At 51.5% G+C, this 57,671-nt stretch carries 50 protein-coding genes and 1 riboswitch (2 of these 51 only partly in view); of the genes, 31 read left to right on the top strand and 19 right to left on the bottom strand.

Annotated features, from left to right (window positions below):
- The 6 genes from cysW to GW591_RS01085 all read right to left on the bottom strand — a co-directional run.
- On the bottom strand, positions 1 to 756 hold the 5' portion of the coding sequence (gene cysW, locus GW591_RS01110) for a sulfate/thiosulfate ABC transporter permease CysW (protein ID WP_013574426.1). The gene continues 120 nt to the left of window position 1, outside the view; only the first 756 of its 876 coding nucleotides appear in the window; the start codon lies at positions 754 to 756; its stop codon lies beyond the left edge, outside the window.
- Entirely contained in the window at positions 756 to 1,586 is an 831-nt protein-coding gene (gene cysT, locus GW591_RS01105) for a sulfate/thiosulfate ABC transporter permease CysT (RefSeq protein WP_013574425.1), read from the bottom strand. Before cysT ends, cysW begins: the two co-directional genes overlap by 1 nt.
- Positions 1,586 to 2,608, bottom strand: coding sequence for a thiosulfate ABC transporter substrate-binding protein CysP (cysP, locus tag GW591_RS01100; protein ID WP_112151264.1), 1,023 nt, complete (start codon positions 2,606 to 2,608; stop codon positions 1,586 to 1,588). The genes cysT and cysP overlap by 1 nt, the downstream gene beginning before the upstream one ends.
- A gap of 212 nt (positions 2,609 to 2,820) precedes the next feature.
- The gene (locus tag GW591_RS01095) at positions 2,821 to 3,720 is read right to left on the bottom strand and encodes a Dyp-type peroxidase (protein ID WP_037036357.1); all 900 of its coding nucleotides are present in this window, start codon (positions 3,718 to 3,720) and stop codon (positions 2,821 to 2,823) included.
- 104 nt (positions 3,721 to 3,824) lie between these two features.
- On the bottom strand, positions 3,825 to 4,454 hold the full coding sequence (locus tag GW591_RS01090) for an RpoE-regulated lipoprotein (protein WP_183065307.1): 630 nt from the start codon (positions 4,452 to 4,454) through the stop codon (positions 3,825 to 3,827).
- A gap of 150 nt (positions 4,455 to 4,604) precedes the next feature.
- The gene (locus GW591_RS01085) at positions 4,605 to 5,048 is read right to left on the bottom strand and encodes a DUF2919 domain-containing protein (RefSeq protein ID WP_013574421.1); all 444 of its coding nucleotides are present in this window, start codon (positions 5,046 to 5,048) and stop codon (positions 4,605 to 4,607) included.
- A 217-nt stretch (positions 5,049 to 5,265) separates the two neighbouring features.
- Here GW591_RS01085 and GW591_RS01080 point away from each other — a divergent pair, with 217 nt between their 5' ends.
- Positions 5,266 to 5,664 carry a YgiW/YdeI family stress tolerance OB fold protein gene (locus GW591_RS01080; RefSeq protein WP_041673194.1) on the top strand — a complete coding sequence of 133 codons (399 nt, stop codon included), beginning with the start codon at positions 5,266 to 5,268 and terminating at the stop codon, positions 5,662 to 5,664.
- Between the two features lie 63 nt (positions 5,665 to 5,727).
- On the opposite strand, the gene GW591_RS01075 is transcribed toward GW591_RS01080, so the two are convergent.
- The gene (locus GW591_RS01075; RefSeq protein ID WP_013574419.1) at positions 5,728 to 6,153 is read right to left on the bottom strand and encodes a GNAT family acetyltransferase; all 426 of its coding nucleotides are present in this window, start codon (positions 6,151 to 6,153) and stop codon (positions 5,728 to 5,730) included.
- 276 nt (positions 6,154 to 6,429) lie between these two features.
- Here GW591_RS01075 and amiA point away from each other — a divergent pair, with 276 nt between their 5' ends.
- From amiA to uriH, 4 genes are all read left to right on the top strand, one after another.
- On the top strand, positions 6,430 to 7,314 hold the full coding sequence (gene amiA, locus GW591_RS01070; protein WP_037036359.1) for an N-acetylmuramoyl-L-alanine amidase AmiA: 885 nt from the start codon (positions 6,430 to 6,432) through the stop codon (positions 7,312 to 7,314).
- A 99-nt stretch (positions 7,315 to 7,413) separates the two neighbouring features.
- Complete coding sequence (gene hemF, locus GW591_RS01065) at positions 7,414 to 8,397, top strand: oxygen-dependent coproporphyrinogen oxidase (RefSeq protein WP_015689490.1); 984 nt, start codon at positions 7,414 to 7,416, stop codon at positions 8,395 to 8,397.
- Entirely contained in the window at positions 8,397 to 8,846 is a 450-nt protein-coding gene (locus tag GW591_RS01060; protein ID WP_013574416.1) for a YaiI/YqxD family protein, read from the top strand. The genes hemF and GW591_RS01060 overlap by 1 nt, the downstream gene beginning before the upstream one ends.
- 54 nt (positions 8,847 to 8,900) lie before the next feature.
- The gene (gene uriH / locus GW591_RS01055; protein ID WP_013574415.1) at positions 8,901 to 9,848 is read left to right on the top strand and encodes a uridine-preferring nucleoside hydrolase UriH; all 948 of its coding nucleotides are present in this window, start codon (positions 8,901 to 8,903) and stop codon (positions 9,846 to 9,848) included.
- Positions 9,849 to 9,907: 59 nt separating this feature from the next.
- Here uriH and maeB read toward each other — a convergent pair whose 3' ends face one another.
- On the bottom strand, positions 9,908 to 12,187 hold the full coding sequence (gene maeB, locus GW591_RS01050) for an NADP-dependent oxaloacetate-decarboxylating malate dehydrogenase (RefSeq protein WP_013574414.1): 2,280 nt from the start codon (positions 12,185 to 12,187) through the stop codon (positions 9,908 to 9,910).
- 369 nt (positions 12,188 to 12,556) lie between these two features.
- On the opposite strand from maeB, the gene tal reads away from it, so the two are divergent.
- The 3 genes from tal (at position 12,557) to yegD (ending at position 17,052) form a co-directional block, all read left to right on the top strand.
- Positions 12,557 to 13,507, top strand: a complete 951-nt coding sequence (gene tal / locus GW591_RS01045; protein WP_112198398.1) for a transaldolase — start codon at positions 12,557 to 12,559, stop codon at positions 13,505 to 13,507.
- 56 nt (positions 13,508 to 13,563) lie between these two features.
- Complete coding sequence (gene tkt, locus GW591_RS01040; protein WP_112198397.1) at positions 13,564 to 15,558, top strand: transketolase; 1,995 nt, start codon at positions 13,564 to 13,566, stop codon at positions 15,556 to 15,558.
- A gap of 141 nt (positions 15,559 to 15,699) precedes the next feature.
- On the top strand, positions 15,700 to 17,052 hold the full coding sequence (gene yegD / locus GW591_RS01035) for a molecular chaperone (protein WP_013574411.1): 1,353 nt from the start codon (positions 15,700 to 15,702) through the stop codon (positions 17,050 to 17,052).
- 68 nt (positions 17,053 to 17,120) lie between these two features.
- On the opposite strand, the gene GW591_RS01030 is transcribed toward yegD, so the two are convergent.
- Positions 17,121 to 18,074 carry an aldo/keto reductase gene (locus GW591_RS01030; protein ID WP_112198396.1) on the bottom strand — a complete coding sequence of 318 codons (954 nt, stop codon included), beginning with the start codon at positions 18,072 to 18,074 and terminating at the stop codon, positions 17,121 to 17,123.
- A 259-nt stretch (positions 18,075 to 18,333) separates the two neighbouring features.
- Between GW591_RS01030 and mdtD the strand changes: the two genes are divergently transcribed.
- From mdtD to GW591_RS00970, 12 genes are all read left to right on the top strand, one after another.
- Positions 18,334 to 19,809 carry a multidrug transporter subunit MdtD gene (gene mdtD, locus GW591_RS01025; protein WP_013574409.1) on the top strand — a complete coding sequence of 492 codons (1,476 nt, stop codon included), beginning with the start codon at positions 18,334 to 18,336 and terminating at the stop codon, positions 19,807 to 19,809.
- Positions 19,806 to 21,191, top strand: coding sequence for an envelope stress sensor histidine kinase BaeS (gene baeS, locus GW591_RS01020; protein ID WP_112151270.1), 1,386 nt, complete (start codon positions 19,806 to 19,808; stop codon positions 21,189 to 21,191). Before mdtD ends, baeS begins: the two co-directional genes overlap by 4 nt.
- A complete protein-coding gene (gene baeR / locus GW591_RS01015) occupies positions 21,192 to 21,911 on the top strand; it encodes an envelope stress response regulator BaeR (RefSeq protein ID WP_037036367.1) in 720 nt (239 codons plus the stop codon). It begins immediately after the preceding gene.
- 154 nt (positions 21,912 to 22,065) lie between these two features.
- Positions 22,066 to 22,413 carry a YegP family protein gene (locus GW591_RS01010; protein ID WP_013574406.1) on the top strand — a complete coding sequence of 116 codons (348 nt, stop codon included), beginning with the start codon at positions 22,066 to 22,068 and terminating at the stop codon, positions 22,411 to 22,413.
- A 186-nt stretch (positions 22,414 to 22,599) separates the two neighbouring features.
- Positions 22,600 to 23,985 (top strand): prephenate-dependent tRNA uridine(34) hydroxylase TrhP, encoded by a 1,386-nt coding sequence (gene trhP, locus GW591_RS01005; RefSeq protein ID WP_013574405.1) that lies wholly within the window; start codon positions 22,600 to 22,602, stop codon positions 23,983 to 23,985.
- Between the two features lie 369 nt (positions 23,986 to 24,354).
- Positions 24,355 to 25,242, top strand: a complete 888-nt coding sequence (yegS, locus tag GW591_RS01000; RefSeq protein ID WP_013574404.1) for a lipid kinase YegS — start codon at positions 24,355 to 24,357, stop codon at positions 25,240 to 25,242.
- Positions 25,243 to 25,487: 245 nt separating this feature from the next.
- Positions 25,488 to 27,050 (top strand): MFS transporter, encoded by a 1,563-nt coding sequence (locus GW591_RS00995; protein WP_112151273.1) that lies wholly within the window; start codon positions 25,488 to 25,490, stop codon positions 27,048 to 27,050.
- Positions 27,037 to 28,050 carry a 3-dehydro-L-gulonate 2-dehydrogenase gene (gene yiaK / locus GW591_RS00990; RefSeq protein WP_166859958.1) on the top strand — a complete coding sequence of 338 codons (1,014 nt, stop codon included), beginning with the start codon at positions 27,037 to 27,039 and terminating at the stop codon, positions 28,048 to 28,050. The genes GW591_RS00995 and yiaK overlap by 14 nt, the downstream gene beginning before the upstream one ends.
- A gap of 191 nt (positions 28,051 to 28,241) precedes the next feature.
- Positions 28,242 to 29,456 (top strand): D-mannonate dehydratase ManD, encoded by a 1,215-nt coding sequence (manD, locus tag GW591_RS00985; RefSeq protein ID WP_013574401.1) that lies wholly within the window; start codon positions 28,242 to 28,244, stop codon positions 29,454 to 29,456.
- 11 nt (positions 29,457 to 29,467) lie between these two features.
- Positions 29,468 to 30,481 (top strand): Zn-dependent oxidoreductase, encoded by a 1,014-nt coding sequence (locus tag GW591_RS00980; protein WP_013574400.1) that lies wholly within the window; start codon positions 29,468 to 29,470, stop codon positions 30,479 to 30,481.
- Positions 30,482 to 30,604: 123 nt separating this feature from the next.
- Positions 30,605 to 31,894: an MFS transporter gene (locus GW591_RS00975; RefSeq protein ID WP_015689485.1), complete on the top strand. Its 1,290-nt coding sequence runs from the start codon at positions 30,605 to 30,607 to the stop codon at positions 31,892 to 31,894.
- Positions 31,895 to 32,171: 277 nt separating this feature from the next.
- Positions 32,172 to 32,726, top strand: a complete 555-nt coding sequence (locus tag GW591_RS00970; protein WP_112151278.1) for a chorismate mutase — start codon at positions 32,172 to 32,174, stop codon at positions 32,724 to 32,726.
- Positions 32,727 to 32,731: 5 nt separating this feature from the next.
- On the opposite strand, the gene GW591_RS00965 is transcribed toward GW591_RS00970, so the two are convergent.
- Both GW591_RS00965 and GW591_RS00960 read right to left on the bottom strand, forming a co-directional pair.
- Complete coding sequence (locus GW591_RS00965; RefSeq protein ID WP_166859956.1) at positions 32,732 to 34,705, bottom strand: glycoside hydrolase family 127 protein; 1,974 nt, start codon at positions 34,703 to 34,705, stop codon at positions 32,732 to 32,734.
- A gap of 23 nt (positions 34,706 to 34,728) precedes the next feature.
- Positions 34,729 to 36,138: an MFS transporter gene (locus GW591_RS00960; protein WP_013574396.1), complete on the bottom strand. Its 1,410-nt coding sequence runs from the start codon at positions 36,136 to 36,138 to the stop codon at positions 34,729 to 34,731.
- 272 nt (positions 36,139 to 36,410) lie between these two features.
- Between GW591_RS00960 and GW591_RS00955 the strand changes: the two genes are divergently transcribed.
- The 3 genes from GW591_RS00955 to GW591_RS00945 all read left to right on the top strand — a co-directional run bounded on the left by GW591_RS00955 (position 36,411) and on the right by GW591_RS00945 (position 38,995).
- Positions 36,411 to 37,247, top strand: a complete 837-nt coding sequence (locus tag GW591_RS00955; RefSeq protein WP_166859954.1) for an AraC family transcriptional regulator — start codon at positions 36,411 to 36,413, stop codon at positions 37,245 to 37,247.
- A 90-nt stretch (positions 37,248 to 37,337) separates the two neighbouring features.
- Positions 37,338 to 38,024 carry a GntR family transcriptional regulator gene (locus GW591_RS00950; protein WP_013574394.1) on the top strand — a complete coding sequence of 229 codons (687 nt, stop codon included), beginning with the start codon at positions 37,338 to 37,340 and terminating at the stop codon, positions 38,022 to 38,024.
- Positions 38,025 to 38,146: 122 nt separating this feature from the next.
- Positions 38,147 to 38,995 carry a hypothetical protein gene (locus tag GW591_RS00945; RefSeq protein ID WP_166859952.1) on the top strand — a complete coding sequence of 283 codons (849 nt, stop codon included), beginning with the start codon at positions 38,147 to 38,149 and terminating at the stop codon, positions 38,993 to 38,995.
- Between the two features lie 7 nt (positions 38,996 to 39,002).
- Here the strand turns inward: GW591_RS00945 and thiD are convergent, their stop codons facing one another.
- Together thiD and thiM are read right to left on the bottom strand one after the other, a co-directional pair.
- On the bottom strand, positions 39,003 to 39,803 hold the full coding sequence (gene thiD, locus GW591_RS00940) for a bifunctional hydroxymethylpyrimidine kinase/phosphomethylpyrimidine kinase (protein WP_015689480.1): 801 nt from the start codon (positions 39,801 to 39,803) through the stop codon (positions 39,003 to 39,005).
- Positions 39,800 to 40,609, bottom strand: a complete 810-nt coding sequence (gene thiM / locus GW591_RS00935; RefSeq protein ID WP_119261350.1) for a hydroxyethylthiazole kinase — start codon at positions 40,607 to 40,609, stop codon at positions 39,800 to 39,802. The genes thiD and thiM overlap by 4 nt, the downstream gene beginning before the upstream one ends.
- A gap of 34 nt (positions 40,610 to 40,643) precedes the next feature.
- Positions 40,644 to 40,742: riboswitch (TPP riboswitch) on the bottom strand.
- Between the two features lie 290 nt (positions 40,743 to 41,032).
- Here thiM and GW591_RS00930 point away from each other — a divergent pair.
- The 6 genes from GW591_RS00930 (at position 41,033) to GW591_RS00905 (ending at position 46,671) form a co-directional block, all read left to right on the top strand.
- The gene (locus tag GW591_RS00930; protein WP_051931106.1) at positions 41,033 to 42,022 is read left to right on the top strand and encodes a glycosyltransferase family 2 protein; all 990 of its coding nucleotides are present in this window, start codon (positions 41,033 to 41,035) and stop codon (positions 42,020 to 42,022) included.
- Positions 42,023 to 42,052: 30 nt separating this feature from the next.
- A complete protein-coding gene (locus GW591_RS00925; protein ID WP_191996165.1) occupies positions 42,053 to 42,691 on the top strand; it encodes a class I SAM-dependent methyltransferase in 639 nt (212 codons plus the stop codon).
- Entirely contained in the window at positions 42,676 to 43,584 is a 909-nt protein-coding gene (locus tag GW591_RS00920) for a hypothetical protein (RefSeq protein WP_126124674.1), read from the top strand. Before GW591_RS00925 ends, GW591_RS00920 begins: the two co-directional genes overlap by 16 nt.
- On the top strand, positions 43,568 to 45,340 hold the full coding sequence (locus GW591_RS00915) for an ArnT family glycosyltransferase (RefSeq protein WP_119261348.1): 1,773 nt from the start codon (positions 43,568 to 43,570) through the stop codon (positions 45,338 to 45,340). Before GW591_RS00920 ends, GW591_RS00915 begins: the two co-directional genes overlap by 17 nt.
- 97 nt (positions 45,341 to 45,437) lie before the next feature.
- Positions 45,438 to 45,872, top strand: coding sequence for a GNAT family N-acetyltransferase (locus GW591_RS00910; protein ID WP_037036391.1), 435 nt, complete (start codon positions 45,438 to 45,440; stop codon positions 45,870 to 45,872).
- 139 nt (positions 45,873 to 46,011) lie between these two features.
- On the top strand, positions 46,012 to 46,671 hold the full coding sequence (locus tag GW591_RS00905) for a DUF3313 domain-containing protein (RefSeq protein WP_013574389.1): 660 nt from the start codon (positions 46,012 to 46,014) through the stop codon (positions 46,669 to 46,671).
- A 51-nt stretch (positions 46,672 to 46,722) separates the two neighbouring features.
- On the opposite strand, the gene GW591_RS00900 is transcribed toward GW591_RS00905, so the two are convergent.
- Positions 46,723 to 47,616 carry a LysR family transcriptional regulator gene (locus tag GW591_RS00900; RefSeq protein WP_121019580.1) on the bottom strand — a complete coding sequence of 298 codons (894 nt, stop codon included), beginning with the start codon at positions 47,614 to 47,616 and terminating at the stop codon, positions 46,723 to 46,725.
- 85 nt (positions 47,617 to 47,701) lie between these two features.
- Between GW591_RS00900 and GW591_RS00895 the strand changes: the two genes are divergently transcribed.
- Complete coding sequence (locus GW591_RS00895; protein WP_121019581.1) at positions 47,702 to 48,475, top strand: NAD(P)H-dependent oxidoreductase; 774 nt, start codon at positions 47,702 to 47,704, stop codon at positions 48,473 to 48,475.
- A gap of 118 nt (positions 48,476 to 48,593) precedes the next feature.
- Here the strand turns inward: GW591_RS00895 and GW591_RS00890 are convergent, their stop codons facing one another.
- The 3 genes from GW591_RS00890 to guaB form a co-directional block, all read right to left on the bottom strand.
- Positions 48,594 to 49,928, bottom strand: coding sequence for a sensor domain-containing protein (locus tag GW591_RS00890; RefSeq protein WP_121019582.1), 1,335 nt, complete (start codon positions 49,926 to 49,928; stop codon positions 48,594 to 48,596).
- Between the two features lie 253 nt (positions 49,929 to 50,181).
- Positions 50,182 to 51,759, bottom strand: a complete 1,578-nt coding sequence (gene guaA, locus GW591_RS00885; RefSeq protein WP_013574385.1) for a glutamine-hydrolyzing GMP synthase — start codon at positions 51,757 to 51,759, stop codon at positions 50,182 to 50,184.
- Between the two features lie 104 nt (positions 51,760 to 51,863).
- Positions 51,864 to 53,330, bottom strand: coding sequence for an IMP dehydrogenase (gene guaB, locus GW591_RS00880; protein WP_015689478.1), 1,467 nt, complete (start codon positions 53,328 to 53,330; stop codon positions 51,864 to 51,866).
- Between the two features lie 168 nt (positions 53,331 to 53,498).
- Here guaB and xseA point away from each other — a divergent pair, with 168 nt between their 5' ends.
- Positions 53,499 to 54,872: an exodeoxyribonuclease VII large subunit gene (gene xseA, locus GW591_RS00875; RefSeq protein ID WP_013574383.1), complete on the top strand. Its 1,374-nt coding sequence runs from the start codon at positions 53,499 to 53,501 to the stop codon at positions 54,870 to 54,872.
- Positions 54,873 to 54,924: 52 nt separating this feature from the next.
- On the opposite strand, the gene GW591_RS00870 is transcribed toward xseA, so the two are convergent.
- Positions 54,925 to 57,288: a glycoside hydrolase family 31 protein gene (locus GW591_RS00870; RefSeq protein ID WP_166859950.1), complete on the bottom strand. Its 2,364-nt coding sequence runs from the start codon at positions 57,286 to 57,288 to the stop codon at positions 54,925 to 54,927.
- On the bottom strand, positions 57,285 to 57,671 hold the final stretch of the coding sequence (locus GW591_RS00865; protein WP_013574381.1) for an MFS transporter. Its footprint extends 927 nt past the window's final position; only the last 387 of its 1,314 coding nucleotides appear in the window; the start codon falls outside the window, past its right edge — the gene reads right to left on this strand; its stop codon occupies positions 57,285 to 57,287. The genes GW591_RS00870 and GW591_RS00865 overlap by 4 nt, the downstream gene beginning before the upstream one ends.

Here is a 57,671-nt window from a genome sequence, read left to right as displayed (position 1 = left end):
AAACGCGCCTGCGGTGTTGTAGTCCTGATGCAGTAATTCGACTTGTAATGGCAGCGTGTAGGTTTCTCCGCGGATAGAACCGGACACCACCGATACCGCCCCGAATTCCCCAATCGCGCGGGCGTTGGTCAGCACCACGCCATACAGTAATGCCCAGCGGATATTCGGCAGGGTCACGCGGCGGAACATCTGCCAGCCGGACGCACCCAGTAACACCGCGGCTTCATCTTCATGACTGCCCTGACTCAACATCACCGGCACCAGCTCACGGATGACAAACGGACAGGTGACGAATACTGTCACCATCACCATGCCCGGCCAGGCGAACATAAACTGAATATTGTGCGCATCCAGCCAGCCGCCAATCGGGCCGTTGGTGCCGTAAAACAGCAAATACAGTAAACCGGCAACCACTGGTGAAACCGCAAACGGGATGTCGATCAGCGTCAGTAATAACTGACGTCCCGGGAAATTAAAGCGCGCGACCAGCCAGGCCAGCAACGTGCCGAAAATCAGGTTCACCGGCACGGTGATCAGCGCCATCAGGACGGTCAGCCAGATAGAATGCAACATGTCGGAGTCCGACAGGTTCTTCCACACCGCTGCAATGCCGTCGGAAAACGCCAGCACAAAAATGCTGATCATCGGGATCACCAGCAGCAGAATACAAATCAGCACCCCCGTGCCGATCAACGACCATTTCACCCAGTCAATACGCTGACGTCTTTCGCCCGCAAAAGCCGGAATATCAGACATTACTGGCCTCCCAGACGACGGCCATAACGGCTCTGTAAGGTGTTAATCGCAAACAGCAACAGCAGCGATGCGGCGAGGATCACCGAAGCAATAGCGCTGGCTGCCGGGTAATCAAACTCCTGTAAGCGGATAAAAATCATCAGCGAGGTCACTTCGGTTTTCCAGGCAATGTTACCGGCGATGAAAATCACTGCGCCGAATTCGCCCAGGCTGCGGGTGAAGGACAACGCCGTACCCGCCAGCAAGGAAGGCATCACTTCCGGCAACACCACGCGACGAAAACTCTGCCAGCGCGAAGCGCCCAGCGTTTCAGCCGCTTCTTCATATTCCGGGCCTAATTCTTCCAGCACCGGCTGCACGGTACGCACCACAAACGGGATGCTGGTAAATGCCATCGCCACCGCAATACCAAGCCAGGTGTACGCCACTTTGATATCAAAATGCGCCAGCCACTGACCGTAAAAACCGGTGGTAGAAAACAATCCTGCCAGCGTTAAACCGGCGACTGCCGTCGGCAGGGCAAACGGCAAATCCATCAGACCATCGATCAGACTTTTACCCGGGAATTCATAACGGGTCAGGATCCACGCCATCAGCATGCCGAAGAAACAGTTAAAAATACTCGCCACGCCCGCCGCCAGCAGCGTTACTTTATAGGCCGCCACCACCTGACCGTTGGTGATCACATCCCAATATTGCGCCAGTGTCATTTGTGACAACTGCATCACCAGTGCACTCAGCGGCAGCAACAGCACCAGGCACACGAACAACAAACTGCTGCCGAGGCTCAGGGTGAATCCGGGTAATACGCGTTTGCTCGACAACAACATTACTTGTGACCTTGCTCTAACAGTTTATCCAGCTCACCGCCGGTACTGAAATGGGTTTCCATCACTTGTGGCCAGCCACCGAACTGCTCTTCAACTTTGAACAGTTGGGTCTCCGGGAACTGCTCTTTCGCCGCCGCCATCGCCGTTTTGTCATACACGCGGTAGTTAAAACTGGTGATGATTTTCTGCGCCTGCGGGCTCCACAAATAATTCAGATAATCTTTTGCGGCTTTCTCTGTGCCATTTTTCTCAACGTTTTTGTCCACCCAGGCGACCGGGAACTCCGCCAGAATATCCACCTTCGGAACAATCACTTCATATTTATCATCACCGTACTGCTTACGGATGTTGTTCACTTCCGATTCAAAGCTGATCAACACATCGCCCAGTCCACGTTCGACAAATGTGGTGGTTGCGCCACGACCGCCGGTATCAAATACCTGCACGTTTTTCAGGAAACTCGCCATCTTTTCGCGGGTCTGCGTCTGGTTTTTATTGTCTTCCAGATTGAATGCGCCCCAGGCACCGAGATAGGTATAACGACCATTACCGGAGGTTTTTGGATTCGGGAACACCAGACTCACGCCCGGACGTGCTAAATCGTCCCAGCTGTGAATGTTTTTTGGATTGCCCTTACGTACCAGGAAGGCCATGGTGGAATAGAATGGCGAACTGTTATTAGGCAGACGGCTTTGCCAGTTGGCCGGGATCAGGTTGCCGCGGTCATGCAAAATCTGCACATCGGTCACCTGATTATACGTCACCACATCTGCTTTCAGGCCCTGCAAAATCGCCAGCGCTTGCTTGGAGGAACCGGCATGCGACTGTTTAATATCGAGTTTATCGCCATTATTTTGATCAGCCCACTGTTTCTGGAATGGCGGATTCAGCGCGGCAAAAAGTTCACGGGACACATCATAAGAGCTGTTGAGCAATTCGGTTGCCGAAGCCGCCCCGCTGGCCAGCAACAATGCCGCCACAGAACTTTTCAGCACATTGCCGGTAAATCCGAGTGTTTTCATGCTTAGCCTTAGGTGAGTGAACCGATATGCGACGCTGATATATGTCGCTCAATATCACACAGTGTATTTATAACTGAGGGTCAGGCTGTAACGGTTTTATATACCATTTGGTGATTTTCAAGCATGAAAAGCTATAAGGCATTAACAAGCGATGGGGGAATAACAAAAAGGGAAGAAGCAGGCGCGTCCGCGACGGAACGCGCCGGAAGAACTTAAAGCGCTAACAGTCGGGTCAGTGAAGGGGCGAAATAATAACTGCCGGTCACCGGACGGGTGAAGCGCAGCATGGCATCGCGTTTGCCATCAAGATCGCCAAACATGCTCAGCAGCTGTTTCTCAATGTTCCACAAACGGGCGCAATAGCTAATGAAATACAAACCGTGCTCACCGCTGGCCGTACCGTAAGGCAGGCTCTGGCGCAGAATTTTCAGGCCTTTGCCGTCTTCTTTCAGGTCAACACGACTGACGTGGGAAGTGTCCGGGCGAGTTTCTGAATCCAGCTCTTCGTCGGTTTCTTTTGTACGCCCGATAACATCTTCCTGCTGCTGCACGGAGAAGCGTTCCCATTGCACCAGATTATGTTTCCAGCGCTGAACCATCACGTAACTGCCGCCTGCATCAACACTGCCTTCAGGAATAATCGCCACCTGAGCGCGGGCTTCTGCTTTCGGGTTTTCAGTTCCGTCGATAAAACCGCTGAGGTCACGTTCTTCCAGCGCACGGAACCCGTGGGTTTCTTCTTCGACAGTGATTGAACTGCCGAAGGCTTTCAATGCCGCCTGTGCCAGCGCGAAGTTCACGTCATGACGCAGGGACTGAATGTGCAACAACATATCGCGCTGCGTCGCCGGTGCCAGACCTTTACCCAGCGGCTCGAAAGACTTCAGCTCAGCGGCACCCTGATTTCCGGATAAATCACGCCATACATCGTTGCCAAAGGCCACGACCGCACCAAGATGTTCAGTGGGAAATTTTTTCTGCATGTCTTCCAGTACGGCCAAAAATGCACGGCAGCCGTGCCGGAGCGCATCCAGGTCACCCTGAGCTTTCGCTTCAATGTAAATCGCGAAACGGCAATGTTCGGGTAAAATGCCGCTCTGAACCTGAGTCATTTTCTCATCCTCGTTAATTTGACCGGCGATATCATACCGGATGTCAATAAAAATGCCTTGCGCGAAGGCAAGGCATTGAGGGCTTTTTAAGCGGAGAAACCCGTTTATTGCGCGGCAGCGGCCTGCGCAGGATTAGCACGCCAGATAATTTTGCTGACCTTCCAGTCTTTCAGGGCATCATCCGAAGGCATCAGCGAATCCGGGCCATGCCAGATACCGCTGAACACATACGTCACGTGAGCACTTTGCGGCGCTTTACACTCGACGTTTTCAGCATCGTCCCCTTCGCCCTTCACGCACACATCGAAAGCCTTGCTGTAGAGATCGCTGAAGGGCGTACCGATTTTAACGCCCCATTCACTTTCAACTTTCGTATCAACAACATCGACGCGCTGGACGTTACCTTTCGGCTCACCGCTGATCGACATCTTCACGTCTTTACCGTCCATCGCCTGGAAGAAGCTCAGCATTTTGCCGTTGCTCATCGACATACCGCTGCGCAGGGTATAGTCGCCGTCCAGCGCATCTTTAATGGCCGTTTCTGTCAGCGGGGTGCTGGCCGTAATATCACCCACCCCTTTGTCGCTGACCGTCAGGCTGCTGCCAAACCAGTTAAGCGGATTCATGGCCGACCAGGACACGCCCGGCCATGACATAGATGACATCGACGAACAGCCGGTCAGGATCAGCGGCAGCACCAGTAACATCGGGCGAACCCGCAGGCGAACAGTCATTCGGTACACTCCTATACTCCCCGTTCCCGTTGGCCGGTGCGGCCTGACGGATAAACCGGCAGTGAAATTATTATTTATTTACGCATTATTGTTCAGCGCCAGTTCGAGTACTTTTCTGGTAAAAAAGTTCAGCCTCGAATGGAATATGCATCAGGCCAGACGCCGCGCGGCATCAAAACAAGCGCGCAGACGGCGGCTCAGTAACCAGTAAGCCAGCGCGGCGGCATCCAGCAAGGCCAGCACGATATCCACGCCGGAAATCGTATCTGTGCTTTGCCACAGCCCCAGCCCCTGCAATGCGAAAGTGATAAACATCCCTGCCAGGAGTAACCAGTAACCGGCCTGCCAGATACGCGGCCACAGATGGCGACGGCCGCTAAGCAGAAAAACCAGCGCGGGCGGCAACCCGAGCAGCATGCCAGACCAGAAACTTTGCTGATCAGGATAAAACAACGCCAGCAGATCACTCCCCTGCTGGCGCGATGCGCCGGCCATCACAAACAATAACCAGGTCCTCGCCTGCAAAATCAAAATAGTCCAGAACCACAGCGGCAATCGCAACATACCGTGGTCGTTATAATCATCCGGGTTCATAAAAAGGACAACATTCCTGCAAATAAGGTGAAAGTTAACCATCACTCAAGGACATACCCAAAATAATTCATAATCTGCAATGTAAAGTATGCCGGGTATGCGCTTAAGAAACTGTTAAGAACTGTCTGTTTTAATGGTCTCCAGCACGGCAAGACATGCGAAACGATGTCATAGTTGCCGGTACCCGGAAACGTTAAATTAAGGACGACCTATTATGATGAAGAAGATCACTCTGGCAACCCTGATTGCACTTTGTTCAGCGACTGCATTTGCCCAACAGACCGGTGGCTTTAACGGCCCGTCAGCGCAGGAGTCGCAGACCCAGCCAGCAGCACAGGGCGGTTTCACTGGCACCACGGCGCTGAGTACAGTAAAAGATGCGCAAACCATGAAAGATGATCAGTGGGTTATGCTGGAAGGGTTTATCGATCAGCGTATCGACCACGATAAATACATTTTCCGCGACAATACCGGCACACTCAATGTCGAAATTGACGGCAAACGCTGGCAGGGACAGAACGTGTCGCCGAAGGACAAAATCCGCATTGAAGGTAAAGTCGATAAAGACTGGAACTCTGTGGAAGTGGATGTCAAAAGCGTAAAATTGATTAAGTAAATCAGAAAACTAAAAGCCCCGGCAAAGTCATACTTGCCGGGGCTTTTTATTGAGGAAACAGCTTCAGTACTCTTGATCTTCGATCAAACGTTTGCCAAGCAAAAGAGTATCCGAAATTTCATAACCCAGTTTTTCATACATACTGACCACTGCATCGTTTTCAGCACGCACCATTAAATTCATCTTCGGGCAGCCGCGGGCGATTAACTTCTTCTCCAGACGGTTAACCAGCGCATTGGCAATGCCACGCCCGCGATAATCCGGATGCACACCCAGATAATTCGCCGAACCACGATGACCGTCATACCCCCCCATCAGCGTGCCTACCACTTCACCACCGACTTCCGCCACCAGGAAAAACTCCGGGCTGTGGTTAATTTTACGTTCAATATCCAGCTCAGGATCATTCCACGGGCGCAATAAATCGCAGCGCTCCCATAAGGTCAGTACTTCTTCAAAATCTTCTTGACGGTATACGCGAATTTCCATCACTGTTCGCCGCTGTTGATAGGGGTTTATATGATTATCGCGTGATCTGTTTGATACGCAACATCAAAATCACAAATTGAGGACTTTACAAACCATTTTGAACGATAAAATCTTCACATAAAACAACGTGACACCTTTCCTGCAACGGATATTTATTCGGTCATGACATCATTCACGACACAATATTCATAAAAAGTAATAGTTCTCAGATCGAAACTATAAAAAAGATACTCTATAACATAGAGCATTCTGCACTTTTCTGACGGTAACGGACTGATGTTAAACCCTCTGAACAAATTTCTGCATTTCCAGCCTTTGCCTGCCACCGCCACACGTCGCCAGCTATTGTTGTCCGGGCTGGGATTAGCGATTGCCGCATTCGGTTCGCGCTCTGCCAGCGCTGCGCAGCAGGAACACATCACCAAATCAGCCCCGGCCCCTAAACCGCCAGGCGCAAAAAAACTGGTGATGATTGACCCCGGCCATGGCGGCATCGATTCCGGTGCGGTCGGTCATGAAGGCTCGGAAGAAAAACACGTCGTGCTGGAAATCGCCAACTATGTGCGGGAATTCCTCGGCGAACAAAGTCATATTGAAGTTAAACTGACCCGTGACTCTGATCACTTTATTCCGCTTTATCAGCGCGTTGAACTGGCGCATCAGCATCAGGCCGATTTGTTTGTCTCGATTCATGCCGATGGTTACACCAGCCCCACCGCTTCCGGCGCGTCTGTTTTCGCCCTCTCTAATCGCGGTGCCAGCAGCACAATGGCGCGGTATATGTCAAAAAAAGAAAACGATGCCGATCTGGTCGCGGGCGCGAAATATGCCAAAGAAGACAACAATTATCTGCAACAGGTTTTGTTCGATCTGGTGCAAACCGACACCATCAAAAACAGTCTGACATTAGGGCATCACGTGCTCGACAGGATCCGCCCGATCCACCATCTGCACAGCCAGCAGACCGAACAGGCGGCGTTTGCTGTTCTGAAATCTCCGTCGATCCCGTCGATTCTGGTGGAAACTTCGTTTATCACCAATCACCAGGAAGAACAGTTGCTCAGCACCACAGCGTTCCGTCGCGAGATCGCACAGGCGATTTCTCAGGGTATTGTGAATTTCTTCAGTTACTTCGATGCCAATGAACGCAAGCCACGGTAAAGTTCTTCCGCCACCAAAAGCAGACGCATCTGGGCGACCCGGATGATTTTGGGTATATAATCACTTCCTCTTTCTGATTCAGCGCCTGCAAAGCGCTGAATGTCTTTTCAGTCAACGTCTGCGAGTTTGCCCGTGAGCCAATCCATTCCCGACATCCAGCAAGTTAAAACTTTCCTGCTTAAGCTCCAGGATCATATTTGCCAGCAACTGGCCGCCGCTGATGGCAACGGCCAGTTCTCTGAAGATCAATGGGTACGGGAAGAAGGTGGCGGCGGCCAGAGCCGGGTGCTGACCCATGGCGCAGTGTTTGAACAGGCGGGGGTAAACTTCTCGCATGTTGCCGGTGCCACCCTGCCTGCCTCAGCAACCGCGCATCGCCCCGAACTGGCTGGTCGCAGTTTTCAGGCGATGGGCGTTTCACTGGTTATTCATCCGCTGAATCCTTATGTGCCAACCAGCCACGCCAACGTACGCTTTTTCATTGCGGAAAAGCCCGGCGAAGCACCGGTCTGGTGGTTTGGCGGTGGCTTTGACCTCACGCCTTATTACGGTTTTGAAGAAGATGCCCGCCACTGGCACCTGACAGCACAACAACTTTGCCAGCCGTTTGGCGATGATGTGTACCCGAAATACAAAAAGTGGTGCGACGATTACTTCTTTATCAAACACCGCAACGAAGCACGCGGTATCGGCGGCTTATTCTTTGATGACCTGAATTCGCCGGATTTCGACACCAGCTTCAGCTTTATGCAGGCCGTGGGCAACGGCTTTACCGACGCTTATCTGCCCATAGTGGAAAAACGTAAAGCCCTGCCGTGGGGCGAACGCGAGCGCCAGTTCCAGCTTTACCGCCGTGGCCGCTACGTCGAATTCAATCTGGTGTGGGATCGCGGAACACTGTTTGGTCTGCAAACCGGTGGCCGTACAGAATCCATTTTAATGTCGATGCCGCCGCTGGTGCGCTGGGAATACGGCTATCAACCTGAAGAAGGCAGCCCGGAGGCCGCGCTTTACAGCGATTTCCTGCCAGTTCGCGACTGGCTGGCTGAAAAGGGCTTATCTGAAAACGGAGCGCCAAACTGATGCAAATCTGGGTTGATGCAGACGCCTGTCCGAACGTCATTAAAGAAGTGCTGTTCCGCGCCGCGGAACGCACCGGCATGATGGTGACACTGGTTGCCAACCAGATCATCCGCACACCGCCGTCAAAATTCCTGCGCACCTTACGCGTAGAAGCGGGTTTCGACGTTGCGGATAACGAAATTGTGAAACGCACCGAACCCGGCGATCTGGTGATCACCGCCGATATTCCGCTGGCAGCGGAAGTGATTGAAAAAGGTGGTGTTGCGCTCAACCCACGCGGCGAGCGTTACACGACTGAAACCATTAAAGAACGTCTGAATATGCGTGATTTCATGGACACCATGCGCGCCAGCGGCGTACAGACCGGCGGACCACCCGCGCTTAATCAGCGCGACCGCCAGCAATTTGCCAATGAACTGGATAAGTGGCTGCAACACGCTAAAAAATAATCCGATCTGGCTGACGAAACCGACGTACCACTACATTAATTAAAGGAATAAAAAATGGTCAAAAAGATCATCCTTGATTGCGATCCGGGGCACGACGACGCTATCGCGATGTTACTGGCTCACGGTAACCCGGAAATTGAGTTGCTGGCCGTTACTACGGTCGTCGGCAATCAAACGCTGGAGAAAGTCACCCGCAATGCCCTTGCCGTGGCGCGTGTTATTAATCTGACCGGCGTGCCGTTTGCGGCGGGCGCAACCCGTCCGCTGGTGCGTCAGATTGAAGTGGCTGACGAAATCCACGGCGAATCAGGTCTTGACGGGCCGGTGCTGCCGGAAGCCGTCATTACGCTGGAGCCGGTTCACGCTATCGATTTGATCATTGATTTGATCATGTCTCATCCACCGAAAACTATCACGCTGGTACCCACTGGCGGGCTGACCAACATAGCCATGGCGGTGCGCAAAGAACCGCGCATTGCTGAACGCGTGAAGGAAGTCGTGCTGATGGGCGGCGGTTATCACGTGGGTAACTGGAGTGCGGTCGCAGAATTCAATATCAAGATTGACCCTGAAGCCGCGCATATCGTGTTCAACGAAAAATGGCCGCTGACCATGGTCGGACTGGATTTAACCCATCAGGCGCTGGCGACACCAGAAGTCGCCGCGCGCATTGCCGCTGTGGGTACTCAGCCCGCTAAATTTGTCGGTGAGTTGCTGGAGTTCTTTGGTCTGAGCTACAAAGACCGTCAGGGCTTTGATTCTCCACCGGTTCATGATCCTTGTGCTGTGGCTTACGTGATTGATCCGAACGTAATGACCGTGCAAAAAGTGCCGGTGGATATCGAACTGACCGGCACTTTAACGCTGGGCATGACAGTAGCCGATTTCCGCGTCCCAGCTCCGCCGGATTGCCATACACAAGTGGCAGTTAAACTTGATCATCAGCGTTTCTGGGATCTGATCGTCGATGCGCTGGAGCGTATCGGCGAAGTAAAATACTGAGCCAGCGATTGAGAAAAACGGGCCTCGCTATGAGGCCCGTTTTCTTCACTATAAGGTGTTTATAAAGGCTCGGTTTGTGCTTCAACGACAGCCAGCGCCACCATATTGACTATTCGCCTGACCGATGCAATTGGCGTCAGGATATGTACCGGTTTCGACACCCCCATCAGCACCGGTCCGACGGTCACTCCTTCCGAACACGACACCCGCAGCAGGTTGTAACTGATACGCGCTGATTCCATGTTCGGCATGATCAGGATATTTGCTGAACCTTTCAGCGGGCTGTCCGGCATGATGTCCTGGCGGATGCTTTCGACCAGCGCCGCGTCGCCGTGCATCTCACCGTCAATTTCCAGATCAGGAGCACGCTCATTAATCAGCTCCAGCGTACGCCGCATTTTCAGCGCAGCCGGGCTGTCTGATGTACCAAAACTGGAATGCGACAACAGCGCAACTTTCGGCTCAATGCCAAACCGCCTCACCGTTTCTGCCGCCATCAGCGTGATTTCCGTCAGTTGTTCCGGCGTCGGGTCATCATTGACGTAGGTATCCGCAATAAAAGTGTTGCCGCTCGGCAGCAACAGCGCATTCATCGCCCCGGCAACATGTGTACCTTTGCGAAACCCGAATACATTCTCCACGATATCGTAATGCTCATGATAGGTGCCAACCGTGCCGCAAATCATCGCATCGGCTTCTCCGCGCAGCAGCATGATGGCAGAAATCAGTGTCGGATTGCCGATCACTGCCCGACGCGCCTGCTCCTGCGATACACCGCGCCGTTTCATCAGCTCATAATATTCACGCCAGTATTCATTAAAACGCGGATCAGATTCGTTGTTCACCACTTCAAAGTCCCGTCCCGCTTCCAGTTGCAGGCCGAGCTTTTTGATGCGCATAGCGATGACACTGGGACGCCCGACCAGAATTGGCTTCGCCAGCCCGAGGGAAATCAGCTCCTGCGTGGCATGCAGTACGCGCTCCTCTTCTCCTTCTGCCATCACCACCCGTTTAGCGTCTTTCTTCGCCTGCGAGAAAATGGGTTTCATGAACAGATTGGTTTTGTAGACGAACTCGGCGAGTTTTTCGGTATACGCTTCCAGATCCTCAATCGGGCGCATGGCCACACCGGAATCCATTGCAGCTTTCGCCACCGCAGGCGCAATTTTCACGATCAAACGCGGGTCAAAAGGCTTAGGAATAATATATTCGGGGCCGAAAGACAGCTCTTCTTCACCGTAAGCGGAAGCCACCACATCACTTTGTTCGGCCATCGCCAGATCCGCGATAGCATGAACGCAGGCCAGTTTCATTTCTTCATTAATGGTGGTCGCCCCGACATCCAGCGCGCCGCGGAAAATGAACGGGAAACACAGCACATTGTTCACCTGATTCGGGTAATCCGAGCGTCCGGTGCAGATAATGGCATCCGGCCGGACGGCTTTTGCCAGCGGCGGTAAAATCTCCGGCTCCGGATTGGCCAGCGCCAGAATCAGCGGATCTTTGGCCATGGTTTTCACCATCTCCTGCGTCAGCACGCCGGGGCCGGAACAGCCCAGGAAAATGTCCGCATCCGGGATTGCATCGGCCAGCGTACGCTGGCCGTTATCTGCAATGGCATACGCCGCTTTGGTTTCGGCCATATTTTCTTCACGCCCCTGATAAATCACACCACGGGAATCGCAGGCCGTGATGTTGTGGCGTTTCAGCCCCAGCGCCACCAGCAAATTCAGGCAGGCGATAGCGGAAGCCCCTGCGCCGGAAACGACCAGCCGCACATCGGAAATGCTTTTCCCAACCACGCGCAGACCATTTAATACTGCGGCAGTACAGATAATGGCGGTGCCGTGCTGATCGTCATGAAACACCGGGATTTTCATGCGTTCCCGAAGCTTTTTTTCAATGTAGAAACATTCCGGCGCTTTGATATCTTCAAGATTGATGCCACCGAATGTCGGCTCTAGTGCGGCAATCACATCGATCAGTTTATCGGGATCGTTCTCATCCACTTCGATATCAAAAACATCGATACCGGCGAATTTTTTGAACAATACGCCCTTGCCTTCCATCACCGGTTTCCCTGCCAGTGCACCGATATTCCCCAGTCCGAGAACGGCAGTACCATTGGAAATCACCGCCACCAGATTGCCGCGTGCGGTGTATTTGTATGCCGCCAGTGGATCTTTAGCGATCTCCAGACACGGGGCAGCAACACCCGGAGAATAGGCCAGCGCCAGATCACGTTGTGTCGCAAGAGGCTTGGTGGGCGAAACCTGAATTTTTCCGGGCACCGGAAACTCATGGAAATCGAGCGCACTTTGCTTGAGTTGTTCGTCCATTGCAGGATCCTTTTCTTGTTTTTGTAGGGTACGGGGAAATATCAGCATCTGGTTTTCCCGCTGACCAGTATAGATAACCCTGCCACGACTAAACGCGGATCACGACCAAAAATTAGCGGTTACATTGATTACTTTTCATTCATGGAAGACGTCTCGTAAAAATGCACTAAGCTTAAAGTTTGTCCTTGCGCTTTTCTCGCCAGACGCTCAGTTTGACGGGCAACAGGGGCCGCCATTGTTGAGACCCATTGCAGTAATCAGAAAAAGCGCATTCAGTTTGTTAACCGGATGATGCAGGGTAGGAGCCCTACGAAAGAGAGTCGTTCGACCTTATTGCTGTATCGTTTTTTCTCGCCAAGGAGCTAAGAGATGAACCAGTTAGACGCACTAAAAAAAATCACCACCGTCGTTGCCGACAGCGGTGACATTGAATCTATCCGTCATTTCGAGCCTCAGGATGCGACGACCAATCCTTCGCTGATCCTCAAAGCAGCCGACCTGCCACAATACCAAAACCTGGTTAAAGACGCGCTGGACTATGCCCGCAAGCAAGGCGGCAGCAAAGAAGCTCAGGTGATCAATGCCACAGATAAACTGGCCGTCAATATCGGGGCCGAAATTCTGAAAAGTGTACCGGGGCGCGTCTCGACAGAAGTGGATGCCCGCCTGTCATTTAACCGGGATTTGTGTATCGAAAAAGCCCGCAAACTGATTGGTTTATATCAGGATCATGGCATTGATAAATCGCGCATTCTGATCAAACTGGCGTCTACGTGGGAAGGCATTCAGGCCGCCAAAGAACTGGAAAAAGAAGGCATCAACTGTAACCTGACCCTGCTGTTCTCCTTTGCTCAGGCACGCGCCTGCGCCGAAGCCGGTGTCTACCTGATTTCTCCCTTCGTTGGCCGTATCTACGACTGGTACAAAGCCAAAGAGCCCAATGCCACTTACGACGTTGAAAAAGATCCGGGCGTGAAATCTGTCCGGGATATCTACGAATACTACAAATCCCACGGTTACGAGACCGTCATCATGGGTGCCAGTTTCCGCAAAGTGGAACAAATTCTGGCACTGGCAGGCTGTGACCGCCTGACCCTTTCTCCCAACCTGCTGGAAGAGCTAAAAGCCAGTGACGCGCCGGTTGAACGCAAACTGCAGCCGTCCTCTCAGGCGGGTAAAAAGCCTGCACCGCTGACTCAGGCTGAATTCCTCTGGGAACATCATCAGGATGCGATGGCGGTAGATAAACTGGCCGAAGGTATCCGCCAGTTCGCCGTCGATCAGAAAAAACTCGAAGATATGCTGTCAGCACAACTTTAGTTTTAACTCAATTTAAGCGCTGAACTTTAGCTTTGAAAAAAACAGATGGAGTGAATATGCCCTCTCGTAAAGAACTTGCGAATGCGATCCGTGCCCTGAGCATGGATGCCGTTCAAAAAGCGAACTCAGGCCATCCCGGCGCACCAATGGGAATGGCGGATATCGCTGAAGTGCTGTGGCGTGATTACATGAATCACAACCCGACCAACCCGAAATGGGCCGATCGCGACCGCTTCCTGATGTCTAACGGACACGGATCAATGCTGCAATACAGCCTGCTGCACCTGACGGGTTACGATCTGCCAATGAAAGAGCTGGAAAACTTCCGCCAGTTGCATTCGAAAACGCCTGGGCACCCGGAATTCGGCTATACACCGGGCGTCGAAACCACCACCGGCCCGCTGGGTCAGGGTATCGCTAACGCCGTAGGTTTCGCGATTGCCGAGCGCACGCTTGCAGCTCAGTTTAACCGTGAAAATCACGACATCGTGAACCACTACACCTACGCCTTTTTAGGCGACGGCTGCATGATGGAAGGCATCTCACACGAAGCCTGTTCACTCGCCGGCACCATGAAGCTCGGCAAGCTGATTGCGTTTTATGATGACAACGGTATCTCCATCGACGGCCATGTTGAAGGCTGGTTCACCGATGACACCGCCAAACGCTTTGAAGCCTATCACTGGCATGTGATCCGCGGTATTGACGGGCATGATCCTGACGCCGTAAAAGCCGCCATCGAAGAAGCCCGCAAGGTGACCGACAAACCGTCGCTGTTGCTATGCAAAACCGTGATTGCATTCGGCTCACCGAACAAAGCCGGCACCCACGGCGCGCATGGCGCTGCGCTGGGCGATGATGAAGTTGCAGCCACCCGTAAACATATCGGCTGGAACTCCCCGCCTTTCGAAATCCCGCAGGATATCTACGCCCAGTGGGATGCCAAAGAAGCCGGTAAAGCGAAAGAGAAAGCCTGGAACGAGAAATTTGCGGCTTACGCAAAAGCCTATCCGCAACTGGCCGCAGAATTTGAGCGCCGTGTGAGCGGCAAACTGCCTGCTAACTGGCAAAGCGAAACGCAGAAATACATCGAAGAATTGCAGGCGAAACCGGCCAATATTGCCAGCCGTAAAGCCTCGCAAAACGCCCTGGAATCCTTCGGTAAAATCCTGCCTGAATTCCTCGGCGGTTCTGCGGACCTTGCGCCAAGTAACCTGACGATGTGGTCTGGTTCAAAATCTATCGGTGACGATAAAGCGGGTAACTACATTCACTACGGTGTCCGTGAATTTGGCATGACCGCCATCACTAACGGTATCGCCCTGCACGGCGGTTTCCTGCCGTATTCGGCGACATTCCTGATGTTCGTGGAATATGCCCGTAACGCCGTTCGTCTGGCGGCACTGATGAAAATCCGCAACGTGTTCGTGTATACCCATGACTCTATCGGTCTGGGTGAAGACGGCCCGACGCACCAGCCGGTAGAACAAATGGCCAGCCTGCGTGTGACGCCAAACATGAACACATGGCGTCCGGGCGATCAGGTAGAATCAGCTATCGCCTGGAAATACGCCATCGAACGTACTGACGGTCCTTCTGCACTTATCTTCTCGCGCCAGAACCTGACTCAGCAGCCCCGTACGGCTGAGCAACTGGCTAACGTAGCTCGCGGCGGTTATGTACTGAAAGATTCTGACGGCACACCGGACGTTATCCTGATTGCCACCGGCTCTGAAGTCGGCATCACGGTGGAAGCCGCAGAGAAACTGACCGCGTTGGGTACCAGGGTTCGCGTGGTTTCCATGCCGTCCACCGATGTTTTCGATCAGCAGGACGCAGCGTACCGTGAGTCTGTTCTGCCGAAAACGGTGACCGCACGCGTCGCTGTTGAAGCCGGTATCGCCGATTACTGGTACAAGTATGTAGGCCTTAACGGTGCCATTGTCGGCATGACAACCTTCGGGGAATCCGCACCCGCAGAGCAACTGTTTAAAGAGTTCGGCTTTACCGCTGATAATGTCGTCGCGAAAGCACAGGGGCTATTGAAGTGATAGAAATGAAGTAATTCTCCGCCCTTTGTTCCCTCTCCGTCCCAGGAGAGGGACTTCCTCAGAATTGTACCGCCCATCTGACTTGATGAATCTCGCTCTCTCCGGTAAAGTCCCGTCCCTTCTTTGGCATGGGGAACAATGATGTTTATTGGATTTGACTACGGTACAGCGAATTGCTCCGTTGCGGTGATGCGTGACAATAACGCTCACCTTCTGGCGCTCGAAAATAACGATCCTTACTTACCCTCCATGCTTTGTGCGCCGACACGTGAAGCGGTCAGCGAATGGCTGAACCGTCACGGACAGGTTCCGGCAGGCAGTGATGAAAATCTGGCGCTGCTGCGTCGCAGTATCAGCTTTAACCGCGAGGAAGATATTCCGGTCAATGCCAACAGCGTAAACTTCGGTTTGCAGGCGCTTTCGACCTATATGGAAGATCCGGAAGAAGTGTACTTTGTGCGTTCGCCAAAATCGTTCCTTGGCGCAAATGGCCTGAAACCTCAACAGATCGCTCTGTTCGAAGATCTGGTTTGCGCGATGATGTTCCACATCAAACGCCAGGCTGAATCCGTCTTGCAGGAAAGTATTGAACAGACCGTTATCGGCCGCCCGATTAACTTTCAGGGTATGGGGGGTGAAGAGGCCAATGCCCAGGCGCAGGGGATTTTGCAGCGTGCGGCTGAACGCGCAGGTTTCCGCGATATCGCTTTCCAGTTTGAACCGGTGGCGGCAGGTCTGGATTTCGAAGCCACACTGACCGAAGAGAAAACGGTTTTGGTTGTCGATATCGGCGGCGGTACCACCGACTGCTCGGTGCTGCTGATGGGGCCACAATGGCGTGATAAAGCAGAGCGTCAGAACAGCCTGCTCGGCCATAGTGGTTGCCGCGTCGGCGGTAATGATCTGGATATCATGACCGCATTCAAGCAACTGACACCACAATTTGGTATGGGCAGTGAAACCCAGAAAGGTATCGCTATTCCGGCCCTGCCTTACTGGAATGCCGTCGCGACCAACGACGTTCCGGCGCAACTGGATTTCTATAGTGTGGCGAATGGCCGCATGTTGCGTGATCTGATCCGCGATGCAGCACAGCCTGATTTGATCAAACGCCTGCTGAAAATTCAGCAACAACGTCTGAGCTACCGTCTGGTTCGTGCAGCGGAAGAAAGTAAGATTGCACTGTCTGAACATGAAAGCGTAACGGCGGCAATGGACTTCATTGAATCGGGTCTGGCAGAAACGATCAGCCAGCAACAACTGAGCGAAGCGATTTCTCAGCCACTGGAACGTATTCAGGAGCAGGTCAGTCTGGCACTTGCCAGCAGCGAAATTAAACCGGATGTAATTTACCTGACCGGTGGCAGTGCGCGTTCACCGTTATTACGTGCTGCGTTGCAGGCTCAGTTACCGGGTATCCCGCTGGTCGGAGGGAATGATTTTGGCTCGGTCACCGCCGGTCTGGCGCGCTGGGCACAAACGTTGTTCCGTTAAGATTTAAAGATGCAGATAAACGCAAACCGCCTGAATCAGGCGGTTTTTTTATATCTCAGATCCCGGATTTACCAGGCACTGGCGTCATTTAAGGTCCTGGTATCGGTATCATCGAGTTTCAGGGTTGCGGCCTGCGCCAGTTCATTGAGCTGTTGCAGGGAGGTCGCACTGACGATCGGTGAGGTAATGCCCGGGCGGGCAATCTGCCAGGCCAGTGCAACCTGTCCCGGTTGTGCGCCATGCTTCTCAGCCACCTGATCCAGTCCGGCCAATACTTTCAGGCCGCGCTCATTCAGGCAACGCGCAATCACGTTTTCGCCGCGTTTACTCTTACCGGCATCGGCTTTGGTTCGATATTTCCCGGTCAGAAAGCCGGCGGCCAGGCCATAGAAGTTGATGACGCCCAGACCATTATCTGTCACGACTTTTTCCAGCGCTTCCTCATACACTTTGCGGTCATACAAATTGTATTGTGGTTGCAGCGTTTCATAACGTGCCAGCCCGTTTTCCTGGCTGACTTTCAGCGCTTCGGCCAGACGCGGCGCACTGTAGTTAGATGCCCCGACGGCGCGCACTTTCCCTTCTTTGATTAACGCGTCAAATGCCGCCATAGTTTCGGCCAGCGGTGTATCCGCATCGTCATCATGTGACTGATACAAATCGATATAATCTGTTTGCAGACGTTTCAGAGAGGCTTCTACCGCTTCTTTAATATAGCGCGGCGACAAACCGACTTTACCTTCGCCCATCGGCTTACCGACTTTGGTGGCGAGAATGATCTGGTCACGCTTACCGGATTTTTTCAGCCAGTTGCCGATGATGGTTTCGGATTCTCCCCCTTTGTTGCCTTCAACCCAGCTCGAGTACACATCTGCCGTATCGATGAAATTCAGTTTATGATCCAGCAAGGCATCCAGCAGGTTAAACGAGGCAGCCTGATCGACGGTCCAGCCAAATACATTGCCACCAAAGGTTAACAGCGGCACCTGAATACCTGAACGACCCAGTTCTCTTTTGCTCATCATTCTCTCCCTTTATAAGTTCAGATTAGACTTACTTTGCGTGCGAACGGTTCATGGTCAAAGGTCAACCTTAGCATTTTGATATAAAATGTCAGGCTGAAAGCTATTCTTTATTGTCAGAGGAATTGTCAAAAAATGGGAAAGACTCTCCTTATTTCCTCCATTTTCTGCTGAAACATTCTGGCTACACTGTGAGCCGGTCTGCAGGTGAATTCCCTCCTGAAATGCCACAAAAATGATTGTGCTGATGCGATGACTCATGAAATCTGAAAATACTGACACCTTATCGCCTTCCACGCCGCTGCCACCTTCGGTTCGCTGGCAATTGTGGATCGTCGCCTTTGGCTTCTTTATGCAGGCCCTCGACACCACGATCGTCAATACTGCCCTGCCGTCCATGGCCCGCAGTCTGGGCGAAAACCCGCTGCACATGCATTCGGTTATTGTCGCTTATGTGCTGACGGTTGCGGTGATGTTACCGGCGAGCGGCTGGCTGGCGGATAAAGTCGGTGTGAAGTGGGTATTCTTTTCAGCCATTGTGCTGTTCACGCTCGGCTCGCTACTGTGCGCGCAATCGGAAAGCCTGCGTGAACTGGTGATGTCGCGCATAGTTCAGGGGATCGGCGGCGCGATGATGGTGCCGGTCGGACGGCTGACGGTGCTGAAAATTGTCCCGCGCAGCGAATACATGGCAGCGATGACGATGGTGACACTGCCCGGTCAGGTCGGTCCGTTACTGGGTCCGGCGCTGGGTGGTTTTCTGGTGCAATATGCCAGCTGGCACTGGATTTTTCTGATCAATCTGCCGGTCGGTCTGGCCGGTTGCATCGCCACATTAATGATCATGCCAAATTATAAAATGCAGACCCGGCGCTTTGATATCAGCGGGTTTGTCATGCTGGCCGTGTGTATGGCGACGCTGACGCTGGCACTGGAAGGCAGCCGCAGCATGGGGCTGACGGCGCTGGAAATCGTATTGCTGGTGGTGGCCGGTGGCGGCGCGCTGGGCATTTACTGGATGCATGCGCGCGGCAATCTCTCGGCACTGTTTTCCCTGCGCCTGTTCCATACACCGACCTTTAAGATCGGTCTGATCGGCAGCCTGCTGGGACGTATCGGCAGCGGTATGTTGCCATTTATGACGCCGGTCTTTCTGCAACTCGGGATGGGCTTTACGCCCTTCCACGCCGGGCTGATGATGATCCCGATGGTGCTGGGCAGCATGGGGATGAAACGCGTGGTGGTCCGGCTGGTAAATCAGCTGGGTTACCGTTCTGCACTGGTCAGCGCCACCTTGCTGCTGGCACTGATTACGCTTATCTTCCCGCTGGTGGCGATTTATGGCGCCATGTGGATGATCCCGATTGTGCTTTTCTTCCAGGGAATGGTGAACTCCCTGCGCTTCTCGTCGATGAATACCCTTACGCTCAAAGATTTGCCGCCGCGCCTTGCCAGCAGCGGCAACAGCTTACTGTCGATGATCATGCAATTGTCGATGAGCCTCGGTGTCAGCGTCGCCGGGTTGCTGATTGGCCTGTTTGCACATCAGCAAGCGATTACGCCTGACAGCAGCACCCTGCACACCGCTTTCCTGTATTGCTACATGTCAATGGCACTGGTGATTGCCCTGCCCGCCTGGGTATTTTCCAAAGTGCCGCCTGACACGCAGAAAAATGCCATCATTAGCCGTCGTCGTGCTGAGGCCGGCTCCCCCGATCCGATGAGAAAATCATGAAACCTGGTATCACTGCCAAGCTGTTTATGGCCATCTTTTGTACCTGCGCGCTGGTGTTGATCACCATGAACTGGGGCGTACGGATGAGCTTCGAACGGGGCTTTATTGACTACATCCGCCAAAGCAATGAACAGCGTGTCGAGCTGCTGGCGGACACATTGCAGGAGCAGTACAAGCAGCATGGTAACTGGGAATTTTTGGAAACAAATGACCGGTTAATCTATCAGCTGATGCGCTCATTTGAACAAAACAGCAGCCCGAGAATGCCACCGCAGGGCTGGCGGACAAAATTCTGGATCCTCGACAGTCACGACCGCCGGATCGGTGGTTACGATCAGCCTGTTCCCCCCGATCTCCAGGGACCGCGCCGCGTGATGACCGTTGATGGCGTCGTCATCGGTTCGGTAATTTCCACACCCGCTGAGCGCCTGACCCGCGATGCCGATATCAACTTTGAGCGCCAGCAAAGCCGGACCAGTTGGATGATTGTCGCCTTTACTGCACTGCTGGCCGCCGCCGTAACCTGGGTTTTATCCCGCGGAATGCTCGCGCCGGTAAAACGGCTGGTGAATGGCACCCACCAGCTTGCCGCAGGAAATTTCAGCACCCGCGTGGAGGTCGACAGTGAAGACGAACTGGGGAAACTGGCGCAGGACTTTAACCAGCTGGCAATGACGCTGGAGAAAAACGAGCAAATGCGCCGGGCATTCATGGCGGATATTTCTCACGAATTACGCACTCCGCTGGCGGTATTGCGCGGTGAGCTGGAGGCCATGCAGGACGGTGTGCGAAAAATGACAGTCGGTTCACTGGAATCACTGCAATCTGAAGTATCGATTCTGACCAAACTGGTCGATGACCTGCACCAGCTTTCGCTGTCTGATGCCGGTGCGCTGGCGTACCGTAAAGTCGACACTGATGTGGTACATCTGGTGCAACTGGCAGAGGCCGGTTCGCGCGATCGTTTCCACAACAAACACTTAACGCTCACCAGCCATCTGCCGGAAAGCGCCGAAGTATTTGGTGACCCGCAGCGGTTGTCGCAACTTATCAACAATCTGCTGGAAAACAGCCTGCGCTATACTGACCCAAATGGCGGCCTGGAAATTCTGGGAGAAATTCGCGAAAAAACGCTGCATCTGATGTTCCAGGACAGCGCGCCGGGCATCAGTGATGAACAACTGATCCGTATTTTTGAACGATTTTACCGTACCGAAGGCTCGCGTAACCGCGCCAGCGGCGGCTCGGGGTTAGGTCTGGCGATTTGCCAGAATATCGTCGAAGCCCACGGCGGGCAAATCAGCGCCAGCCACTCTCCGGCAGGTGGCGTGCGCATTACCATCGTCCTGCCCCTTTCTGTTCCACATGGCCTGAGAAACTGAATGAACGACTCTGTACTGTCCGGCCCTGCGCCGTTGAAAATTCTGATCGTGGAAGATGAACCTAAACTCGCCCAGTTGCTGATCGACTACCTGGAAGCCGCCGGCTATGCCACCCAATGGTTACCGGACGGGCACGACGTGATTACGCTGGTTAAAAATCAGCCACCGGCGCTGATCCTTCTGGATCTGATGCTGCCGGGCAGCAGTGGCCTGTCGATTTGCCGCGATATCCGCCAGTTCTCTGATGTCCCGATCATGATGGTGACCGCCAAAACCGAAGAGATCGACCGCCTGCTTGGCCTGGAAATCGGTGCCGATGATTACATTTGCAAGCCGTACAGCCCGCGGGAAGTGGTCGCGCGCGTGAAAGTGATCCTGCGCCGTTGTGTACGTCCGGATGAGCACGTGGCAAAAGAAACCGGTCTGCATATTGATGAAGCCCGCTTTCAGGCGACATTCCAGGGGCACGAACTGGAGCTGACGCCAGCGGAATTCCGCCTGCTGAAAACCCTGTCCGTCAAACCGGGTTACGTTTTTACCCGCGAAGTGCTGCTCAATAATCTCTACGACGATTACCGCGTTGTGACCGATCGCACCATCGACAGCCACATCAAAAATCTGCGTCGCAAACTCGAATCACTGGACGGCGAAAAGGCGTTTATCCGGGCGGTATACGGCGTCGGTTACCGCTGGGAAGCGGAGCCCTGCCATTTGGTTTAACGCGCTTCTGGCCGGCAATTGAGTTTTGTAAAGTTGCTGAAAGTCTGTCGGCCAGTTCACATTTCATGCCTTAAATTTCTCCTGTCTCCGCGAAAAAGTTTCCTTTAACTACACTTATCTCTGGAAAATAACCCCTCTGATGGAGATTACCTTTATGGCTAATGGTCACTATGATCTGAAAAAAGCGAAGAATGGACAGTTTCACTTTAACCTGAAGGCCGGGAACGGAGAGATTATCCTCACCAGTGAAATGTATGCCAGCAAAGCCTCGGCCGAAAACGGCATTTCATCGGTTCAAACCAACGCACCTGACGAAGCGCAGTACGAAGTCAAACCCTCGAAAGACGGCCAGTTCTACTTTGTGCTGAAAGCAAAAAATCATCAGGTGATCGGCGTGAGCGAAATGTACTCCACGGAAAGTGCATCGAAGAAAGGCGTTCAGTCGGTCGTGAAAAACGGTACCAGTACCGATATCCGTGATCTTACCCAGCAAACCGCCTGACCTGATTGTCCTGAGGCTGCCACATTCCCTGTTGTAGCCTCAGGATGCAAAAATTGATCTGCCCCCGTAAAACCTCAAATACCCACACGAACTGGCTGCTTTTGATCAACTCAGACGTTACAATTCCGACCTTTCGTCGCCCCGCATCCGGGACGGCCCTGACTTGTGATCAGACTGAGATTGACTATGTTTACCCGCGATTCTTTTGTTCCGGAACTGCTGTCCCCTGCCGGCTCCCTGAAAAACATGCGTTACGCTTTTGCTTACGGTGCCGATGCAGTTTATGCCGGTCAGCCGCGCTACAGCCTGCGCGTACGTAATAACGAATTTAACCACCAGAATCTGGAGACCGGCATCAACGAAGCCCATGCTCTGGGTAAAAAATTCTATGTGGTAGTGAATATCGCCCCCCATAACGCCAAGCTGAAAACCTTTATCCGTGATTTACAGCCGGTCATCGATATGGGGCCGGATGCCCTGATTATGTCCGATCCTGGCCTTATCATGATGGTGCGGGAAGCGTTTCCGCAGATGGATATTCACCTGTCGGTGCAGGCCAACGCCGTTAACTGGGCGACAGTAAAATTCTGGAAACAAATGGGGCTGACGCGGGTGATTTTATCCCGCGAATTGTCGCTGGAAGAGATCGCTGAAATCCGCGCTCAGGTGCCGGACATGGAAATCGAAATCTTCGTGCACGGCGCACTGTGCATGGCGTATTCAGGCCGCTGCCTGCTTTCCGGTTACATCAATAAACGCGATCCCAATCAGGGAACCTGCACCAACGCCTGTCGTTGGGAATATAAGGTTCAGGAAGGCAAAGAAGACGCCATCGGCAATATCGTGCATCAGTACGAGCCAATCCCCGTTCAACAGGTTGAAGCCGCCGAACCGACATTAGGCATCGGCCAGCCGACGGATAGAGTCTTTATGCTGGAAGAAGCGATGCGTCCGGGCGAATATATGAGTGCGTTTGAAGACGAACACGGCACTTATATTATGAATTCCAAGGATCTGCGGGCGATACAGCACGTGGAAACCCTGACCAAAATGGGTGTGCACTCGCTTAAAATCGAAGGCCGTACCAAATCCTTCTACTATTGCGCCCGCACCGCACAGGTTTATCGCCGCGCCATTGACGATGCAGTCGCCGGAAAACCTTTTGACCCGACTCTGCTTTCAACGCTGGAAGGCCTGGCGCATCGCGGTTACACCGAAGGTTTCCTGCGCCGTCATACGCATGACGCACAACAGAACTACGAATACGGTTTCTCCGTCAGCGACCGCCAGCAGTTTGTCGGTGAATTCACCGGTAACCGTAAGGATGGTTGGGCAGAAATCGACGTGAAAAATAAGTTCAGCGTCGGCGACAGTGTGGAAATGATGACGCCGCAGGGTAACGTTCAGTTCACACTGGAAGCGCTGCGCAACAAAAAAGGTCAGCCGACCGACGTGGCGCCGGGTAATGGCCACTTCGTATATGTCGCGTTGCCGGAAGATGTCAGCCTGGAATTCGCTATTTTGTTGCGTAATCTGGAAGAAACCGACACCCGGAATCCGCATTCAAAATAAGGAATTCTTCGAAAACAAGAATTCGATCACATCTATTTTTAGGGTGGCTGGTTAATATGCATTCGCAATTTACTTCGAATGCAAAATAAAGCACCGGACTATACCAGGAACCACCTCCTTGGCCAGCTCAATCTCCCTTGAGCTGGCTTTTCTTTTGGTATTCGGGCAATTCTCTGTTCTCCCATTCAGTGAACAAATAACCTCTTTCCGCCCTCAAAATAAAAAATCATTTGCAGATAAATAAGTTTTTTATTGAATGACTTTAACTGCAATTATTTAATACCAGAAAGAATGCTTCACTGATTTATCCGATAGCCAAATACGGTCATAATCATCTATTGTTGTTATGTATAGATAAAAGGAGCGTACATGACCACAGCACTGCTGATTTTAAATGGAAAAGGTGCAGCCATCGAAGAACTGCGCGAAGCGGTGAACGCGCTGCGTGCCGAAGGCGTGAAGCTGGAAGTACGGGTCACCTGGGAACACGGTGATGCGGCGCGTTATGTCGCTGAAGCCATAGAACTGGGCTGTGAAACCGTGATCGCCGGTGGAGGTGATGGCACCATTAACGAAGTGGCAGGTGCGCTGGCGCAAATCGACGGTGTCAGACCGGTACTGGGGATTGTGCCACTGGGGACGGCGAACGATTTCGCCACCGCCTGCGGTATTCCCCCGACGCCGGAACAGGCGTTACAACTGGCGGTAAAAGGCCGGGCCGTCGATATTGATCTGGCATGCGTCAACAGCCAGCATTTCTTCATCAACATGGCGACCGGCGGCTTTGGGACGCGTATCACTACGGAAACACCGGAAAAACTGAAAGCAGCTCTGGGTGGTGTTTCCTATTTCATCCACGGACTTTTACGTCTGGATACGCTCAAAGCTGACCGCTGCGAAATTAAAGGCCCTGATTTTCAGTGGGAAGGCGATGCGCTGGTTATCGGCATCGGTAACGGCCGACAGGCCGGTGGCGGGCAACAAATTTGCCCGGACGCGTTGATCAACGACGGCCTGTTGCAGCTACGCCTTCTGACATCAGAAGAGCTGCTGCCTTCATTCCTGCGCAGTCTGCTCAGCAATGAAGAAAATAAAAACATCCTTTCTGCCAGTCTGCCGTGGCTCGAAATCACCGCGCCGCACGACATGACCTTCAACCTCGACGGCGAACCGCTGACCGGCAAACAGTTCCGTATCGAAGTGTTGCCTGATGCCATCCAGTGCCGCTTACCCCCTCAGTGCGAACTGCTCGGCTGATATTATCCCTTCTCATTGTTCATTCTCTGTACTGTGATCCATCTTGCAGTACAGAGGAATTCTGCCCTTATTTTTGTGATCCCATCCGATAAAACCCACTTCACATACTTGTATGGTAGAGGTGCATTACCTAATTTTAATCTGCCGATGTCGCTGAATAATTCATTCATGAATTTTTTGCGGGCAAAAACGACGTATTTCTTTTTACGACTCTTATTTATCCGGTGACGGAATGCAGGGGTAGTATGATTAATCACGATAAAGAAAGACCGATATCGGTAAAAAATATGCTGGCTTACGGCGGAGGAGATTTCTTCGGCGGCGGTTGTTTTGCGGTTTTGGGTCTGTGGATAATGTTTTTCTATACTACCTATGCAGGATTAAGCCCCGCAGAGGCCGGTGCCGTTATTGCGACAGCACGTCTGCTGGATGCTTTTTTCGATCCGCTTATGGGGTATGTCACGGATAATTTCTATCGTAATCCGCTGGGTAAAAAATACGGCCGCCGCGGTTTCTTCTTCTTATTTGGTGCTCCGCTGATTATGGTGACCTACATTATTATGTGGGTCAGCGGCATGGGATTCTGGTACTACCTTTTCACTTATATTCTATTCTATGCTGCTTATACGCTGGCAATTGTGCCTTATGAAACACTGGCAGCGGAAATGACATCCAGTTTTAAAATGCGCACCAAACTGACCGGCGTCAGAATGTTCTTCTCTACCGGTGCCGCGATATTAGCGGCCTGGTTACCCGGCCGGATCATTGCCTATCTCGGTGAAGATTCATCGTCATCATTTCTGATTATGGGGGTGATTTTTGGCGTGCTGTTTGCCGTGGTGATCCTGATGCTTTACTTCTACACTTGGGAGCGTCCGATCCTGGTTGACGTCGCTGCGCCGAAACTTTCTTTCCGCCGTGACATGAAACATCTGTTTAAATCCCTGATTTCGACGATGAAAGTCCGCACCTTCCGTCAGCATGTCGGGATGTATCTTGGCGGTTATGTCGCCCTCGACGTGCTCGGTGCGGTGCTGGCCTACTACATTATTTTTGTCCTCGGGCAAAACGCCGTGACCGCGTCGAATGCCATGACGTTAATGACTCTGGTGCAGTTTGTCTGCGTCGCCTTGTTTATTTTCCTGTGTATGAAATTAGGCAACGGGGCTTCTTACCGCATCGCACAGCTATTTATGCTGGGCAGTGTCGGGTTATTTTTAGCCATTCATTTATTACAATTGCCTTTTAATATGGCGCTGCTTTATCTCTCCGTCATTTTAATGGGCGTTGGCCGTTCGGGTACCAGTTATGTTTGCTGGAATATCTACAGCTTTATTCCCGATGTGGATGAAATGCTGACCGGAAAACGGCGCGAAGGGATATTCGCCGGGGTAATGACATTTGTACGCAAAGCCGTTCAGGCGGTGGCGTTATTTGGAGTTGGCCTGTTATTACAGCATTACGGATTTACACCGAAAAGCGCAACGCAACCGGTCGAAGCTGTTTACGGCATCACGCTGGTATTTGGCGCAGGTTCCGTCATTTTCCTGCTGGTAGGGTTATACAGCTCAATGAAATTCCGTCTCACCCGACATAACCATGCGTTGCTGGTCAGTGAAATTGAGCGTCTGAAAGCCGGCGGCAGTAAATACGATGTTACACCAGAAGCCCGTTTAGTTGCCGAGCAACTTACCGGCTGGCCATACGAAAAATGTTGGGGTGATAATAATATTCTTATCCAGACAGAAGAATTATCCCCTCTGACGCCTGATGATCTCTCAACCGGAGCCAACCATGCCAAGAATTGAATTCAGCATGATGCAACAGACCATCTTCCGCGCCCTGCAAAAAGCCGGTCTGGATGAAGAAAGCGCACGTACCTGTGCACGAATCCACACAGAGTCCAGTTGCGACGGCATTTCATCCCATGGGCTGAACCGTGTGGCGCGCTTTGTCGATTACGTTAAAAAAGGCTGGATTGATATTCATGCCCAACCAGCGCTGGAAAAATCTCTTGGCGCCATCGCCATCTACAACGGTAACCGCGGGATCGGCATTACCAACGCCCTGTTTGCCGTCGAAAAAGCGGCAGAGATGGCAAAAGAATACGGCGTCGGCATTGTCGCACTGAAAAACAGCAGCCACTGGATGCGTGGCGGAAGTTATGGCTGGCATGCGGCAAAACAAGGCACGGCCGCGATTTGCTGGACGAATACTGAATCCTGTATGCCTGCGTGGGGCGGCAAAACCCCCCGCGTGGGCAACAACCCGTTCGTGATGGCCGTGCCCCGGGCCAAAGGCCCGATCGTGCTGGATATGGCGATGTCACAATATTCCTACGGTAAATTGCAGGTCACGCGGCTGAAAAAGGAAAAACTGCCGTTCCCCGGCGGCTACGATAAAGAGGGAAACCTCACAGACGATCCTGGCCCAATCGAGGCCTCCATGCGTATTTTACCGACGGGTTACTGGAAAGGCTCCGGCCTGGCAATTGTGCTCGATGCTATGGCCGCGCTGTTGTCTGCCGGATCGCCCACCAATGAGATCGACAAAATAGGCAAAGGCAGTTGTACCGGCGCCAGCCAGATTTTTATGGTGTTTGACCCGACACAACTCGGTGGTGCCGAATTCACCGAACGCATGGCCGACAGCGTTGCAGACTATGTGAATCAGTCCGACCCCGCAGAAAACAGCCGCGATGTCCGTTATCCGGGCCAGACTGCCGCTTCCAACCGCGAAGAAAACCACCGTTTGGGCATCCCGGTCGATGAAGCCGTATGGGATGAAGTGGTACGGCTGGCGGAATAGTTCCCGCTCTTTCACGTCAAATCACGCCTGTTAATAGCAGGCGTTTTGTTTTTAATCCCCGCAACATTTCCCTCACAAAGTGTGATCCTCTCCGGCAAAAAACGATAAACATACTTGTATGGTAGTTAGGATAAGGCGTATTTATAACCACAGAAAATGCATCCTACTTTTACTGCAGAAGGTCGTAACCGATGAAAATCGTGAATGCTGAAGTTTTTGTCACTTGTCCGGGACGCAACTTTGTTACGTTGAAAATCACCACTGACAGCGGACTGACTGGCATTGGTGATGCCACGCTGAACGGCCGCGAGTTACCGGTCGCGTCATATCTGAAAGATCATGTGTGTCCGCAACTGATTGGCCGTGATGCGCATCAGATTGAAGACATCTGGCAGTTTTTCTACAAAGGCGCTTACTGGCGTCGCGGCCCGGTCACTATGTCGGCGATTTCTGCCGTGGACATGGCGTTATGGGACATCAAAGCCAAAGCCGCCAACATGCCGTTGTACCAGTTGCTCGGCGGCGCATCCCGCACCGGCGTCATGGTCTACTGCCACACCACCGGCCATTCCATTGATGAAGTGCTCGACGATTACGCCAAACATAAAGAGCTCGGTTTCAAGGCGATCCGCGCACAATGCGGTGTTCCGGGTATGAAAACGACTTACGGCATGGCGAAAGGCAAAGGTCTGGCCTACGAACCGGCGACGAAAGGTAACTGGCCGGAAGAGCAGTTGTGGTCGACGGAAAAATACCTCGATTTCACGCCAAAACTGTTCGAAGCCGTGCGTGATAAATTCGGTTTCGACGAACATCTGCTGCACGACATGCACCACCGTCTGACGCCCATCGAAGCAGCGCGCTTTGGCAAAAGCATCGAAGAATATCGCCTGTTCTGGATGGAGGATCCGACCCCCGCTGAGAATCAGGAATGCTTCCGTTTGATCCGCCAGCACACAGTCACACCCATTGCGGTCGGCGAAGTGTTCAACAGTATCTGGGATTGCAAACAGCTTATTGAAGAACAGCTTATCGACTATATCCGCACCACACTGACGCACGCTGGCGGTATCACCGGCATGCGCCGCATCGCTGATTTCGCTTCGTTGTATCAGGTGCGTACCGGTTCCCACGGCCCTTCTGACCTTTCGCCGATTTGTATGGCCGCAGCCCTGCACTTCGACCTGTGGGTGCCAAACTTCGGCGTGCAGGAATACATGGGTTATTCCGAGCAAATGCTGGAAGTCTTCCCGCATAACTGGACGTTCGACAACGGCTACATGCACCCGGGCGAAAAACCGGGGCTGGGCATTGAGTTTGACGAAAAGCTGGCCGCGAAATATCCGTACGAACCGGCGTATCTGCCGGTGGCCCGTCTGGAAGACGGCACTTTGTGGAACTGGTGAGGGAGCGAAAAATGAACAGTGTCGTTATTCAGAAACCTGGAAAGTTAGTCATCGAGCAACGTGCTTTGCCGGTACCTGCCGCCGGCGAGGTACGAGTTCGGGTCAGTCACGCGGGCATCTGTGGTTCAGATGTTCATATTTATCACGGTCACAATCCGTTTGCGAAATATCCACGGGTAATCGGCCATGAGTTTTTCGGCCACATCGACAGCGTCGGTGAAGGCGTAGACGTCAAACGTATCGGCGAGCGCGTGGTTATCGATCCGGTCGTCAGCTGTGGACATTGTTATCCGTGCTCGATTGGCCGCCCGAATGTCTGTGCAGAACTGCAGGTTATCGGCGTCCACCGCGACGGCGGTTTCAGTGATTACGCCTGTGCGCCAGCGAAAAACGCTTATGTGGTGCCGGAAATAATCCCGGACAAACTCGCCAGTATGGTCGAGCCGTTTACTATCGCGGCCAATATCACGGCGTTTCTACAACCGACGCCGCAGGATACCGCGCTGATATACGGCGCCGGCCCGATGGGGCTGACGGTGATTCAGGTGCTGAAAGGCGTTTATGGTGTGCAGAAAGTGATTGTCGCTGACCGTATCGACGAACGGTTGCAGATGGCGCAGGCCAGCGGCGCAGACTGGATCATCAACAATAGCGAACGCAGCGTGGCTGATGAACTGGCCGCTGAAGGTGTGCGACCAACGCTCATCGTCGATGCCGCCTGCCATCCGGCGATTTTGCAGGAAGCTATTCTGCTGGCGTCTCCGGCAGCACGTATCGGTATGATGGGTTTCTCCGGCGAGCCCAGCCTGGTCACGCAGCAAAGCATTACCAGCAAAGAGATTTCACTGTTTTCTTCACGCCTGAACAGTCACCGGTTCCCCCAGGTGATTGAATGGATGGAGCAGGGAAAAATCGCACCCGAAAAACTGGTGACGCACTGGATGCCCGCCAGCGAAGTGGAAGCGGCATTAACGCTGTTTGAGAAAGATCAGCGTTCCTGCTGCAAGGTTTTACTGACATTCTGATTTTTTGATTTTTTTTATAAAAGACGGGAAGATTTCAAATATCTTCCCGCCTCCCGTACCTCATATTCTACCTATAAAAACGCAACACTATTAAAACGACACCTACAAGTGGAGCATACATTTATGTTTAAGAACCTACGCTGGATCATCGTATTCTTGCTGTTCTTGGTTTACATGATCAATTACCTCGACCGCGTTGCGCTGTCGATTACTGTGCCTATGATAGAAAAAGAACTGACCATTAATCCCGAACAATTCGGCATGATATTTGGCAGCTTCTTCTTTGGTTACGCAATATTTAACTTTATCGGTGGCCTGGCCGTGGATAAATTCGGTCCGACGCTGGTAATGGGATTAGCCGTCGGCTTATGGTCAGTATTTTGCGGCATGACCGCTATCGCGACCGGTTTTTATTCCATGCTTATTTTACGGGTATTATTCGGCATGGCCGAAGGCCCGATCTGCGCCTCAGCAAATAAGATGATTAACGGCTGGTTCCCGAAGAAACAGGCGGCAACCGCGATGGGCTTGCTCAGCGCCGGTTCTCCCCTCGGCGGTGCAGTGGCCGGGCCGATTGTCGGGTATCTGGCGATTTCCTTCGGCTGGCGTCCGGCGTTTATGGTCATTGCCAGTATCGGGATCGTCTGGATGGTCGTGTGGTTCTTTACCGTTGCCGATAATCCGCTGAAAAGTAAACGCGTTTCACCGGAAGAATTGCGTTTAGTTGATGAAATGAAGAACGAGCATTTAAGCGAAGAAGAGAATATGGCGCAGGCCGCACATGGTCTGGGCTATTATTTACGTCAGCCGATTATTCTGGTTACGGCATTTGCGTTCTTCTGCTACAACTATATTTTATTTTTCTTCCTCAGCTGGTTCCCGGCTTACCTGGTTCAGGCACATGGCCTGAATATCAAAGAGATGAGTCTGACAACGGTTATTCCGTGGATTGTCGGTTTTGTCGGCCTGGCATTGGGCGGTTATATTTCTGATAAGATTTTCAATATTACCGGCCGTTTGTTATTGTCGCGTAAAATTATATTAGTGGTCAGCCTGTTAGCCGCGGCTATTTGTGTCGCCCTCGCCGGTATTGTCACCAGCGTGGTGCCGGCAGTCATTCTGATGTCAGTGTCTATTTTCTTCCTGTATACCACCGGTGCGATTTACTGGGCGATTATTCAGGATGTGGTGCATAAATCCCGCGTCGGCGGCACCAGCGGATTTATTCATCTGGTCGGCAGCGTCTCGGGCATCATTGGTCCGGTCGTGACGGGTTTCATTGTGCAAAACACCGGACGTTTTGACAGTGCCTTTATTCTCGCTGGTGGCGTCGCCGCACTGGGTGCAATGCTGGTGTTCTTCGTGATTAAACCGCCAAAACACCTGCCCGACTCCACTCTGTCTCACAACTGATATTCTGAATACCAATGCTGCTCCCTGCCACAGGGGAGCGGCATTTTTCCCTATTCGCTGATTGTAATCTTACATTAACGCGATGCCGTTCATTCCGGAAGCGCCCTTTCCGCCATCTGCACAATCTGTACCCGGTACGCCATGCTTGCCATACTGCCCATCACTCAAAAGCCGTCAGAGCACATTTCAGGCGTAATGCATGAATCTTTGTAACACTGCGGTATTATTTTAATGGCAAAGTAAATTCCTTATTCTTCCTGACGCAACTGAGGGTGTTATGGCTTATATCATGGTGTTTTTGTCTTCGTTATTTATGGTGGGCTCAGTTTATGCGGCATCGGTGCCGGCCACAGCGATCTCTTCTCTCACAACGGCGATGAACGAACGCATGGTGGATATGAAAGACGTGGCGGCTTATAAAGCGGCAAATCATTTACCGGTCGAAGATTTGGTGCGTGAAAAGAAGGTTCTCTCTCTCGCGCAGGCTGAAGCGGAAGAGGCAGGACTTGACCCGCACTCGGTGCTTCCTTTTATTCAGGCGCAGATGGACGTCGCCAAAGCTATCCAGTACCGCTATTTTGCTGACTGGTTATCGCAGCCCGATATGGGGGACAAACCGAAAAGCCTCGATAGGGTCAGGGACTCCATCTCTGCACAGGATAAGCAAATTTTGAGCGCCATTAGTCAGCGCCTGTTGGCCGGCGGGTTCAGTGAGGAAGATAAATCAGAGATTATGATTCTGCTGCATGCGCCGCAGCTAACCGAAGTGGATAAAGCGCGTCTGGTCCAGGGGTTATCCGGGATCAGACGCGTGAAACAGGCTGAAGGATGACGGTTTTATTCGTCCACCCAAACCCGCATCTCTCCTTCCCCACGATTCGCCCAGGTAAAGTACGGCACAAAGGTTATGGTTTGCGGTACCGTTTGTTGCGCTGGCGGATTGTAACGATACAGTGGCTGCTGACTGGCCTGAACGGATGTCCGGCGTTCGCCCTGTGTCTGCAATAAGGTTTTACCGGCGAACAATCCGCTGCCGGAAATCAGACGGAATTGCGCATCACCCGGCAGGCGGATGTTATGCAGTTCACTGCCGTTGTCAGCCTGCTCAAGGCAATACACCAGCGGCCCGCGCTGCACTGCCACTTTCCCCGCAACATGCCGCAACAGCGCGTTGCCTTTCACCCGCATCACCGGCATCGGCAGCATCATTTCAATGCGATCGCCTTTCTGCCATTCCTGCGTCAAACGCAAATATCCACGTTGCGTCAGGCTGGTCAGTTCAAGCGGGTTGCCATTGAGCGTGACCTGCGGACTGGCGCACCAGTCAGGTAAACGCAGCGCCAGCGTGGCTTCCAGTGGCTGATCGGTATCGATTTCAATCAGCACGCCTTCTGCCCACGGATAACCGCCGGACTGTTTCAGTCGCAACGCCTTTCCGCCGATGGTCGCTTCGACATCACTGCCGATATACAGATTGATATCCACACCGTCCGGACGCTGGGTATAGATGTAATGGCCGAGCGACGCCAGCAGACGCGCAATATTCGGCGGACAGCAGGCACAGCCGAACCAGCGCTGACGCACCGGTTTTACGTGGTCATAAATATGGTTGAACGGAATGCTTTTCGGATGCACTTCCAGAGGATTCACATAAAAAAAATGTTTGCCGTCGAGCGCCATACCGGCCAGCACAGTGTTATAAAGCGCACGTTCCATCACATCGGCATAACGGCTGTCAGAATCCATCTGCAACATGCGGTTGGCGAACATCATCAGGCCAATCGATGCGCAGGTTTCGGTGTAAGCCGTGTCGTTGGGTAAATCATAGTCGGAAGAAAACGCCTCACCGCTGCTTTGCGAGCCGATTGAGCCGGTGATGTACATCTGCCGCTGGGTCATGTTTTCCCACAATCGCTGGCACACTTCGCGTTTTTCCTGATCCTGACTCAACCGCGCCAGATGCGCCACACCGGCATACAGATACACAAAACGCACCGCGTGCCCGATGGCCGTTGTCTGCAAAGCCACCGGTACATGCGCCTGACTGTAGGCCTTATCTTTCACCATCCACGCCGGACCGTAAGTATTCCAGTGCGAGGTTTTTCCACGTTTCTCATATTCGATATCGTAGAAATGCGGCTGTGTGCCGCGCTGTTCAACAAAATAGCGGGTCAGTTCGAGATATCGCGTTTCGGCAGTTTGTTCATACAAACGCATCAGCGCCAGTTCAATTTCCGGATGCCCCGGATAGCCATGCAGTTGCTGTTCGCCCGGCCCGAAAACGTCTGCGATGTGATCCGCCAGTTTGCAGACAATCTCGAGTAACCGGGTTTTGCCGGTCGCCTGCGCATAGGCCACACCCGCTTCAATCAGATGTCCGGCGCAGTAAAGTTCGTGACATTCAGCCAGATTGGCCCAGCGTTGTTGCGGCTCTTTGACGGTGAAATACGTGTTCAGATAGCCGTCAGGTTGCTGCACCGCGCCGACCAGCTCGATCACCTGATCCGCCGTTGCTTCCAGCGCAGGATCCGGCGTTTTCGCCAGCAAATACCCCACCGCTTCCAGCCATTTAGCCACGTCGCTGTCCTGAAAAACCATGCCATAAAACTCGCCATCGCTTTGCCCGGCGGCAATCCGGAAATTTTCAATCGCATGGCTTGGTTCGGCGTCGGCGACGTCATCGTTGAGCGCTTTCCACTGATACGGCACCACCACATCTTTCACCAGTCGCTGATATTCCAGCCAGAACGCATCGGAAACATTCACTTTTTGCAAAGGCACTTCTAAAGAATCAACCGGAGAAAACGGCATACAACCTCCTGAAAAACAGTAAATTAGATTTTTGCGGCCAAATCGTGCGACATCCGCGACAGCAATTTGTTATCGAGTTTGCAAAACATCAGCGTTCCCGCCAGCAGCAGATGCATCGCCGCAGGCAACAATGTTTCCAGCAAAGTGATCCCGCCGAGCGACGCTGCAGTCTGATGCTCTGCGCCAGCCTGATAAGAGACCATAATGAAGACCAGGCTGATGATCCCGGCACTTGATGCCCAGGCCAGTTTGATAAAGAACAGATTGAAGGCAAAGTTCATGCCGGAGGAACGGATACCATTTTTCCAGTGCCCGTAATCGTCGGCGAACGCCATGATGGAAAAGTGCAGCGGCAAGGTGAACCCGAGGATCACACAGTGTACAAAGATGATACCCAGCCACAGCGTCTGATAATGTTCACCGGCAGGGACAAACCACAGCATCAGGGAAAACACCGCCAGTACCAGATTAGTCAACATATACAGCCGCACGCTGTCGATAAATTTGGTCAGCTGATTGACGATCACCGCGCCAAGAATGGATGCCAGCGTTACCATGCCGAAGAACATAGAGGCGTAGCCCGCCCCGCCTTTCAGCACATAAGTGATGAAATACATGTAGCCGCCGCCACGCAGATTGAACACGTTGATCAGCAGGAAAGACATCAGTAAAACCAGCAGCAACTGATCGTTTTTCAGCATGCCGCGAATGTGTTCCTTAACGCTGAATTGCCCGAGCAGTGCAAGGGGCAGGCGTTCGCGTACCGTGAAGAAGCACCACAGGAACATCACCACAGCAACCGCGCAAAGCAACCCTACGCCCTGCTGATATCCCACCGCCGCATTGCCTTTACCCAACACCTGCACCAGCCACGGCAGCCCGACGGAAACCATAAAGCCCGCCACGCCGCACAGTACAAAGCGCCACGACTGACAAGACATCACTTCGCGATGATCAGTGGTCATGGTGTTAATCAGCGCGCAGTACGGCACGTTGATTGCCGTATAGGACACGGAGAGCAGGAAATAGGTGAAGAAGGCGTAGGCAATTTTGGCATCGCCACTCAGGCCGGGTACCGTAAAAGTGAGAAATCCGACCACGCCAATAGGCAACGCGATCCATAACTGCCAGGGACGAAAACGTCCCCAGCGGCTTTGCGTGCGGTCAGCCAGAATGCCCATCAGCGGATCGGAAATCGCGTCAATCACACGCAGCGAAATAAACAGCGTACCGACAATCGCAGGTGTCAGCCCGAAAACATCGGTATAAAAGAATGTCAGAAAACTGGTGATAAGACAGGTAATTATCGTGCCACCGGCATCACCTAATCCATAACCGATTTTTTCACTGACAGAAAGTTTGGCATTAGCAGAAAGTATTCTGTCCTCACCGTTTACCGGTGCAGAGCCTGTATTAACTGAATCTGTTGGCATTATCTTTCCTCGCTTTTATATCGTTATTTATAAGCTGTAGGAACACAATGAATAAGGCTAATTATTCGTATCAGCCCTGAGATGAAATAAGGTACGCCATAAATCTGGCATAGGGTTCTCATGCCAACAAGAGGAGAGAAAAGTAGTTAAACGGGACAATTCCGACTCACACCCAGAATCTGTGAAGCAGATCAAAACCTCTTCATGCCCGGCTGGTGGTGCACGTTTCCTGTGCTACTGTCAGGCAAAACTTGCCTGATGAGTGCCTTAAAATGCCTGAAATGCTCGCGTTCTCCGTAAATTACCCGGTTAAAGTGCAAAACGGTGGCCTGTTCATTTCCAGAGGAATTGGCACACATCCGACCCGACGTCTGAGTTCGCACGAATTAATTTATGTCGTCCGTGGCTCGTTGTCTTTACAGGAAGAAAATACGCGTTTTGATTTGCATACAGGAGAAAGTTTACTGTTATTTCCCGGCAGGGAACATAAAGGCGTCACAACCTTTGATCCCGATTTAAAATTTTACTGGCTGCATTTTGATATTGTGGAAGATATAGCAATCATTAAACCACAGCAAAATAGTCCCTCTTTACAGCTAAATATTCCACAGCATTGTAAAGTCAGGGACAGTGAAACCCTGTTAACGCTGTTCAGATTATTTTTATATGAACAGGAACGCGGCGGTAATTCTCTTGAGCTGTTCCTGATTTTGCTGTTAGAGGAAGTCTCGCGCGCCTGGCCGGAGAATGTCGAACCCGGCGGCCCCGGCGTGGCGCTGGCCTACAAAGCCCGTCAGCTGATCACCACACAGTTTCATCTGCCACTGGGGGCCTCTGAGCTGGCGCAGCGGCTGCACTGTAACGCGGATTATCTCGGGCGGGTTTTCCGCCTGATCTTTCAGATGACGCTGACGGATGCGCTGCATAAACAACGTGTCGCTGCAGCAGAAAAGCTGTTACTGGCCAATACCGGCAATGTGGCGGACGTGGCACGCCTGACGGGGTTTAACGATGTGGCGTATTTTCGCCGGGTATTTCGTAAACTGCTGGGTATCACACCCGCGGCCTATAAAAAGCTGTATTGCCGGGAGCATATAAACTCCCAATAATTTGATGAAAGCTTGCGCTAACAATCTCAAAAACATCAGAAAACTCATGTTAGTATTGTCGTTTCCCGACTTTAAAGACAACTTTTGCCCATGACAGACTCCTTTGAATTTCTCAGTAATGTGCCGGTTAATCAGCAGATTTATCGCACCTTGCGTCAGGACATCGTCACCTGTGCCATCGCGCCGGGGGCATTCCTGTCGGAGAAAGAAATTTCCACACGCTTTAATGTGTCCCGCCAGCCGGTTCGCGAAGCTTTTATCAAACTGGCCGAAGCCGGGCTGGTTCAGGTTTTACCGCAACGCGGCACCTATGTAATGAAAATTTCCTCCAAGCGGGTTGCCGACGGACGCTTCATTCGCGAAGCAGTCGAAACCGCCGTGGTACGCCGTGCAGCCATGGTCGCCACCGATAAAGATCTGGCCTTGCTCGAACATAATCTTGAGCGTCAGACTCTGGCGGCAAAGAGTCAGCAAACGCAGGAATTCCTGTTGCTGGATGATGAGTTCCACCGCACGATTGCGCAGATCATCGACTGCCGCCTGGCATGGGAAACCGTCGAGCACATCAAAGCGACAATGGATCGCGTGCGCTTTTTGACACTCAGTAAAGTGTCACCGCCGGAAAATCTGATTGCACAACATTATGCGATTTTTGACGGGCTGAAAGCGCATGACCCGGACGCCGCTGAAAAAGCTATCCGCATTCATTTGCAGGAAATGATTTCCACCATTACCCCGATTGCCGAACAGAACAGTGACTGGTTTGATGCCGAGTAAGTAAAAGGACGTTGTAATACACAAACAGTGAACGACAGCGATCAAATTTTGCGGGTTATCCCTAAAATCTGTATGACAACTTGGTGTAAGCTGTAAACCACATCAATATCGTGGATACTTTTATGCCAGCCGCAGCCGCCCTGAAAAAAAGCTACTACAGTGCCGATCAGTCACTGTCCCTCTCCCAGCTCGATAACGAGAAAATCACCCAGATCGTTCACGATCTGGACGTGGCAGAAAGCGAAAAAGAACATTACGTCACGGGCTGGATGGGACAGAACAGCGTGGTACTGGTGAGAAATTATCAGGACAAACGGGGCACTTCCAGCGGCCTGGTGATGTCACGTGGCAACCGTTACAAACTCACCGTTCAGGCCATCACTTTCCGCATCCCCAAAGTGCTGCTGTGGGTCACATTCCGCCGTAAGCCCCGCACCATGACCGTTATTGCCTATAACAAGCTGGGTGAGCAGGCGACCGGCCTGCAACAGTTCATGCATGTGCAGGATCCTGAACTCAGGGAGAAACTGGAACAGGACTGGCGTGAACTGAACGATTATCTCGGCATGGCCTGCTGGCAGATGGATAACAACCGCCCGCAGTGGCGCCAGTTGTATGCGGATATCACGCCGCAAGCCCTCCTGACGCTGGCTGAATCACCGTGGTTCAGTGGCAAAAAACTGCAAAAGGATGGCGAATTTGAAGGGCTGTGGTCACACGGACAATTTATTGGCCGCCGCAGCGGTGAGCATGCGGCATTGCTGCTGTCGTGGCAGGACGAGGAGAACGACGATATTGCCAGCTATCTGTTTGAACGGATGTCAGCAACTAAAATCCGCGTCATGCTGCGCCCGCGTAAAGAAGAAAAATTCTATCCGCTGAACCCGTTTGATGCCGTTCATTTGCAAAAGGCGCTGACGAAATTTCATCAGGTTGAACAGGCGCTGAGCGAAACCCAGCACCAGGCATAATCCGCGGTTACCACCAGCGGTGGAAATGATGCACAGGCCCGATACCGTGGCCGACTTCCAGTGAGTCGGCCTGCATCAGCGCCTGCTGTAAATAGGCTTTGGCTTCGCGTACCGTATCGGCCCAGTTGTGATGACGCGGACGTAACGCGGCCAGCGCGGCCGACAGCGTGCAACCGGTGCCATGGGTATGTCGGGTATTCACACGCGGCGCAGTAAACCGCTCACGGGAACCGGTCACAAACAGCCAGTCAGGGCTTTCCTCATCACTCAGATGTCCCCCTTTCATCAGCACGGCACCACATCCCATCGCCAGTAAGGCTTCTCCCTGCTCACGCATTTCGGTTTCATTCGCCGCCACCGCACAGTCCAGTAACGCCGCCGCTTCGGGCAGATTTGGCGTAATAATGGAAGCCTGCGGGATCAGCAAACGACGCACGGCATCCACGGCCTCCGGCAGCAGTAACGGATCGCCACTTTTCGCCAGCATCACGGTATCCAGCACCACAAACGGCGGCTGATAATGTCTGAGTCGCTCCGCAACCGCCTCCACAATCTGACTGTTCGCCAGCATGCCGATTTTCGCACTGTCGATCCGCACATCGCTCAGTACGGAATCGAGCTGCGCTGAAACGAAACCGGGCTCAATGTTATAGACCGACTGCACACCACGGGTGTTCTGCGCCACCAGCGCGGTGATCACACTGGTGCCGTACGCACCCAGCGCCGAGAAGGTTTTCAAATCCGCCTGGATCCCCGCCCCGCCACTCGGATCTGTGCCTGCAATCGTCAGTGCATTAATACGTTTCATTGTATTTCCTCGCCATTCAGCCATTCCTCGCCCATTAAATACAGATTATCGAAGTATTCAGGCGTGAAACTGCCCGGCCCCTTCACGACCGCACAGGCGCGCTCGCCGGCACAGGACATCACCCGGCAGGCGGCGGCCACGTTATCCAGGCGATCACCCGGCAAAGCCACAAAGGCCGCCACCACCGCAGATAATGCGCATCCGGTACCCACCACGCGGGTCATCATCGGATGTCCGCCAGCCACCGCCCAACTGCGCATCCCGTCGGTGACGTAATCGGTTTCACCCGTCACAGCCACTACCGCGCCGGTCTCCCGCGCCAGTTGCTGTGCGGCAGGTAAGGCAGAAAGGGAATCATCACCGCTGTCCACGCCCCGCCCGGACGCACTGAGGCCGCTGAGAGCCAGGATTTCCGAGGCATTACCGCGGATTGCGGCAGGTTTAAGTGTGATGATTTCACGACAGAATTCTGTACGCCAGCTCAGACCGCCGACAGCAACCGGATCCAGCACCCAGGGCTTTCCGGCCTGACTGGCTGCGTGAATAGCCGCCCGCATCGCATCGGCATGGGGATGTGTCAGCGTGCCGACGTTCACCAATAAGGCATCAGCAATGGCGCCAAATTGCGCCGCTTCGGCGGGATCAACCACCATCGCCGGAGATGCACCCAGCGCCAGCAGGACATTGGCGGTAAAAGATTGCACCACGTCGTTGGTCAGGCAGTGAACCAGCGGCGCTGAAAGGCGGAGTCGTTTCAGAGAAGTGGCGGCTAAGGCGCCGGGCAAGAAGGTAGGTCGGGTATTCATAAATCTCCCCACCGGCACTCAGGAAGGCGGTATCAGGAGAGATACCTGACTTCCCTACGCTGGCATAATCCAGATCAGGTAATACGGGTAAAATCTCAGCCCTGCTTTGCAGCGGGCACCCCGAGTCAAGGGAACATTATTGGCGGCGGAGGTCAGAAGATCAATCAGGAAATGCGTTAAAAACCACTGTTCTCTAATAGGACAGTATTAACATATCCATTGGTTTGACAGGAATACCCTTACTAAGGCGGCTTTTCATTAATATGTTATTTTTGCCACAAGCATCACATATACCTGCTAATCTATATCAAATACCGTCTGGTTTTATATATGCTTAAGAATATCTATAAGTGCTTTTACTTATTGAAATGATTATATTAAATTCATGAATAATATACATCAGCGTTAGCAGAGGAATGTGATGTGAAATTAATTATACAAATACCTTGCTTTAATGAAGGTGGCACGTTGGCTATTGCTCTGAATGCCTTGCCCCGGCATGTTGAAGGCTTTGATAGCGTTGAATGGCTGATTATTGATGATGGCAGCTCAGACGATACCATCGACGTGGCCAGGAAAAATGGCGTAGACCACATAGTCAGGCATAAGACCAATAAAGGCCTGGCTTATGCATTCATGACAGGAATTGATGCCTGTTTAAAATTTGGTGCCGACGTCATCGTCAATACTGATGCCGATAATCAATATAATGCAGATGATATTCCGAAATTAGTTGCCCCAATACTCTCGTCACAGGCAGAATTTGTTATTGGGGAACGTCCAATTCAGGCAATTGAACACTTCTCACCTTTGAAGAAATTACTTCAAAAACTAGGGAGTTGGGTTGTGCGGACGGCCAGTAAAACGGATATTCCTGACGCGCCCAGTGGTTTTCGTGCAATTAACCGCGAAACGGCTCAAAAGCTTATAGTTTTCAGTAATTATACTTATACCCTTGAAACTATTATCCAAGCCGGACAGAAAAACATCTCTATTACATCCGTACCTATCAGAGTAAATGATGACTTACGCCCTTCCCGACTGGTGAAAAGTACATTTTCATATATCAAAAGAAGCGTAATCACAATTATAAGAATATTCGTGATCTATCGTCCATTCAGATTTTTTGGAACCATTGGCTTGACACTTTTCACCATTGGATTTTTGATCGGACTACGTTTCTTATTCAAATACTTTACGGGAGATGGCACAGGAAATATACAGTCTCTAATTTTGGCATCTATCTTGTTGGGGATGGGATTTCAGACCTTGCTGATTGCATTCGTTGCAGATTTGCTTTCTGCTAACAGAACATTACTTGAAGATTTAAGATTTAAAACCGCACAACTGCACAACAGAAATCCTCAACCTTTGGCAAAAAAAAATTATCCACCTGAAAAAGATCAATTATAAAACTAGAAAATTATTACAATAGGAAAAATGATGGCTATAAAAATTGCTGGTGGTAAAACTGAAGATGGTATTGTTGTAGGTAATAATTACAATAAATATGCTTCTAAAAATCCAATAGTACGCTGGATGATGAAAGGGTTCGAGAATTCTCTTTCAGGACTTGTTGCAACCGTTGATCCTCAGACGATCCATGAAGTTGGATGTGGCGAAGGATATTGGGTTCTTAAGTGGAATAAAGAGGGAATTGATGCGAGGGGGTGTGACTTTTCACAACAAATTATTAGTATTGCACAAGAAAACTCATCCTCAGAAAATTTGCCCGCTTCATTATTCAAAACAAGAAGTATTTATGACCTCAATAAATCTGAGGATTCTGCGGAGCTGATTGTCTGTTGCGAGGTGCTGGAGCATCTGGAAGATCCTGAAGCAGGCTTAAAGGCAATAAAAAAAGTAGCCGATAATTATGTCATATTAAGTGTTCCCAGAGAGCCTTTGTGGCGAGTACTTAACCTTGCCCGTGGGAAATATGTTAAGGATATTGGAAACACTCCCGGTCACTTACAACACTGGTCAAAAAAATCATTCATAGAATTAGTTGATAAACACTTCATTATTGTTGAAGTGAAAAGCCCATTACCATGGACAATGATTTTATGTCGCCAGCGTTAAAATTTAATAAATCGACGATAAATATCGCACTTAATATCCTGGGTAGCGGATTGGCAATAATCGGCGTCATTTTTGTCGTAGCACGCCTCCATAATTATTGGCAAAAAGCGGACATTCAATCTTTACCTCCTGTCTCTTGGTTATTGATTGGGTTTATGGCCATATGCTATGGCATAATAAATTTGTTACTTGCTATTGCATGGAAAAGCATCTTACTTCACTTGACTATTTCTGTCGAAAAAAGGTGGGCAATCAGAACTTATGGGATATCTCAGCTTGCTAAATATATTCCCGGGAATATTTTTCATATAGCGGGAAGACAAGCTATAGCAATGGCTTCAGGATACCCTTCCAGGCAAGTTTTAAAATCAAATTTTTATGAATTAATATTGATAGCAATAGCAGGTAGTACCTCTATATTTCTCATTATACCAATAATATTCCCCGTCATACCGCAAGTTATAGGGGTAATGATTACCGTCTTAAGCATCATCATAACCTTCGCTGTAATTAAAGTATTTTTTAGTAAGCAACTTTCGTATGCATTCTTATTGCAACTACTATTTCTTTCTCTGTCTGCAATAATATTTACTTTTATTTTAACAGAAATTTCATTCAAAGAACGAATACCATTAAACTACTATATTTATATATTTGGCGCATATACCATTGCATGGCTTGTAGGGTTAATCACTCCGGGAGCGCCAGCAGGAGTGGGCATAAGAGAGTTAGTTATTGTTTTTTGTCTGCGATCTATTATCCCAGAGTCTGAATTGTTGCTAGCCGTGGTATTAGGGCGTTTTGTCACCGTTCTCGGGGATGTCGTATTCTATTTCTATGTATACACGCTATTGAATATCAAAAAGGATAAAAGTCATGAGCCTGTTAAATAAAGATAAAATGGCCCTGCTTGTGTTTGTGATTTTTTTCATCCTTTGCACTGGCTACTATTTAAACACTGACTTAGGGTTGTTTCCTGATGAAAACCCGCATCTCGGATATGTTCTTGATGTTGCCAAACACGGCTTCCCTGATTATATATCTGGAAAATCATATGGTTCTGTAAAGTTGAACAGACTCGAGCACCCAGCACTTTATTATATCATTGCGGGAATGATAGATAATATCGCAACTTTACTAAGCTCGCCTCTTTATAAGTCTTTACGCATTATCAATTTCTTCATATCTTCACTTACGCTAATCTTCATATATAAAAGCCTAAAATCTTTTAAAGTAAATAATGAATCTGCTATTCTCTCAATGCTGGTACTCGTCAGTATACCTATGTTTATCTTGCTTAGCGCTTCGATAAATAATGACCCTCTTATGATTTTAGGATGTGCTCTGGTATTTTATGGTCTCAGCCTCTACTATAATTATCATTCTGTCAGACATACATTGCATTATATATTAATTGGCGGAATTATCGTTTCTTTGACAAAGGCCACTGGTGCTTTATCTGTTGTTTGTATTCTTTTTATATTCATCCTTATAGAAAACAAAAGACTGCTCATCAAATGCAATGAATTGAAACGCGCAGATTTTATTTACATAACCCTCTCAATATTATGTGTTGTGGCCTATTATGTTTTCATGCTGCTCACTTATGGAAAGTTTTTCCCGGCACCTCAGGGTGATCCAAGTGATTGGTTCCACGCCGCTAATCCTGACGCACCACGCTTTACAAAAATGGAGTACATTACTGCTTTTTACCAGTCAAATTTAAATACATTACTAACACCATATGGACATAAATCATTCGATGACTGGGACATCAGACGACAACTTCTGGGCCTGACCTTAAGCCTGTTGCCAATATTTTGTGTCATCGCTATTTATAGAAAAATAAAAGATCGCTCTCCACAATGGCGCTTCATTGCATTAAGTGCAATTTCATTTTTATTATTCATAGGATTTTATTTCATTACAATTTATCGTTTAAATGTTAAAACTGGATATCCAGGCGCTATGCAAGCTCGTTATTTTTTTGGTTTTTTACCTGCTATGGTCATCGTTTACGCCCTCGTTATCCATGGTATAAAAATAAATTTCATAAGACTTTCGCTAAGTATCTTAATATCATTTACGACTCTACTTTCCTTTTATCCTGCATTATATCCTTCAGTAAGCAATATGATTCACCCCTATTTTGGACAAACCAGTATCAATACAGTAGTAGGCGAACTCACAAAAGACCACTTGTTTGAGCAAAGTTTTATTGCACAATACAATTCTGTAGAAAGGGTTGATCTGAATCTCGCCACCTATGCAAGAATAAACACCGGAATACTGTCACTGGAAATAGTTGATAACTCAGATAATGTGATAGCGCAAAGCAAATTAAGCATAAACAAAATTCACGATAATACTTGGGTCACTTTTAATTTTAAACCAACAGTTCTAATAAAAGGATCAATGTATAAACTCAGATTATCATCACATGATAGTATTCAGGGAAACGCAATTACCTGGTATGCCTATAAAAAACCCAACCCTTATCCTATGTATAATGGGACAGTGTATGGACCGGAAGAATCAAACAGCAAAGATAATGAAGGTGTCCAAGCATTTATAGATGAAAAGCCACTAGAGGCAACATTCTCATTCAAAATTTACGGGCCAGCCTGGAATTATGCATTTAAAAATTAGTAAGTTATAGATAGTATAACGTCTTCTCCTTCGTATCCTCACTATCAGTAGATGCGGAAATTATTTTTTAAGAATTGGCTTTCAGGGAGATTACGTTTTGCCATCAACTCTCAAGATCCGTCCTTATGAAGAAGCAGACCGCCCGTTTTTACGCACGTTGTATCTGGCCTCACGCAAGCATACCTGGACATGGCTGGAAGACGATTTTCAGCTGGAAGATTTTGACCGCGCAGTGATCGGCGAGACGATTCTGGTGGCAGAACGTGACGGACATTTACTGGGATTCGCCTCAATTTTCACTCAGGAAAATTTCCTGCATAACCTGTTTGTTGATCCGCAATATCAGGGAACCGGTGCAGGTTCAGCATTGCTTCAGGCTGCGGAAGAAGCGTTTACCCGTCAGGGATCGCTGAAATGCTTAGTAAAGAGTAAAAAATCAGTTGCTTTTTATCTGTCAAAAGGCTGGAACATCATCTCTACGGGGGACAGTCCAAAAGGTGAATACTATTTGTTTCATTCATCAAAAAAATAATTAAGGAAGAAATGATTACCTCACAGAACTGTATTTTCGCGATCCTGATGAATATCAATTTTTCTTTGTCGTTAAGAGGTTAAATTCCGCAGCGGTGCTATACATACTTGGTCTTCCTTAAAATATTTCGAGGGTACGAATGAAAACAATAAAACTGATGCAGATCGCCGCAGTGACTGGCGCACTGTTCCTGGCCGGTTGTACCAGCCACATTACCAAGACGGAAAAATACTCAGGTTTTTTAGGCGATTATTCCGGCCTTAAGGAAGTGAAAACGGCTGGGGGAAATCCGGTTCTGCGCTGGATCGATCCTTCGTTTAAGAAAGAAAATTATTCTTACATCAAATACGAACCGATTAAATTCTACCCGGAACCGCAGCCTACGGCGCAGATCGACAAAACCACCTTGCAGGGGGTGCTGGATTACGCCAACAGCCGCATGAAACCTGCACTGGCAGAGCGCCTGCCACTGACAGATCACGCAGGGCCGCGCACATTGATTTTCAAAGGTGCGATCACCGGTGTGAACACGTCGGCAGAAGGTTTGCAGTTCTATGAAGTCGTCCCGGTCGCGCTGGTTATTGCCGGTACTCAAACCGCGACAGGCCACCGCACGCGTGATACTGAAGTGTATTTCGAAGGTGAGCTGATCGACGCCAGTACTGGCAAACCGGTGATCAAAGTCGTGCGTAAAGGATTCGGTAAACAAGTTTCTAATGATAAACAGAAAGTTACCGCCAACGATTTAAAAGTTGTGGTAGATAGCCTGGCGAATGATACCAAGCTGTTCAACGAATAAGTTCCGGTTTTCCGCACCTTCAGACACAGGCAGTCGTAAGGCTGCCTTTTTTCAGACTGAATCAGCGATAAACTCACGCAGCCACTGATGTGCAGGATCACGATGAGCGCGCTCGTGCCAGACCATGTACATCTCGAACCCCGAAACATCCAGCGGCGGTGTAGTAACCTGCAAAGCAGGATTTCCACGTACCAGACGTTCCGGCAACATCGCCACCAGATCAGTGGTCATCAGCACCTGAACGACAAACAGGAAATGCGGCACGGACATGACGACGCGGCGCGATAATCCAGTGGCCGCCAGCGCGATGTCAGTATTGCCATAGAAACCCCCACCATCAGGTGAAACGATCACATGTTCCAGTGCGCAAAACGCTGAACGCGATATCTCGCCTTTAACCTGCGGATGTCCTTTTCTGCTCACCAAAACATAACGTTCAGCAAACAATAATCGGCTGTGCAGGCCATTCATCACCGCCTCGCCGGTATGGAATGCGAGATCCAGCGTACCCTGCTCCATTTTGCGGATAATCCGCGCAGGTGACGTTTCAAAAATAGCCAGCCGTGCAGAAGGTGCGGCTCTACGTAATGCCCGTAACGCGGGTAGCACAATGGTCGATTCGCCATAATCTGCCGCCCCCAGATTCCAGGTATTCTTTGCCGTCGAGGGGTCAAACACTTCACCCGCAGACACGGCCTGGTCCAGCGCGGCCAGTGCCCGTCGCAGCGGCTCACGTAATTCATCAGCACGCGCGGTCGGACGCATCCCCCGTGGACCCGGCAGCAGCAAAGGGTCATCAAAAAATTCCCGCAACTTCGCGAGCTGAACGCTGACTGAAGGTTGTGAAAGATTACGGCGTTGCGCCGTACGCGTGACGTTTTGCTCGGCGAGCAGGACATCCAGCGTCAGCAACAAATTGAGATCCAAACGGCCGAAATTACTCATCGCTATACCTGCTATATGATCAATTCATTTCAACTATACCTGACAACAACCTACTCTGCGTTTACCACTTAGCGGAGAATTCGTCATGAATGTATTGATCGTCTATGCCCACCCTGAATCACAATCACTGAACGGCTCGCTGAAAGATTTTGCGGTCAGTCACCTGCAGGCCGCCGGGCACAATGTGCAGATATCGGATTTGTATGCCATGCAATGGAAAGCTGCGCTGGATGCCGGAGATAACACCGAGCCTTCACCAGGGCCTTTTCAACCTTCGCAGGATTCACAGCGCGCTTACCAGAATGGCACGCAAAGCCATGACATTGGCGCCGAACAGGAAAAATTACAGTGGGCTGATACCGTGATATTTCAGTTCCCGCTATGGTGGTTTTCAATGCCCGCGATTATGAAAGGCTGGGTGGAACGCGTTTATGCCTACGGATTTGCTTACGGTGTCGGTGAACATTCCGACACGCACTGGGGCGACCGTTACGGAGAAGGCAAAATGGCCGGTAAACGCGCCATGCTGATGGTCACGACCGGCGGGTGGGAACCGCATTACAGTGCGCGTGGGATTAATGGCCCTATCGACGAGCTGCTGTTCCCGATCCATCACGGCATCCTGCACTATCCGGGCTTCAGCGTACTGCCGCCGCTGGTGTTCTACCGCACCGGACGCATGGATGAAACCCGCTATGCGCAAATTTGCGCGGAGATGTCTCACCGGCTGGATACATTAGAAAGCGCGACACCCATTTCATTCCGCCAGCAGAATGGCGGCGATTACGCTATTCCGTCACTGATATTGAAACCGGAAATTGCGCCGGAGAAAAATGGGTTTGCGGCGCATTTGAAATAACGATCTGAGAGAATTTCAGGCATAAAAAATGCCAGTGGATAATTTAATCACACTGGCGTTTTGTGGATTTTAAATAGCAGATGTCTCTAAAACTTATTCCCATTTGATCGCTATTTTCTCAATGCGCTTTGCCGTTTTTGGCTAAATACATGGCGTTGTCGGCATATTCGAGAAGCTGACGTTCATCGTTACCATGCTCCGGATAGAGTGCGATTCCGATACTGGGCGTGATGGTCAAACTGTGGCCTTCCAGGGTAAAAGGAGGATTGAAAGCGTCACGGATTTTCTCTGCTACCCGAGCAGACGCGGGTAAGGAAACCCCCTGAAGCAAAATCACAAACTCATCGCCGCCGACACGAGCGACGGTGTCCGATTCGCGCACACACAACTTCAGGCGCGCAGCGGCCCCCTGCAGCAGTAAATCCCCAATACCATGGCCAAGCGTATCGTTAACCTGTTTAAATTTGTCGAGATCAATGTACAACAGCGACAACTGACCTTGCTCCCGACGTGCTGTTGAGAGCGCGACTTTCAGGCGGTCATGCAAAAAACCACGGTTCGGGAGGTCGGTCAGTGGATCATACTGCGCCATATACTGCAGCCGAGCCTGCATTTGCTGACGCTCAATGACAGTCGCTATTTGAGTCGAAACGAACTGCAGTAACTCCTGATCCTGTTCGTTGTAGCACACACCACCCGGGTAGCTTTTGACCATAAGCACGCCAATCGTGCCCTTATGCGACTTGAGCGGAACACCCAGCCAGCAGAATGGATTCATGCCAAAAGAGACCCGCAATTCTTCCATGCGGGCAACCATCGTTTCAGGTGTGAGCAGCAGCGGCAGACCGGTATGAATAATCTCTGCGTAGAACGTACCTGGGATCAGGGTAAAGGGGTCTGGCCTCGGCAGAAACTGATCCACATGATAAGGGAAGCTAAGTTTACCGGTTTCATCATCGTAGAGCGTCACCGAGAAATTATCGACGGGCAGCAGCGTGCCGACGATCTCATGAATACGCTGGAATAACTTGAGTAAATCTTCGGCGGTATGTGCAGCTTCAGAAATAGAATAAAGCGCAGACTGCAACAATTCGGATCGTTTGCGTTCGGTAATATCTCGGGCAACACCAATGCGCAATTGATCAGCCGGTGACCAGCGTGCCGTCCACATGATGTTGACTACTTGTCCATTCTTATGAATGTAACGGTTCTCAAAATGAAACTGAGGATTGCCAGACATGATCCCCACCACCGAGTTTCGGGTTATTTCCCGATCTTCAGGCAGCATCATGTCAAACATGTTTTTGCCGATCATTTCTTTCGGCGTATAGCCAAAGATACGTTCGCATGATGCACTCGCAAAAACGATATTGGCATGGGCATCAACCGCAAAAACAGCATCCATCATGAGATCAATAAAACTGGCCAACGGCGCGTGAGGATTCGATTCCATAGAGAAACTATAAGGCCTGAATATAAGAGTGAGTACGACTACCTTTACGATAGATATCCGTCGTCCATTAGCACTGCATCGTTTTGCACCACCGGTTAAAGATAGTACAGGTACAGTTGAATAAACTATGGAAAGAATCACATGATAAGGTTGAAACAGCCGTCTGATATCTGACAGATATCAAAAAGCCCGCATTTACGCGGGCTTAGAGGTATTTATTGCTTTAACGTGCAGGCTGTTGCCAGACGCGAAATCATTCCCACTCAATCGTTGCCGGTGGTTTGCCCGAGATATCATAGACAACGCGGGAGATACCGTCGACTTCGTTGATGATGCGATTGGAGCAGCGGCCAAGGAAATCGTACGGCAGGTGTGCCCAGTGCGCGGTCATGAAATCGATGGTTTCTACTGCACGCAGAGAAACGACCCAGTCGTATTTACGGCCATCGCCCATCACACCAACGGAGCGGACAGGCAGGAAGACGGTGAAGGCCTGGCTGACTTTGTTATACAGGTCGGCTTTATGCAGTTCTTCGATGAAGATAGCATCGGCGCGACGCAGCAGGTCGCAGTATTCTTTCTTCACTTCGCCCAGCACGCGAACGCCCAGACCCGGCCCCGGGAACGGGTGACGGTAAAGCATGTCATACGGCAGGCCGAGTTCCAGACCGATTTTACGTACTTCGTCTTTGAACAGTTCTTTCAGCGGCTCAACCAGACCCAGTTTCATTTCTTTCGGCAAACCGCCCACGTTGTGGTGCGATTTGATCACGTGCGCTTTACCGGTGGCCGAGGCTGCGGATTCAATCACGTCAGGGTAGATGGTGCCCTGCGCCAGCCATTTCACTTCATCCTGCTTGCAGGCTTCTTCATCGAACACTTCAACAAAGACGCGGCCGATGATTTTACGTTTGGCCTCAGGTTCATCAACGCCTGCCAGCGCAGACAGGAAGCGCTCTTCCGCAGCGACATGAACGATGTTCAGACCGAAACGGTCACCGAACATTTCCAGCACCTGATCTGCTTCGTTAAGACGCAGCAGACCGTTATCGACGAACACGCAAGTCAGACGGTCGCCAATGGCGCGGTGCAGCAACATGGCGGTCACGGAAGAGTCAACGCCACCGGACAGGCCGAGGATCACATGATCGTCGCCAATCTGCACACGCAGACGTTCAACGGCATCTTCAATGATTTTTGCCGGCGTCCACAGGGCTTCGCACTCGCAGATATCCATGATGAAACGTTCGAGCATACGCAGGCCCTGACGGGTATGCGTCACTTCCGGGTGGAACTGCACACCGTAGAAGCGTTTTTCTTCGTTGGCCATAATGGCAAACGGGCAAGTCTCAGTGCTGGCAACGGTCACAAAATCAGACGGGATGGCCGTCACTTTATCGCCGTGGCTCATCCAGACGTCGAGCAACGGTTTGTTGTTCTCACTCAGGGCATCCTGAATGTCACGGATCAGCGCACTTTCAGTCTGAACTTCAACCTGCGCATAACCAAATTCGCGCTCGTTAGAGCCTTCAACATGGCCGCCTAACTGCATCGCCATGGTTTGCATGCCGTAGCAGACGCCCAGAACCGGTACACCGGCTTCGAAGACATAGTCTGGTGCACGCGGGCTGTCATGCTCGGTGGTACTTTCCGGGCCGCCGGACAGGATGATCCCGTTCGGATTGAATTCGCGGATTTGGGCTTCGGTTACGTCCCAGGCCCAGAGTTCGCAATAGACACCCAGTTCACGCACGCGGCGCGCAACAAGTTGGGTGTACTGGGAGCCGAAATCGAGGATCAGGATACGGTGCTTGTGAATATTTTCGCTCATGAGGGGGCGTTTTCCAGAAAGCAATAAAAGCGTTAAAACAACAGGTTAAATTTTCTAACAATCTTAAAAGCAGACAGCGAGCCTTTAGCTCGCTGTCTTTAGGGTCAGGATCCCATGCGGTAGTTCGGTGACTCTTTGGTAATCGTCACGTCATGTACGTGGCTTTCCTGGATCCCGGCACCGCTGATGCGGACAAACTCAGCCTTGGTGCGCAGGTCGTCGATGGTAGCACAACCGGTCAGCCCCATACAGGAGCGCAGACCGCCCATTTGCTGGTGGATGATCTCTTTCAGACGGCCTTTATACGCCACGCGACCTTCGATACCTTCCGGTACCAGTTTGTCAGCAGCGTTATCAGTCTGGAAGTAACGGTCTGAAGAGCCTTTGGACATCGCGCCCAGAGAACCCATGCCGCGGTAAGATTTGTATGAACGGCCCTGATACAGCTCGATTTCGCCCGGAGATTCTTCAGTACCCGCCAGCATCCCGCCGACCATCACACAGCTTGCGCCGGCAGCGATAGCTTTTGCGATGTCGCCGGAGAAGCGGATACCGCCGTCAGCGATAACCGGAATACCGGTGCCTTCCAGCGCTTCAACCGCGTCAGAAACGGCGGTAATTTGCGGAACACCCACGCCGGTCACGATACGGGTGGTACAGATGGAGCCAGGACCGATACCGACTTTCACCGCGCTCACGCCTGCTTTCGCCAATGCCAGAGCACCTGCGCCAGTCGCAACGTTACCGCCAATGATTTGCAGATCCGGGTATTTTGCGCGGGTTGCGCGGATACGTTCCAGAACGCCTTCGGAATGGCCGTGAGAGGAGTCGATCAGCAGGACGTCAACACCGGCAGCAACCAGCGCATCGATACGTTCTTCGTTGCCCGCGCCCGCACCAACCGCTGCACCGACGCGCAGGCTGCCCTGCTCATCTTTACAGGCATTCGGTTTACGTTCGGCTTTCTGGAAGTCTTTTACGGTGATCATACCGAGCAGATGGAATTGCGCGTCAACCACCAGCGCTTTCTCTACACGTTTTTCGTGCATTTTTTGCAGCACGACTTCGCGGGCTTCGCCTTCTTTGACGGTGACCAGACGTTCTTTCGGCGTCATGACCGCAGTGACAGGCTGTTCCAGATCGGTCACGAAGCGCACGTCACGACCGGTAATAATACCGACCAGTTCGTTTTCTTCAGTCACGACCGGATAACCGGCAAAACCGTTAATTTCAGTGAGTTCTTTAACCTGACGCAAAGTGGTCGATGGCGTGACGGTTTTAGGGTCAGCAACAACGCCGCTTTCATGCTTCTTCACGCGACGGACTTCTTCCGCCTGACGCTCAATAGACATGTTCTTGTGAATGAATCCGAGGCCGCCTTCCTGCGCCAGAGCAATCGCCAGATTCGCTTCAGTCACGGTATCCATCGCTGCGGACAGCATAGGGATATTCAGACGGATTTTAGCGGTCAGTTGAGTACCGAGGTCGGCAGTATTAGGCAAAACTGTGGAGTGGGCTGGAACAAGGAGAACGTCGTCGAACGTTAGTGCTTCTTTTGCGATACGTAGCATGGGCAATATCTCACCAAGGTGGATGCGGAAAAGATAAAATATTGCAGCGGGAGTATACAGGTGAGTAGGCATTTCGACCAGAACTATTTCAAAAACTTCTTGATTACCTTTTGCGGGCATGTAGTATCGTTCGATTAAGTCTCTGTTTTTGAATTTGATCTGGATCACATGTCGCTACCTTCTTCGCCTCCTATTTTTACCGTAAGCCGCCTGAATCAGACGGTCCGACAGTTGCTGGAAAACGAAATGGGTCAGGTCTGGCTCTCCGGTGAGATTTCAAACTTCTCTCAGCCGTCCTCCGGCCACTGGTATTTTACGCTCAAAGATGACCGCGCTCAGGTCAAATGTGCCATGTTCCGCAACACAAATCGCCGCACAACGTTCCGCCCGCAAAATGGCCAGCAGGTATTAGTCCGCGCGACCATTACCTTATATGAGCCACGTGGCGATTATCAGCTGATTGCCGAAAGTATGCAGGAAGCCGGCGACGGTTTATTGCAGCAAAAATTCGATCTGCTGAAACAGCAACTGGCCGCCGAAGGTCTGTTTGATGCGCAGTTTAAACAGCCGCTGCCTTCACCGGCCAAATGCGTGGGTGTCATCACCTCCGCCAGTGGTGCCGCGCTGCATGACGTGTTAAATGTCTTAAAGCGTCGCGACCCGTCGTTACCCGTCATTATTTATCCGACGTCAGTTCAGGGCGCGGATGCGCCGGGGCAAATCGTCCGCGCCATTGAGCTGGCTAACGCTCGGGAAGAAGTCGATGTCCTGATTGTCGGGCGCGGTGGCGGTTCGCTGGAAGATTTATGGAGCTTTAACGATGAGCGCGTGGCACGGGCGATTTTTGCCAGCCGCATTCCGATCGTCAGCGCCGTCGGCCACGAAACCGATGTGACGATTGCCGATTTTGTTGCTGATTTACGTGCGCCGACGCCGTCTGCTGCTGCCGAACTGATCAGCCGCAATCAGCTGGAATTGCTGCGCCAGATCCAGTCGCAGCAGCAGCGCCTCGAAATGGCGATGGATTATTATCTCGCACAACTGACGCAGCGCTTCACGCGTCTGAATCACCGCCTGCAACAGCAGCATCCGCATTTACGTCTGGCGCGTCAGCAAACGGCGCTGTTCAAATTGCGCCGTCGTCTTGATGAAGCCATGCAAAACCAGCTGCGTCAGATGCTGCGCCGCACCGACCGTTTGCAGCAACGCCTCACACAACAGCAACCGCAGCCGCGTATTCACCGCGCCCAGCAGCGGGTTCAGCAGCTTCAGTACCGGCTGCAACAGGCGATGTCATCGCAACTGACCGAAAGCCGTCAGCGTTTCGGTACTGCCTGTACGCAACTGGAAGGCGTCAGTCCGCTGGCGACACTCGCCCGCGGCTATAGCGTGACGACCACGCCGCAAGGCGCGTTGCTGAAGAAAACCACGCAGACTGCACCGGGCGATACACTGAAAACACGTCTGGCCGATGGCTGGATTGAAAGTGAAGTGAAATCGATTGTGGTAGAGAAGAAGGTGCGTAAACGTGCGGTTAAATAAGCGTTAGGTTTCCCCCATCCTCCCCCTTCGCAGGGGGAGGAGATTGAAAAGCTTACAGATTATAGTTATTTGTCTTCACGCCATTCACCCAAACTTCACGCGTTTCGCCTTGCGGCAGCACAATGCTCAGGGTTTTCCACGCTGGTTTGAAATCACCGCGCTGCGTCAGCGTGATGTTGATTCGCTGATCGTCACTGGCGATATCCCAGTTCAGCCACAGCGCATGATTCTGCTCCCAGCGATGGCTTTCGCCGTCATCTTCAAACAGCATGCCTGACGATGTCACCTGACCCGGTGCCGGATACACATGCAATTCACGCAGCATATCTTTACTGGCCTCAACATGCGCCAGACGGCAAGATTGCGGCAATGCAGCACCGGCGCGCACCAGCAGCGGCAATCTGTCCAGCGGTGCGTCGAGGGTGATTGTCTGCCCGCCCGCAAACCATTCGCCGGTATAGAAATCGCACCAGCCCATTCCGTTATCAGGCAGATAAACATTACGCTCACGCTGCCCCTCATCCACCACGCTGGCGACCAGCAAATCACGTCCCATCAGGAAGTCATCGGTTTCCGCGAAGGTGTTTTTGTCGTGCTCGTGGTCGAGGAATGTCGGGCGCAGCATCGGCTCGTCATCCGCATGAGCCTGCCACAGCAAGGTGTAGAAATAAGGCAATAAGCGATAACGCAGACGGATGGCATCACGAATAAGCGGCGTCACCTGCGGATACATCCACGGCTCATTCACCGTGTGATCATCATTCCAGGAATGAATGGTGAAACGTGGATGCATCACGCCGTTTTGCACCCAGCGGACAAACAGTTCGGCATCCGGCTTATCCCCTGAGAATCCGCCGACGTCGTGCCCGACGTTATACAAACCGGATAAACTCATACCAATCCCCATGCGGGTGTTGTAGCGCAGCGTCTGCCAGTTAGTGCGGTTATCACCGCTCCAGGTTTGCACGTAACGCTGCATGCCGGAACAGCCGGAGCGGGAAATCAGATACGGCCGGATTTCCGGCGCAAAGTTTTGCTGCGCTTCAAACGACGCACGCATCATCAGCAGCGGCATCACCGGACGGATATGTTTGATGGCGATAGACTTGCCAAAACCGTGGCAACGCGCATCGCTGTCCCAGACTTCATACTCGTTGTTGTCGTTCCACGTCGAACCGATGCCTTTTTCGAGCAGCTGTTGCGTCACGCCTTTCTGCCACCAGCGCACAGCGGCAGGATGAGTGAAATCGAGGTGGGAACCTTCGTCATCCCAGAATACTGAGCGTTCCGGCACGTCGCTTTCGCTGTCACGGATAAATAAACCCTGCTCAGCAACCTGTTCATATTGCGGGTGATCCTGCAACAGGCAAGGTTTGATATTGGCCGCCAGACGGATACCAGCGTCAAGAAACGCTTTCGACATCACTTCCGGCTCAGGCACTTTGTCGTAGTTCCAGTTAAAGACGTAGCGCTTGTTGCCGATCGAGGTGTAACCCGATGAAAGCTGGAACGAATCGCAGGGAATTTGATGTTGCTGACACAGCGTGATGAATTTCATCAGCTGTTGCTGGGCGTCCGGCGCATCGGTGTAATACATGGTCGAGCCACTGTAACCGAGACTCCATTTCGGCCCAAAGGTAGTTTTACCGGTCAGGCGCACCAGCTTTTTGGTGACGTCGAGTGACGTCGGGCCGACAAACAGGTAGTAATCCAGATCGCCCGCTTCGGCACTGAAACGACGGTAAGGCAGATGGTAATTATCCAGTTCATTGCCGAGATCAAGCCAGACATTGCTGAGATTGTCGTAGAAAACGCCAAAACTGACACCATTGCGCCGCGTCAGGGTAAACGGGATATGCTTATACAGCGGATCGGTGCTGGCGGCGTTATAACCCATCGCATCCAGATTACGCATTTCAAAGCGGCGGCCGCTACGGTTGAGATCACCGGCTTTCTCGCCCAGTCCGTACACGCCATCCTGCGCCTCACGCAGCTGATAGTGCGCCGATGCTTCGTTTTTCACGCCGAGCATATACGCACCGGTTTTCCGATCTTTTACCAGCGGCTGCCAGACACCGGCCTCATTTTTATATTCCCACTCCAGCCACAACGGCTGATGCACCGTGACGCGCAGCGCCTCAGTGGTCAGTGTCAGGCAATCGTCGCCCTGTTCGAGCTGATAACCCGGCACTGAAAAACCTTCGTTGCTCAGACGGTCACGCCCTTCCCATGGTGCATCATTTTGTGGTGCGATACTCCAGGTACGATCCAGCGCAAGCTCGCCGTTTCGCTGGATGAATACGCGGATTAAACCCTGTTCCAGCACACGCAGAGAAAACAGATGTTTACCATCAACCCGCAAATCCACGCCTGCTTCATCCTGCCCGGCAAGCTCCCAGTGTTTTAACGTCTTCATAGACTCTCCCTTTTTGCCGGATTGCGGCGTTCAGCGATCAGAGCAACCAGGAAGACTGCGCCGATCAAATCAAAGAAACCCATCGCGATAAACAGCGGATTGAAACCCATTTTGTCGGCAACGGCGCCGATCAGCAGTGAAAACAGGAAACTGGCGATCCACGCCGAAGAACCGCGCATGCCGTTAACTGTCGCCACCTGGCTCTTATCGAATGTCTCCACCACGACGGCACTCAGCATGCAGGAAATCACCTGATGACCGAAACCGCCGATGGAAATCAGGGCGATGGCGGCATACGGGCTTTGCGTCAAGGCGACCAGCGCCAGCGACAGCATCATAAATGCGCCGGTGACGGAGCTGGCGACGATGGAGTTAATGCGGGT

The organism is Rahnella aceris (genome assembly GCF_011684115.1).
Classification (GTDB): Bacteria; Pseudomonadota; Gammaproteobacteria; order Enterobacterales; family Enterobacteriaceae; genus Rahnella; species Rahnella aceris.
The sequence above is the reverse complement of the archived record's forward strand: the minus strand, read 5'-3'. Positions and strand labels throughout refer to the sequence as shown.

Excerpts from the sequence above, each read along its gene's own strand:
- GW591_RS00890 (WP_121019582.1), bottom strand. The coding sequence starts at position 49,928 with ATGGAATCGAATCCTCACGCGCCGTTGGCCAGTTTTATTGATCTCATG.
- GW591_RS01095 (WP_037036357.1), bottom strand. The coding sequence starts at position 3,720 with ATGACTCAGGTTCAGAGCGGCATTTTACCCGAACATTGCCGTTTCGCG.
- GW591_RS00870 (WP_166859950.1), bottom strand. The coding sequence starts at position 57,288 with ATGAAGACGTTAAAACACTGGGAGCTTGCCGGGCAGGATGAAGCAGGC.
- yegS (WP_013574404.1), top strand. The coding sequence starts at position 24,355 with ATGACCACAGCACTGCTGATTTTAAATGGAAAAGGTGCAGCCATCGAA.
- GW591_RS01080 (WP_041673194.1), top strand. The coding sequence starts at position 5,266 with ATGAAGAAGATCACTCTGGCAACCCTGATTGCACTTTGTTCAGCGACT.
- maeB (WP_013574414.1), bottom strand. The coding sequence starts at position 12,187 with ATGGACGAACAACTCAAGCAAAGTGCGCTCGATTTCCATGAGTTTCCG.
- GW591_RS00970 (WP_112151278.1), top strand. The coding sequence starts at position 32,172 with ATGGCTTATATCATGGTGTTTTTGTCTTCGTTATTTATGGTGGGCTCA.
- baeS (WP_112151270.1), top strand. The coding sequence starts at position 19,806 with ATGAAACCTGGTATCACTGCCAAGCTGTTTATGGCCATCTTTTGTACC.
- cysT (WP_013574425.1), bottom strand. The coding sequence starts at position 1,586 with ATGTTGTTGTCGAGCAAACGCGTATTACCCGGATTCACCCTGAGCCTC.
- GW591_RS01090 (WP_183065307.1), bottom strand. The coding sequence starts at position 4,454 with ATGACTGTTCGCCTGCGGGTTCGCCCGATGTTACTGGTGCTGCCGCTG.
- GW591_RS00950 (WP_013574394.1), top strand. The coding sequence starts at position 37,338 with ATGACAGACTCCTTTGAATTTCTCAGTAATGTGCCGGTTAATCAGCAG.
- GW591_RS01075 (WP_013574419.1), bottom strand. The coding sequence starts at position 6,153 with ATGGAAATTCGCGTATACCGTCAAGAAGATTTTGAAGAAGTACTGACC.
- guaA (WP_013574385.1), bottom strand. The coding sequence starts at position 51,759 with ATGAGCGAAAATATTCACAAGCACCGTATCCTGATCCTCGATTTCGGC.
- thiD (WP_015689480.1), bottom strand. The coding sequence starts at position 39,803 with ATGAAACGTATTAATGCACTGACGATTGCAGGCACAGATCCGAGTGGC.
- GW591_RS00960 (WP_013574396.1), bottom strand. The coding sequence starts at position 36,138 with ATGCCAACAGATTCAGTTAATACAGGCTCTGCACCGGTAAACGGTGAG.
- GW591_RS00955 (WP_166859954.1), top strand. The coding sequence starts at position 36,411 with ATGCCTGAAATGCTCGCGTTCTCCGTAAATTACCCGGTTAAAGTGCAA.
- GW591_RS00900 (WP_121019580.1), bottom strand. The coding sequence starts at position 47,616 with ATGAGTAATTTCGGCCGTTTGGATCTCAATTTGTTGCTGACGCTGGAT.
- yiaK (WP_166859958.1), top strand. The coding sequence starts at position 27,037 with ATGCCAAGAATTGAATTCAGCATGATGCAACAGACCATCTTCCGCGCC.
- mdtD (WP_013574409.1), top strand. The coding sequence starts at position 18,334 with ATGAAATCTGAAAATACTGACACCTTATCGCCTTCCACGCCGCTGCCA.
- baeR (WP_037036367.1), top strand. The coding sequence starts at position 21,192 with ATGAACGACTCTGTACTGTCCGGCCCTGCGCCGTTGAAAATTCTGATC.
- hemF (WP_015689490.1), top strand. The coding sequence starts at position 7,414 with ATGTCTTTTCAGTCAACGTCTGCGAGTTTGCCCGTGAGCCAATCCATT.
- tkt (WP_112198397.1), top strand. The coding sequence starts at position 13,564 with ATGCCCTCTCGTAAAGAACTTGCGAATGCGATCCGTGCCCTGAGCATG.
- tal (WP_112198398.1), top strand. The coding sequence starts at position 12,557 with ATGAACCAGTTAGACGCACTAAAAAAAATCACCACCGTCGTTGCCGAC.
- amiA (WP_037036359.1), top strand. The coding sequence starts at position 6,430 with ATGTTAAACCCTCTGAACAAATTTCTGCATTTCCAGCCTTTGCCTGCC.
- GW591_RS00905 (WP_013574389.1), top strand. The coding sequence starts at position 46,012 with ATGAAAACAATAAAACTGATGCAGATCGCCGCAGTGACTGGCGCACTG.
- manD (WP_013574401.1), top strand. The coding sequence starts at position 28,242 with ATGAAAATCGTGAATGCTGAAGTTTTTGTCACTTGTCCGGGACGCAAC.
- uriH (WP_013574415.1), top strand. The coding sequence starts at position 8,901 with ATGGTCAAAAAGATCATCCTTGATTGCGATCCGGGGCACGACGACGCT.
- GW591_RS01010 (WP_013574406.1), top strand. The coding sequence starts at position 22,066 with ATGGCTAATGGTCACTATGATCTGAAAAAAGCGAAGAATGGACAGTTT.
- GW591_RS01085 (WP_013574421.1), bottom strand. The coding sequence starts at position 5,048 with ATGAACCCGGATGATTATAACGACCACGGTATGTTGCGATTGCCGCTG.
- GW591_RS00915 (WP_119261348.1), top strand. The coding sequence starts at position 43,568 with ATGAGCCTGTTAAATAAAGATAAAATGGCCCTGCTTGTGTTTGTGATT.
- GW591_RS00945 (WP_166859952.1), top strand. The coding sequence starts at position 38,147 with ATGCCAGCCGCAGCCGCCCTGAAAAAAAGCTACTACAGTGCCGATCAG.
- guaB (WP_015689478.1), bottom strand. The coding sequence starts at position 53,330 with ATGCTACGTATCGCAAAAGAAGCACTAACGTTCGACGACGTTCTCCTT.
- GW591_RS00920 (WP_126124674.1), top strand. The coding sequence starts at position 42,676 with ATGTCGCCAGCGTTAAAATTTAATAAATCGACGATAAATATCGCACTT.
- GW591_RS00895 (WP_121019581.1), top strand. The coding sequence starts at position 47,702 with ATGAATGTATTGATCGTCTATGCCCACCCTGAATCACAATCACTGAAC.
- yegD (WP_013574411.1), top strand. The coding sequence starts at position 15,700 with ATGTTTATTGGATTTGACTACGGTACAGCGAATTGCTCCGTTGCGGTG.
- GW591_RS00965 (WP_166859956.1), bottom strand. The coding sequence starts at position 34,705 with ATGCCGTTTTCTCCGGTTGATTCTTTAGAAGTGCCTTTGCAAAAAGTG.
- GW591_RS01060 (WP_013574416.1), top strand. The coding sequence starts at position 8,397 with ATGCAAATCTGGGTTGATGCAGACGCCTGTCCGAACGTCATTAAAGAA.
- thiM (WP_119261350.1), bottom strand. The coding sequence starts at position 40,609 with ATGAATACCCGACCTACCTTCTTGCCCGGCGCCTTAGCCGCCACTTCT.
- GW591_RS00925 (WP_191996165.1), top strand. The coding sequence starts at position 42,053 with ATGGCTATAAAAATTGCTGGTGGTAAAACTGAAGATGGTATTGTTGTA.
- cysP (WP_112151264.1), bottom strand. The coding sequence starts at position 2,608 with ATGAAAACACTCGGATTTACCGGCAATGTGCTGAAAAGTTCTGTGGCG.
- GW591_RS00975 (WP_015689485.1), top strand. The coding sequence starts at position 30,605 with ATGTTTAAGAACCTACGCTGGATCATCGTATTCTTGCTGTTCTTGGTT.
- GW591_RS00995 (WP_112151273.1), top strand. The coding sequence starts at position 25,488 with ATGATTAATCACGATAAAGAAAGACCGATATCGGTAAAAAATATGCTG.
- GW591_RS01030 (WP_112198396.1), bottom strand. The coding sequence starts at position 18,074 with ATGAGCAAAAGAGAACTGGGTCGTTCAGGTATTCAGGTGCCGCTGTTA.
- trhP (WP_013574405.1), top strand. The coding sequence starts at position 22,600 with ATGTTTACCCGCGATTCTTTTGTTCCGGAACTGCTGTCCCCTGCCGGC.
- xseA (WP_013574383.1), top strand. The coding sequence starts at position 53,499 with ATGTCGCTACCTTCTTCGCCTCCTATTTTTACCGTAAGCCGCCTGAAT.
- GW591_RS00980 (WP_013574400.1), top strand. The coding sequence starts at position 29,468 with ATGAACAGTGTCGTTATTCAGAAACCTGGAAAGTTAGTCATCGAGCAA.